Consider the following 57,502-nt stretch of genomic DNA (forward strand, 5'->3'; position numbering starts at 1 on the left):
GCGCCGCCGACACAACCCCATCCTGCGCCAAAGCCTCCAATGCTTCAGCCTCAACCGCGTCGTCACGGTACCGCCTCAGACGACCAACCAAACGACACGACGCACTCTCAAGCAAACGACGCTTGCGCATATAAGGACGTGTGCCGGAGATGCTGTCCGAGACGGCGACTGATGCGGCCGCATACAAATCATCGGATGCCATTTCGATTCCAGGATCGCGCTCGATCACGCCTGCGATACCAAGCAAGACATTCCGCAGCTCGCGAAGCTCGCCGTCTTCGGCATCTTCAGCGATCGCGGCAGCAATCTGCTCGATCTGCGTGATCTTCTCGTCGAGAACTTTTGAAAAAGGTGTATTCGCCATTGGCCGCCTCCTGGAGAAAACGGCGCGCGATTCCGTCTGCGCCTGTCTCTCTAAGATGCGCTTTCATGGTTAATGAAAGGTTAGAGAGGGATCCGAAATCACCCCTCCATAGGCTGAAGGCTGGCTATCCGCAGAGGGTTCCGGGTCGCTCGCTGGTGGTGATGTTCGGCGTGATGGCGAGACCTGATCGGCGGGGAAGGAATCGACTTCGATTGCTGCCGCGACAGCCTTCTCCATCTCTTCCATAAGGCGCATGTCAGCATCGGGAAGGGTCTCCTTCTTGAGAGCGGCGCGCCAGTCCGCGTCGCCTGCCTTCTTCAGGCGATTACGGATCGGCTGCGTACGTGCGACCAGTGCAAAGGCCCTCTCGAGACGCGCGAGACCGTCGTCGCTCTTTCCGTGATAAAGTCCGGGCGTCAGCCGGTCGCGCGCAGTCGAGGGCTCGAGCAGAATCTGAGCGCATTGCGCGATCAGCGCATCGGACGGTCCGAGTGCTTTTGCGCCCAGCGGCTGGATGAGAAGTTTCAGGAGCCAAGCGACGGGGCGATTGGGCAGGTTGGCCAAGATCTCTGCGAAGCGCGCCTCGATCGTCCGGAAACTGCGGAGCATGCAGTAGCGCAGAAGCGGCAGGTCATCGGGCTGTCGTCCTTCATCCTGCCAGCGCTTGAGCGCCGCAGACAGCAGATATAGCTCCGAGAGGATGTCGCCGAAGCGCGCCGAGATCAGTTCCCGTCGCTTGAGAGCACCGCCCATGGTCAGAAATGCGAAATCGGCTGCAAGGGCGAAGGCTGACGCATAGCGCCCCGCTTGCCGATAATATCGCGTCGCAGCGCCGGCATTCGGAGCAGGGGAGAGAAGGCCGCCACTCCAGCTCCGGCCCCAGGTGCGGAAAAAGGTCTTGGCTGTATGGCCGACATGCGCCCAGAAAATCTTGTCGAAGGCCGCCAGTCCGCGCTCCTCATCGGAATCGTTGAGAGCCAGAAGTTCCTTGAGGATATAGGGATGGCTGCGAATAGCACCCTGGCCGAAGATGATTAGGCAGCGGGTCAGGATATTGGCGCCTTCGACGGTGATACCGACGGGAATCGCGCGATAGAAGTTGCCGAGATAATTGAGGGGGCCGTCGATCACGGCCTTGCCGGCATGAATGTCCATGGCATCGTTGAGGGCCGTGCGCATGCGCTCGGTGGCCTGAAGCTTCATGATGCCGGAGATCACCGCCGGGTGATGTCCTTGATCGAGCGCCCCGCAAATGAGGCGCCGTGCTGCATCGAGCTGGTACGCTGTGCCGGCGATGGCTGCGAGTTTTTCCTGCACGCCCTCGAAGCGTCCGATCGGGACGTGGAACTGTTCGCGGATTCGCGCATAGGCGCCGCTGGTGTGTGCAGCGAAAGCCGCGCCGGCGGCCGACAGGGAGGGGAGGGAGATCCCGCGGCCTGCTGCAAGCGCGCTCATGAGCATGCGCCAGCCCTGACCCACATGCGCGCGGCCGCCGATCACGTCGTCCAAAGGAATGAACACGTCGTGACCGGCATTCGGTCCGTTCTGAAACATCTGGAAACACGGAATATGGCGGCGTCCGATCTCCACACCGGGAGAGTTCGTCCGGACCAGGGCTACCGTGATCCCGATCTCCTCCTCACTGCCTAGCAATCGCTCCGGATCGCGCAGCTTGAAGGCGAGGCCCAGCACCGTCGCAATGGGGCCGAGAGTGATGTAGCGCTTATGCCAGTTGAGGCGGATGCCGAGGACCTCCTGACCCTCATGCGTGCCGTGACAGATGATCCCCGTATCGGTCATCGATGCGGCATCGGAACCGGCCTCCGGACTAGTCAACCCAAAACACGGAATCTCGCGGCCGTCCGCCAACCGTGGCAACCAGTAATCCTGCTGCTCCTTGGTGCCGAACTGAAGGAGCAATTCGCCTGGTCCCAAAGAATTCGGCACCATGGTGGCAACGGCGGCCGCGACCGAGCGGGTGGAGATCTTCCGCACGACTTCCGAATGCGCATAGGCGGAGAAGCCGAGGCCTCCGTATGCCTTGGGAATGATCATGCCGAAGAATCTGTTCTGCTTCAGGAAGGTCCAGGCTTCTTCGGGAAGGTCGCGATCCGTCCAGGTGATGCGCCAATCGTCGAGCATGTCGCACAAAGTCTCGACCGGACCGGAAAGGAAAGCCTCCTCCTCGGGCGACAGGCGGGCCGGCGGAAAGGAGAGGAGCTTGTTCCAGTCGGGATTCCCGGTGAACAGGTCTCCATCCCACCAGACATCGCCTGCCTCGATGGCTTCGCTTTCCGTCGCGGACAAGCCGGGCATGGCTTTCCTGGCAAACCGGAAGGCAGGTCCTGACAGCCATTTCAGGCGAAAACTCTGGTCGGTCATGGCGTCTTGCTCGCTCCGCTCCATGCCACCCGGGCGCACAGCACCCAAATGCGGCTGGTCCGTTCCTGCCCTCTTTGTAGAGGGGAAATGGATTTCGCCCAGGGTTGCGAGGCCTTGGCAAGGTCAAAGGTTGCGCAACGGCATGTGTGACAGGAGACGGGATCGAAAGATCGCGACCATGTGTTATCTCAAAGGATCGGGCCGAGCAGCCAAGGCATGGCAACAAGGCATAGGAAATGGAGATCACATCCGCCTTCCGGGTCACTGCTTCAGACGGCAGTAAGCCTGGTGCCTTCGCAACCTTTCCATATGATCGCGAGCTGGTGCGGCGGTTCCGCGAGGCCTTTCCCCGCGCGCGCTGGCGCGCTGACGAAGAATGCTGGTTCGTGCCCGGGACGACAGCCGTCCGCCGACTGAATGCATGGATCTCGCAGGAACTCGAGACGCTCGATCGTCATGCGGACGACAAGGGACGCGATGCCTTTGCGTTCGAGCCTCTCGCAAGTCCCTATCTGATCGTCGGGGATGATCTGGCGGTGCGCACGCCCTATTCACGCACCGTCGTGGAGGCAATGCGCCGTATTCCCTGGGCCCGCTGGGATCCCGCGGCGAAGATTTGGCGCGTCCCATTCCGGTCCTATGACGCGCTCCTTTCTCTCTGGCCGGAGATCGAGGCGGCGGCCCGACGCAACGAGCCCGAGGCGCGTCGGAGACGACGACAGAAGATGAAGGATCAGGGGGCCAGCCCCGTGCGACAGACCGAGCGGCGACGGTTCCGCTATCCGGTGCCGGAGGATGAGCTTCCACCGCTCGGTGAACTTGTCGCCACGAGAACTTGGGGAATCGTGATTTTCGAAGCTGTCGATACGGAGCCTCTTAGAGAAGTTGTTGCGGAGGACCTCTATCCTCATGTGAAACCGAGCCTGAACCGATATGTCTGGGCGCATTGGCGTGTGCCGCTCCTATCGGAGATCTATCGAGCGAGGCCTGCCAAGGCTGCAGATGATCCGATGAACATAGCGCGCCGGGGGTGGTGGCTGCCTGATCGAGAAGAGTTGCGAGAGAAGGCCCGGGAGCTGCGCCGGATGGAGCGATCAGTACAGACTCGGAGGGCGGTATCCGATCACTGATGTCGTTACGACATAAAAAAATCCGGGCCGAATGGCCCGGACCTTGCTGTCGGATATCTTCCATCTAGAACGGGATATCGTCGTCGATATCGGAGAAGCGGGAGGGTGCGCCACCGGAGGCCTGAGCCGGCGCCGGCCGCCGCTCCATCGGCGAGGAACGCCCGAACTCGCCGCCGCGGCTGATCTGCCCCGCCTCCTCCTCATACTCGCCCGAACCGCCACCGCGGCTGTCGAGAATCGTCAATTCGCCGCGGAAGCGCTGCAGCACCACCTCGGTGGTGTACTTCTCCTGGCCCTGCTGATCCTGCCACTTGCGCGTCTGCAGCTGGCCTTCGATGTAGACCTTCGAGCCCTTCTTCAGATACTGCTCCGCCACCCGCGCCAAGTTCTCGTTGAAGATCACCACCGAGTGCCACTCGGTCTTCTCCTTGCGCTCGCCGGACGCCTTGTCCTTCCAGGTCTCAGAGGTCGCAATCCGCAGGTTCACCACCGGCTCGCCCGAGTTCAGACGCCGCACCTCAGGGTCACGCCCCAGGTTGCCGACCAATATCACCTTGTTCACACTGCCTGCCATGGCACTGTCTCCACTCATCTCTCCTGACGATTGTCAGGTCGGTTTCGCTCTCCTGCCCGGGATCGAGCATCTCTTTTGTTCTATCTTTGTTCCGGAAAAAGTACAAGAGGATAAGGAAACCGAATGGGAGACATGTGGGATGATGATGTTGCACTAGCGAAGATCGCGGAGAATTCCTGCGAGCTGCCGGTGCGCGGTTACTCGGCCGCCTGGAGGTATACGACTGACGACTGGGCGCCGCGAACCTCGCGAAGGGTCTTCGCCATGTAGGTCAGGCGCTCGATCAGCTTATCGAGATCCGCCGTAGCACCATCGCTCAGATCGTAGGTCTTGCGGCCTCGATAGAGTCGGTTGATCTGGCTTTCCATCTCGGCGGCGCTTTCACGGACCCGGTGGATGAGATTATCCGCGATGACGTCGGCATTGCTGTCGACGACGCAGAACCCCACATCGCTTGCACGTTCCTTGGACATCAGGGACACCTCTTTTTGTCGTTCTTCTTCGGTTCAAGCAATGGACCGCTGGTCGGCGAAAAGGCCGAGACGGCGGGCCAGAATTCTTTTCGTCACAGGCCCGATCCAGGGCAGATCAGCCAGACAGGCAATTTTGTCGTTGCTTTCCACATAACTGCGAAAGAATCGATCGCGCTCCTGCCAGACCCGATCGATGGCCTCGGCTTTGCCTGGATGCCGAAATCCCATGCGGACCGACGCGCCGATCTCGAGTATGCGCACGCACTGCTCATATGCCCTGCGTCCGACGGATGGCGTGACGCTGGATTGGCAGATCGCGAAGATCACATGCCGCGCGAAGTCCTCGGCTGTTGCCGGAGGCGTGTATGTATCGTCAGCGCACCGCGATCCCGATCTGTCACTACGCCGTGTAGAGGCGACGGAGCTTGGCAATAAGTTCACTGTATGTTCCATGCGTCTTGAATCATCCGAACGAGTTTCGTTCCTGTCTTGCGAATCCGTTGTCGAGCCCGCCACCGAAAGCCCGAAGGCTGCGCAAAATCGAAGCGGGAGGGGCCAAGTCGCGTATGGGCCGAGAAGGAGCGAATTCCTTCCAAGTCGCGCGAGCGCGGGCTTCTTGAAATCTCTCGAAAAGCGTCGCTGCCGCTGTGTTTTTCAGCATGGCTGCGTCGTCCGAAAATGGGATCCGCCGGCCGCTTTTGCAAGGTCGTCAGTGGTGATGGAACGGCCTGCGAAGAACGTTCCGGCCAGCTGGAAATCTCGCGGCGCGCAATGGTGAAGGTTCTGGCCAGATCGAGATCGGGCTCCAGGCGATGAACCGCCACGGCGCAGGAGAACGCCTCCGCGAACGGGGCCATGGCGCACCATGTCTTTTCCGCCATGTGCAGGGGCCAGGCCCACAGGCCGTCGCCCCGCCTCTCACCGAGGCTCTCACGCTCGATGAAGTAGCCCGTTCCCTTGTGTTCGAGGCCGCTCGCGGTCACCAGCCATTCTTCGTTCTCGAACAGGAATTGCTCTTCCGCTACGGCTGCCATTCCGACATCCTCCCAGCGATGGCAGCGGGTGCCATAATGGCGCCATCCCCGCAGCCCATCTGTTGCAATAGGAACAAAAAGAGAACATACCGCGAGGAGGTTCCATGTCAAGCAAATGCGCTCGCATGGACTGTAATCTCGGAGTAACGGACATTATGTGGTGGCCAGGGAAATAGGATTAAAGAGATTCCCGCAGGCTTCCGAAAAATGAGACGAAGCTCTCGCAAAGATTCACGGCTCAGCTTGATTGGACAGGGCCAAGCTGCGGCAAAGGGAGAGACCCGAAAATGACAAGTCTGAAACGCCCGGAGAACGACAGCTTGAGGCGTCTCGAAGAGTTAAGGACGATGTTTGAAAAGCTTCGGGCAGAGCGGATCAGGGCGGAGGGCGAGGTCGAACGGCTGACGGGAGAGCTCGAACAGGCCCGTGCACAGGCGAGAGAGGAGTTCGGGACCGACGACGAGGCGGAGCTGCAGCGACAGATTGAAGCGGCCCAGGAGGAGAACACGAGGCGCGTCGCAGATTTCGAAGCCGTTCTTCGCGATGTCGAGGATCGTCTCCGTCAGCTCGGGGGCGAGCCCTGATGCAGACAGAACTCGTCGACAGCGACATTGCCAGGACAGCTGCAGCGCTTGCACGCCTGGAAGGGCGCCGCGATGCGCTGAAGATTCGTTTGGACGAGCTGACGCGCGACATCGAATTGGCCAAGGGACGCCTTGCAGTCAAGGACGAGGTCGAAGCCTTCATCGACGCCGTTCACGGCAGCGCCAGCCGGCGCAATCTCGCGGCCTTCGAAACGCTCCTGACTGCACTCGTGCAAGAAGTCCTTCCCGGCGAAAAGCCGGTTGCCCTCGACCTGTCCACGGAGCGTGGCCTTGCGGCGCTCGATATTTGCGTGCGGCGTCCCGATGGGACCTTGGAAGACGTGCTGGAGGACAACGGCGGGGCGCTTACCAACGTGATCGGCATGGCCCTGCGGCTGATTGCCGTGGTGAAGGCGGACGTCGCCCGCTTCCTGGCTCTCGACGAGGCCGATTGCTGGATCGCCCCTGAGCGCGTTGCCTCCTTCTATCGCGTGCTCGAAGACGGTGCGGCGAGGCTCGGCGTGCAGTGCTTGGCGGTATCCCACCACGATTTGTCGCAATTCTCCGGTCAGTTCCATATCGCCCGCGTCGTCGGCGAGCCTCGTACCGGTGTGACGATCGAGTCCGTCGAGTGCAGCGCTGCATGGAATGATGCCGCGCCCGGCCTGCGCTTCATCCGGCTCGTCAACGTGCAGGCCTATGAAGATGCGACGTTGCCCTTGAGCCCCGGTGTCAATGCCCTGATCGGGCCGAATAATCGCGGCAAGTCCACGTTCATCCGGGCTCTCCGCGCCATGTTCTACGGCGAGGCGCGCGACAGCCTCGTGCGCGCCGGCGCGAAATCTGCGAAAATCGAGATTGGAGTGGCGGGCGGGCGTATCCTTCGCTTCATACGCCAGCCGCGCCGCACACCGGTCAATATCTGGTCGCTGCATGAGTCCGATGGGCGCGTGGTAGAGACGCCGTCCATGCGCTACGAGACCGGCGGTCGCACGGTTCCGGACTGGGTCGGCGAGCTGTTCCGCATCACCAAGGTCGAAGACCTCGACGTTCACATCGCGCATCAGAAATTCCCGGTTTTTCTTCTGGGTGAACCTGCATCTCGGCGTTCGGCCGTCCTGTCGATCGGACAGGAGGCAAGCTATATCCGCGACATGCTCATCATTCACCGCGAACGCTGCGCTCGCGACAATGCACTCGTGCGCAATGGTGAACGTGAACTCGCGAACCTCCGGACCGAGTTGGAAAGCTTTGAAGTGCTCGGCAGTTTGAGAGAGATTCTCGCGGATGCGCAGGATCGTGCATCCGCGATTAAGACGGCTGAGAAGCGCCTCCAATCGCAAAGCCAGACCATGGAACGGTTGCGGGCGATGACGCGTCAGGTGCGTCAGGCACGTGCACGTGCCGAGGCGACGGCGGCGCTGCCAGAGCCTCAGAGCTTTCTGAAACTCTCCACCGCCATGCAGCATATCCAGGAGCGCGAGCGCATTGGACGCGCCACTCTGGATGTTGCCGGACGCCTTCATCGCGCCAAATCGCGCTTGGCTTGCTTGCAGGTGTTGCCTGACGGGCCGCCAGCTCTTGAAAATCTGCAATCGGCGCAAGAGGTCCGGAAGCGCCTCACCCTCCTTCGGGGCGCGTCTGCGCAGGCACGGGAGAAGCTGGTGCGGATTGATGCTGAGGCCAGCGCACTTCGTGCTGCGATGGCCGACTTGGTCGAGGAAAGCGGCGGACTCTGTCCGACCTGCGGTTCGCCCGTCAGTATCGACACATTGCTCGACCATTCATCTCATTCCACCGTGGAGCCACTGAACGCATGATCCTTTTCGGTGATCGCCTCGATACGCAAACCTGCAGCGGGCTCCTCGTCATCGGAGATCCGCATGTGGGTTCACGCCGTCCGGGACGGCGCAAGGATGCGCTCTGGCCGCAACCGGTTCTCTCCAAGCTCGAGCATTGCGTTTCTCTTGCCAATGCTCGCGATCTCGCAGTCGTCATCCTCGGCGATCTGTTCGATCGTCCCGTGGAGCCCGATGAAGCGCTGAAGAACCAGCTGATCCGTGTCTTGAAGGGATTCAAACACCGTCCCGTCGTCAATGTCGGCAATCACGATATCCAGCATATGACCCTGACGGACAGCGATACGCTGGCGCTCCTCGGTTTGTGTGATGTCGTGGATGTCGTAGCGACATCGGTACCTGTCGCGTCGTATCGGATCGGGGACCGTAAGATTGGCGTCGGCATGACGCCGTTCGGTCAGGCGATTCCAACGGACATTCGCGGCTCCTTCACGGATGTGGACTGGCAGGCTTGGTTCACGCACCACGACATCGCCTTCGACGGCGGCTATCCAGGTGCGGTCCCACCTTTCGCCATTGAGGCCTGCGACCTTCTCGTCAATGGTCACATTCACAAGACCCAGAAGGGCGTGACGGCGGGGCGCACGCGCTGGCTTAATCCCGGCAACATCACACGTCAGTCGGTCGATCTTGTCGACCACGTTCCACGCGCCTGGATTCTGGACGCCAGCGGCGAACTTGTCCCCGAGGCGCTGCCGTTCGAAACGGATGTCTTCGATCTGACCGGACGCTTGGTCGATGCGGCCGAGGAGGCGGCCGTCGCGCAGGCCGTGGAGAGCGCCTTCGTCACACTCCTACAGGCGGAGTCGCCGACCGAATTGCGGCGCAGTGGCGACGGCTCGATTCTGCGCGACGAGATTGAGGCACACTTTCAATCGAACGAGACCTCGGATGTGGTGCGCGCCATCGTGCGTTCGCTTCTCGGCGAGGCCGTAGAGCGCCACGCCCGCTCCTGATCGTTTAGAACGCGAAAGGATCGGAATAGGGGAGGCGTCGTCGCCGTACAGGTGTCTCGGGAAGGATTGGGCGGCTGATATCGACGGCGACCAATCCCTCGCAGGCGAGGGCCAGGACGGCTGCGACGCCATCGGCGGCGTTCATCGCAGCGCTCGCGCAGTCTACGAGCCGCATCGTTCCGCATTCGTCGAGCTGATGCAGGATCCGCACGCGATCTCCCGCCGTCACGGGCGTGCGACGGCACGCCGTGATTAGGCGTACCGTCGCGAGGCGGGGCTCGGCGCGCAGGCTCGCTGCCGTCTCGAAGGTGAATGGCCGACCGTCATTAGCCACCGATCCGTGAATGGCGGCAGCGCGCAGAGGATGGCTCAGCAGATCCTCGTCGGTGACGATGTCCACGAGGAATGCCGTACCGTCGCGGACGATTTCAAAATCCGCCACGTGCTCAACAGTCATATCCCCCAGATCGAACACGGCGACCGAAGCTGGCGCCCGCAATGTCTCGATCTCCGCATCGAGTTCGCAGATGGCGAGAAAGTCCGCGATCAAGGAGGGCCGTGTCACAGGCACAGCCGAGCTCTTGCGCGCACGTCGGGGGCCTGAGCGAGGCGCGTGCCGCGAAGAGAGGTCGAGAAGGGCTTGTGCTGACATCGCTCCTCCGGAAAATCGGCCGCACAGGTTAAGAAATTGATCCTGCGCTCCATAGAAATGGTCGTAGAACAAATATAGAACGTAAGGTATGCCGTCAATTCTTAGCAGGCTCACCGATCGGTAGGGCTAAGCAGGCCGACTGCCGGATGTGAAACATAACTTGAGGCAAAACGACGCGATGGCTGAAGTTGCCGTAAAATAAGGGGTTTTAACCTTGGCAATACTGCTCCGAAACTGGACCTGAAAGACCTGATTTGCTATAGAACAAACATAGAACGAGCTGCTTCTCAATGGGGCGCTCACCGGCCCGCGAGTGCTTCGCGGCCTCCTCTTCAAGGATGAGGGTCGAGATGAATACCACTGATAAGAAGATCGCTGAGGTCCTGGCCAAGTTCGGCGAGCCGATGGCCGGCAACGTCTGGCGGGTCCAAGGCACGGCCGTGATCTATCACAAGGCGCTCGAGCGCATCGCGGCGCAGGCCAAGATCCAGTTCGAACCGCCGATGATCGTCCGCGCCGAGCGCGACGAGGCCGTTATTCTGGTGACCGGGCGCATGGGAGAACGGCTGGAATGGTCCATCGGCGAAGCGCTGGTCGGCACGAACTACCGTGTCTCGGGCAAGCAGGCGGCATACGTCTATGCGATGGCCGAGAAGCGTGCGAAGGACCGCGTGATCCTGAAGCTCATCGAGCTTCATGGGCTTGTCTATTCCGAGGAGGAAGCAGACGAGTTCCGCAATAGCCGTCCGGTCCATGCGGAGGCGCAGATCGAACCCGAGAAGACTGCCGTCGAGATCGTCGCCCCCGACGCCAATGTGGAGGCAGATCTGAAGCAGAAGATCAGCAAGGCGAAGACCATCAACGCCGTGACGGATCTCATGCTTCACGCGGAAACGCAGCGTGTCCTGAACGATCTGCCGGAAGGAATCCGCGACGAGATCCGGGATTTCGCGAAGGCTCGTCTCGTGGAACTCGGCTGGCCGTCCAAGAAGGCAGCGTGATCTGTTGTAATTCTCATCGAGAAGGGGGCGAGCGATCGTCCCCTTCTCGATGAGAGAATCCGCCTCTATCATAGGGATGACAGCATATGAGGATGGACGCGGTATGAGTCTCGGCTCCGAGATTTCCCAAACCGGCAGGCAGGATCGATGGGTCGGCCGTGGCCTTATCGTGGGAGCTACGCTGTGCCTGATCGGTGCCGGCGGTTTGCTGTGGTGGCGTCAAGGCGCCGCCGTGTTCAGCGACGTCGTGTCCGCAGCCCTCGCATGGTGTTTCTGAAGCAATCCGCTCCGTGAGGTTTTCGCCAGGCCGTGGCTGGTCTTGTTCCAGTGAAACGGCACATGCATCACCTCCCATATCGCTCGCCAGGCGGCCACGCTCACCAGCAGGTAATAGATGGGAAGGAGTGCCGTCCACGGCAGAAGCCGCCATAGACGCCGCCGCTTGAGGGCCATCAGGGCCGGAAGGAAGATCGCCGCAAGACCCATCGCGAACAGCGTCCCGCTCCAGGCCCGCAGGAGATTGGAGCCCGAAACGATCGTGGCCAGACCAGCCTCATCCCGCCATGTCAGCAGAAACAGTCCGGTGAAGATGGGAAAGACCAGTGCGCTCAGTACCGTGCCATAGGTGAGGATCGCTGCCCCAAGACACTGCCACGGTCCGAGTTCCGACAGGACCGCTCGCGGCGCACGGGAATGGCTGATGCAGGTTTGCATGAAGCCTTTCATCCAGCGGGTGCGCTGGTTCATCCAGGTTCGCAGCGTCGCGGGAGCCTCCTCGAGCGTCGAGGAGGGGAGGTCGTGGACGCGATATCCCCACCGCGCCAGGCGAATGCCGAGGTCCGCATCTTCCGTTACGTTCCATGCGTCCCAGCCATGGACGCGCCGCAAGATATCGATGCGGAAGTGGTTGGAGGTCCCGCCGAGCGCGATCGGGCTTCCAATCTCGGCGAGACCAGGATTGAACACGTCGAAGAGGATCGCATATTCGATGGTGAAGAGGCGCGTGAGCCAAGTATCGTCAGTATTGTCGATCGTCAGCCGCGCCTGGAGGCAGGCGACGTCCGGCGGGGCGGTGGCGAAGGCCCGGGCCGCCTGCCGCAACTGACCCGGTTCGGGCACGTCCTCCGCATCGTAGATCACGACGTAGCGACCGCGGGCCAGGGGCAGGGCGATGTTCAGCGCTCGCGGCTTGGTCCTGGGATTTCCGGCGGGAGCAACGATCACCTCGATGAATCCGGGCATGGCGATGGCCGCAAGAGCCGCTGGCGTTTCCTGGTCGTCGGCCTCCAGAACGAACTTGATGTCGAGCTTGGCCGATGGATAATCGAGCCGTGACAAGGCCGTGACGAGCCGCGTCGCAATCCGTCGCTCCCGATAGAGGGGCACGATGACCGTATAGATCGGCAGCGCGGCGTCGTCTTCGCGTCGGATCGACCGGCGCGGCTCCGGCGGGTGTCCCAGCAAAACGGTTGCCAATCGCAGGACGACGGCTGCGAAGAACAGCGGGCTCAACCCTGTGCCCAGCGCGGCGATTGTCATGGCGGGTGCCCTTACGGCACCGTAGGACAAGACGAGCGAAAGAAGCGCGAGGCCCACAATGTGGCCCGTTCCGAGACCGTCTCGGATCGACAATTCCGGACGTGCATTCGGCAGGGCGTTCGCCCCTAATTCGGCAACTCTGCGCTGCCAGATACGCATCACCGCGTGCCGCAGCCGGGTTGGAGCCGTGACGACGAGCCCTCGTGGCGCGATATGTCGGTGCCGGAGAAACTGGGACACAGCCGGGCCCGACGGAGCGACTACGAAGCCCTCAAAGCCTTCCAGAGGAGCAATACCGGCCAGGATGCTGTCCGGATAGCGGCTGAGACGCGACGGACGTGGCGCAGCCGTGAATGGGAGGCCGAGCTCCATTGCCAGCGCCCGGTAGAAGGTGACTTCGTCGACGATGCCGCTCTTCAGGAGATGGACGTCGACCGGAACGCCTATGGCCCGAGCGTTCGCCACCGCTTCGTGGAGAACCGTCGGCGCGATCCCGTAAGCCGCCAGGAAACCGATTTCCAGCGGCAAGACGAGGCCGTCGAGAGTTGACTGTGGGCTGGCCTCCGCTAGACCCTCGTTCGCGGGGGCGAGCGGTCTTCGCAGGTATGGCGGGACAGCTTGCAAAAGGTGACGATTGCCTCATCGATACAATGTGACTTTATTCGTCGCGCGCGTCGTCCGTAAGATCAAGACCCTGCCGATAGGGCAGGTTCTATTGTTCTTGATCCTCGGCTCTTCCGCCTTGACTCCGGCGTGGGCTCAGGGGGTCGCCATCCCGAATTTCTGGGATCCGCGGGTCCAGCTGGAGCGACCGGACCTCACCGGCCTTCGCCCGATCAGGTTTCTGATCGACGACGATTTCCCGCCTCTGGATTTCAGTGGCCTTGACGGCAACCCGACCGGATTCTCCGTCGAGCTGGCCCGCACCGCCTGCGAGCGCCTGGCCATCACCTGCACCATCCAAGTGCGCCGCTTCGACACGCTCCTCGATGCCTTGGCCGATCGTCAGGGAGACGTTGTTGCCGCAGCCATTCCGATCACGCCGTCCCTCCGGCAGCGCTTCGCCGTTACGGCGCCTTACTTCAAGATCCCGGCCCGTTTTGCAGTCAAGAAAGACCGCAACGAACCGCCACCAGAGGTGAAGTCCCTTGCCGGCAAGACAATCGGCGTCGTCACGGGCTCGGCACATGAGGCCTATGCCAAGGCTTTCATGCCGGGCGCCACCCTCAAAGGTTTCGGAGAAATGGCTGAGGCTCAGACAGCCCTGAAGGACGGGCAGATCGACTATCTGTTCGCCGATGGGTTGGGCCTTGCCCTATGGATCGGCGGCGAGGATTCCGCCGGATGTTGCGACTTCGCAGGCGGTCCTTATCTCGAGAGCCGGTTCTTCGGGGAAGGCATCGGCTTTGTCGTCCGACAGGACGAGGAGAACCTGCGCCGGGCCTTCGACTATGCTCTCCAGCAGCTCTGGAAGGAGGGAAAATATGCCGAGCTCTATCTGCGTTTCTTTCCCGTCAGTCCCTTCTAAGTCGCATTGACCCCGGGCGGCAGGCTCCCTAGAGCATAATTTGCGAGGCATAGCCTGCCTTTCGACGGGCGGCTACCTTCGTTCTCCGGCCCGGGTTTCGGTTCCTTCGAAACGGAAGTCGTTCCAGAGAGCTCGGACCCAGAGTGGCCTCCACGTTTGGGATCCATTCGATGTTCACTCTTTCAAGCCGCGCATCGGGGCGCGGAAAACCGGGTCCACTTTTCCGCATGATGCGTTAGTGTGCCGCCTTTCATCAGCTTCAGGTCACATGTCCCAACCTCTATCTCTCGATCCCGCTCTCATCGACGCCGCTCAAACCGCGACGGCCTGGCCCTTCGAGGAGGCCCGCAAGCTCGTGGAGCGGCTCAAACGGACGGGCAAGAAGGAGGTTCTGTTCGAGACCGGTTATGGCCCCTCGGGCCTGCCGCATATCGGGACGTTCGGGGAGGTCGCCCGCACCAGCATGGTTCGCTATGCCTTCCGGCTGCTGACGGGCGATACGATCCCGACGCATCTCTATGCGTTCTCTGACGATATGGACGGCCTGCGCAAGGTTCCCGACAACATCCCGAACAAGGAGTTGGTGGCGGCATCCCTCGGCAAGCCTCTGACGCAGGTGCCCGACCCGTTCGGAACCCACGAGAGCTTCGCCCATCACAACAATGCCCGCCTGCGCGAATTTCTCGACGCTTTCGGGTTCGATTACGAGTTCCTGTCGGCGACCGAGTGCTACAGGGCGGGCCGGTTCGACAAGACGCTGCTCACGGTGCTTGAGCGTTACGATGCGGTCATGGCGATCATGCTGCCCTCGCTGCGCGAAGAGCGGCAGCAATCCTATTCGCCGTTCCTGCCGATCCATCCCAAGACGGGCATCGTGATGCAGGTGCCCATCGATGAGCGCAAGCTCGATGCCGGCACGATCGTCTGGCGGGATCCGGAAACGGGCGAGCGTTTCGAGACGCCGGTGACGGGAGGGCACGCGAAACTTCAATGGAAGCCGGACTGGGCCATGCGTTGGGTTGCGCTCGGCGTCGACTACGAAATGGCCGGCAAGGACCTGATCGACAGCGTGAAGCTGTCGGGCGAAATCGCGAAGGCGCTCGGCGGCCTGCCGCCGGAGGGCTTCAATTACGAGCTCTTCCTGGACGAGAAGGGACAGAAGATCTCCAAGTCCAAGGGCAACGGCCTCACCATCGACGAGTGGCTCACCTATGGTACGCCAGACAGCCTGGGGCTGTTCATGTTCAGCAAGCCGCGTGAGGCGAAGAAGCTCTATTTCGACGTGATCCCACGTCAGGTAGACGATTATCTCACGTTCCTCGAGAAGTATCCGTCGCAGGACGCGAAGGCACGCCTGATGAACCCCGTCTGGCATCTCCACGCCGGCCACCCACCGGCGCCGGAGCTGGTCTCGTCGGGCGGCGGCAACCAGCCGGGAACGACGATCTCCTTCTCGATGCTGCTCAATCTCGTGGCGGTTGCAAACTCCGAGGATCCGGGCGTGATCTGGGGCTTCATTCGTCGCTACGCGCCCAACGTGTCCCCGGAGACCCATCCGCGTCTCGACAGTCTCGTGAAGCGGGCTGCACGCTACTTCGAAGACTTCGTGAAGCCGCAGAAGACTTATCGTCTGGCGGACGATGTGGAAGCCGCATCTTTGCACAAGCTCTGGGAGATTCTCGGTTCCTTCGAGAACGGCGGGCGGCCTGTGACGGCGGAAGCCATTCAGGAAGAGATCTACAATGTCGGCCGTGCCGAACCGCGCTACCAGGATCTCAAGGCCAAGGGCGCCACGCCGGAGCGTCCGGGTGTCTCGATCGAGTGGTTCAACACGATCTATCAGGTGCTTTTGGGCGAGCCTCGCGGTCCGCGATTTGGCTCGTTCGTCGCGCTGTTCGGTGTCAAGGAAACGCGAGCGCTGATCCAAAAAGCTCTGGAAGGGAAGCTCGTGAGCGAGCACGAGGCTTTCCTGAAAACGAAGAGTGCCGAGCGCGCGGCTTAGATGCATTTTTCGACGAACCGGATCCGCTTCGTCGTCAAAAAATGCGGTACGCCAACGAAAAGAGCTGATTCCGCGTCAGTGGAAACAGCTCTAACGCGCTCCTATTGCCGCGCCCACATGATCCGTGCAACCCAGACGATCTCTTCGGCTGGGATCATCCGGTCTTCCTGACCCGGCTCCAACGCGGCGAGTTCCAGCGTTTTTGCCGAGCGGCGGCGGAGTTCCTTCGCGAGAAGTTCGCCGTTCGTCAGGCGGACCACGACGCGATCGCCCTTGCGCATGCCGGCGGTCGGCGACACGATCAGGATGTCGCCGTCGCGATAAAGCGGCACCATGGAATCGCCGGTCACCTCGAGGGCGAAGACCTTCTCCTGACCAAAGTCGGGAAAGTCGATCTCGTCCCAGCCGGGGCCACCGACCGGCAGACCCTCTTCGGTGAAGAGCTTGTTGCCCGATGCGGCCTGCGTCACGCTGATCAGGGGAATTGTCGATCGGCGTAAGGAACCGGATGGTTCAACGAGACGCAGGAAATCTTCCAGCGTCGCGCCAGTCGCGCGAAGGATCTTCGCGATCGACTCGGTCGAAGGCCAGCGATCCCGGCCTTCGGGACTCGTACGCTTCGATTTGTTGAAGCTTGTGGCATCGAGCCCGGCCTTGCGGGCGAGGCCTGATGCGGTCATGCCGTGGCGGGAAGCCAGGGCATCGATAGCGGCCCAAACGCGATCATGGGACAACATATGATGAACCTTCGAGAGGTGCCAAAAACGCTACTGGAAACGCGACCTATGATTAGGAATTAAGGTTGTTCTATGGCTCGAACAATGGAGAACAAGGTTTAGCGACAACGCGCTCATGTTCCGGTTGCCCTATCGAGAGACGGGCGCTACTCAAAAGCGCTATGGCGACTATCTATAAAATCTGTTCGCGACCGCTCTGGGAGGCCGCCGAGGCGGCAAAAGCCTTCGATGGCGCTCCGATCGATGCTCGGGATGGGTACATCCACTTTTCCACCACATCGCAAGTCCGGGAAACGGCAGACCGGCATTTTGCTGGCCAGGATGACTTGCTTCTGATCGCTGTGGACGATGAGCGTCTTGGCGACGCGTTGAGATACGAACCGTCCCGCGGCGGCGACCTGTTCCCGCATCTCTACGCCCCTTTGTCCCTCTCCGCAGTTCTCTGGGTGAAGCCTCTTCCGTTAGGGAAGGAAGGTCGACATCTGTTTCCGGACCTTGCCGAATGATCTCCTCTCTCTTTCCTCTCGCGAAGAAGTTCCTGCACGCGCTCGACGCGGAGACGGCGCACCAGCTGACGATCCGGAGTCTCGCTCTGATGCCGCCAGGACGGCCCGGGGCGGATGATGCCCGACTGGCGGTCGAGGTGTTCGGACGCCGTTTTCCCAATCCGGTCGGACTTGCCGCGGGTTTCGACAAGCAGTGCGAGGTGCCGGATCAGCTCCTGGCACAGGGCTTCGGATTCGTTGAGTTGGGCGGCGTCGTGCCGAAGCCGCAGGAAGGCAATCCACGGCCACGTGTCTTCCGTCTCGCGCAGGATGAGGCCGTCATCAATCGGTTCGGTCTGAACAGCGAAGGGCTTGCGGCTGCCCGCCGGCGCTTGATCGCCCGCCGCGGCCGTCCGGGAATCGTCGGCGTCAACATTGGCGCCAACAAGGACTCGAACGACCGCATCGCCGATTACGTTCTCTGCGTTCGCGAGTTGTCGGGGCTCGTCGATTTTCTCACTATCAACGTATCGTCTCCGAACACGCCCGGCCTGCGCGATCTGCAGGGTGAAGCGTTTCTCGACGATCTTCTGGCCCGTTGCATCGAGGCGCGGAACAAGGCGGATGAAGGGCGGACCCAAACCACCATCCTCTTGAAGATTGCCCCCGACATCTCGCTGGAGACACTGGACGCCGTCGTGGCGACCGCGCAGCGACGCGGCGTGGATGGGCTGACGGTGTCGAACACCACGATTGCCCGACCGGCCAGCTTGAAGGAGAAGGCGCTCTCGACCGAAACAGGCGGCCTTTCCGGAAAGCCGCTGTTCGAGCCTTCGACGAGACTCCTGGCGCAAACATATCTCCGCGTCGGACGCACTATGCCGCTTGTTGGTGTCGGTGGTGTCGGCTCTCCTGAAGCCGCATGGGCCAAGATCCGCGCCGGCGCGAGCCTGATCCAGCTCTACTCCGCTCTGGTGTACAAGGGACCCGCGCTGATCGGCGAGATCAAGCAGGGGCTTCTGAGCGCACTTCAGGAGGAAGGCACGTCCCTCGATCAGGCCGTGGGACGCGATGCGGCCGCAATAGCGGAAGGCCGGTTCTGACTAAGGGCGCGATGGCCCGACTCCCGCGACGTTCGTTCAGGCCGTCAGGGCCGTAAAGGTCTTACGGGCCAGCCGAGGGTAGAGCAGAGCCTGTCCCATTCCTCTGACTCCGAGAAAGATCAGAAGCGCGATCCAGAGACCCGTATTACCGAGTGATCCTGCGGCGATGAGTACAGCGCCGTAGATTGCGAGAGCGACGAGCATGAGATCGCGCATCGCCTTCGTCCATGTGGCGCCCGTATAGATGCCGTCGAAGGCAAAGGCGGCAGCGCCCACCAATGGCGTCAATGCAGCATAGACGAGATAATCGCGGGCATAGAGGCGCACGTCCGGACTGGTCGAGACGAAGTCGATGAACAGCCCGCCGCCGGCGAGAAAGATCGCGGAAACCGTCAGGCCGAAGCCGAGACTCCATCCGAGGCTTAAGGCAATGGCGCGACGGAAGCTGCGGGCATCGCGTGCGCCGATGCATTGGCCGCACAGCGTTTCCGCAGCGGTGGCGAAGCCGTCGAGGAAATACCCGCCGATCAGGAACATGTTGTAGAGCACTGCATTGGCTGCGAGTGTCACGTCGCCGGAACGCGCGCCGAAGGCGCTGAAGATGCCGAAGGCCATCATCAGCGCCATGTTGCGGATCATGATGTCCCGATTCATGCTCAGGGTCTGCAGCATGGCCGCGCGGTTGAGAATCTCATGCCGGGCGACTGCAAAGGGATTAGAACCCAACCGTCGCAGCACGAGAATGCCCAGCCCCACACCGAAGATCTCCGCAATCGCCGTGCCGATGGCTGCACCCGCGACGCCCCATTCGAAGACAAGCACCAGCGCCGAGGTCAGGAGAATGTTGGCGATGTTGATGGCAACCTGCAGGAGCAGGCCGAGATCGGTGCGGGCGCGTCCGAGCGTCGAGCCGAGGATGACGTAATTCGCCAGCGTGAAGGGCGCCGCCCAGATACGGATGTAGAAGTAGGTCGCAAGCGCACCTTTCACCGCGTCGCTCGCTCCGGTCAGAGGGAAGGCGATCAACGCGATGGGCCACTGCAGCAAAATGAGCAGAATGCCGATGACGGCGGCGACCAGAAGTGCACGGGCCAGAGTCCGATCCACTTCATGCCGGTCCCCGGCGCCCGTGGCCTGCGCGGTCATGCCCGCCGTTGCCATGCGTAAGGATCCGAAGCTCCAGAAGACGAAATCGAACACGACCGCGCCGAGCGCCACCGCCCCGAGGAGATAGGCCTCGCCGAGCCGTCCGATCACCGCGGCGTCGACAAGACCGAGCAGTGGTGTCGTCACGTGGGACAGGGTCATCGGCAGCGCCAGCGCCAGCATGCGCTTGTGCGTGACGACGATCTGCCGTGAGGAGATGGAGCCTTCCATGGAAAATTCTCAGTTCCGGCCGAACAGGCGCGCGATGAACCACAGGGGGACGACGATGATGGCGCCATAGAGGACCCAGCGCCCAACCTCGACCACCGTATCCATGCTGAGTCCGAGGAGCGAGCGCAGCCAATTGTAGACGCCTTCGATCAGGCCAAAGGGCGTGATGTTGAGGAAGGCCATGAAGGCTCCGACCAGCAGCGACAAGAAAATCAGCTTGATCAGCACCGAGCCCGGCGAGCCACCGAGAAACCTGTTCACGTTGGACATTGTCTTAAATCCTTATCCCTTCGCCGTGCTGGACCTCGGCCATCGCGTGTGCTTCATCGCAAGGGACGGCGACGAACGCAACCTCACCCGAGCCCGGCATGATCGACCCAACCGTTTTCGACCCGGCGAGCATCAGCGACGAAATCAAGGCGCAGAATGCTGAAATCCTGGCCCGCCTAACCGAGTTGCCCGACCCCTGGTCATTCCCGCCCGCTCTGGTCCGCGAGCGCCGTCGCCAGGGCCTGGGGCCTTTCCCGCCCATGCCCAAGAGCAGGGGCGCGCAGGTCATCACCATCGATGGGCCCGCAGGCCCGCTTCCGCTGCGCATCATTGCGCCGGACAATCCCCGTGGCATCTATTTCCACATCCATGGAGGAGGCTGGACCTGGGGCACCGCCGACGAGCAGGATCCCTATCTGGACCGGATGGCGGATCATTGTGGCCTCGCCGTGGTCTCGGTCGAGTATCGTCTGGCCCCCGAGGATCCGTATCCGGCCGCGCATGACGATTGCGAGGCTGCTGCGCTCTGGGTGCTCCGCGAGGCGAAGGCGCGCTTCGGAACGGATCGGCTCTTTATCGGCGGCGAGTCGGCTGGCGCGCATTTGTCGGCCGCAACGCTGCTGCGGCTGCGCGACCGGCACGGGGTGACACCCTTCCGGGGTGCCAATCTCTTTGCCGGCTGCTACGATCTGGGCCTGACGCCGAGCGTCGTGAATTGGGGCACCGACAAGCTCGTCCTCAATACGCGGGATGTCGAGATCTTCGCCGACAACCTCTGCGGTCCCAAGGTGGATCGACGCGATCCCGATATCTCGCCGCTCTATGCCGACCTGAAAGGAATGCCGCCGGCCCTGTTCTCGGTGGGCACGCGGGACCTTCTGCTCGACGATACCCTGTTCATGGCGGCCCGTTGGACCTCCTTCGGCAACCGGACGGATCTCGCGATCTGGCCCGGCGGCTGCCATGTCTTCATCCGCTACGAGAGCGCGATGGGAGAGAAGGCCCTATCCAGGATCGACGCCTTCGTGAACAGCCTCTGATCAGCGAAGGGAAAGCTCCGCCGCGGCCCGTTCGGCGATAGCGAGATCGAGCGTCGGTTCGTCGCCGTCGTCCAGGATCCAGGCGGCCGAGAGGCCCGCGAAGGCCAGGGTCCATTGGAGGAGGCGCGTGCGCTCGACGCCTGCCGCCTGCGCCAGCATATGGGACCGCCTGCCGAAATTCTCCACGACGAAGGCCGTCTGGTCCTCCGGGTCGCGCAGGATGTTCGCGAAGTCGAAGGTCCGTTCGCCGACAAGCCCCTTCGGATCGATCGCGAGCCAGCCCCGGGGGCCGAAATCGAGGACGTTGTCGTGATGGATATCCCCGTGGAGCGGGACGATGTCCTGCTGCGAGGAGAGCAGGTGCTGCGCGACCGCATTGGCCTTGACCAGGATCCCGCCGTAACGGACCGCGGCCGGCGCGAGCTGCCGGAACCAGTGGTCGAGGGGCGCAAGATCGGGTCGGGGATGCGGGCGCGGGGCGTGGAGCTTGGCCGCTACCGCGCAGAGGGTCTGACTCGCCTCGTCGTCGCGGCCCTCCCGGACCATGGCCGATAGGGAGCGCTGTCCGGTCGCCCGTTCCAGGAGAAGCGCGTCGACGTCATGGGCGAGGACGCGGGCCGCGCCGTCGCCCTGCCACCATGTCATCAGGAGGCTGCCGCGGCGTTCCTCGGCCTCGCGCGGGATCTTGAGCATAGCCAGGGCCCCGTCGGCCCGGCAGACCGGCAGGAGATCGCTGCTGTGCGTCACGACCGGCGGGCCGTCCGGAACAAGCCTCCAGAGGGTCAGGTAGGGGCCGAAGACCGGGGGCACGGCGCCCGGATGGACCGCCATCTAGTCGGCGCTGGCAGGGGAAGGGCGCTGGGTGACGCCGATCTTCGAAGCGGCGATCACCGCCTGGGTGCGGCTGTCGACGCCGAGCTTGTCGAGGATGGCCGAGACATGGGCCTTCACGGTCGCCTCGGAGACGGAGAGCTCGTAGGCGATCTGCTTGTTGAGGAGGCCCTCGGAGAGCATGGTCAGTACCCGGACCTGCTGCGGCGTGAGGGTCGCGAGACGACGGACGAGATCGGCGGTCTCCTTGTCCTCGGCGGCCGAGAGATCCACGTCCGGAGGTGTCCAGACATCGCCCGCCAGGACCGCCTCGATGGCGCCGCCGATGCTGTCGATGTCGATGGATTTCGGAATGAAGCCGGACGCCCCGAATTCCATGGCTCGGCGGATGACGGTCGCCTCCTCGGTGGCGGACACGATCACCACGGGCAGTTCCGGATGCTGGGCGCGGAGAGACAGCAGGCCCGAAAAGCCCTGGACGCCCGGCATGGTGAGATCGAGGAGGATCAGATCGATGTCCCGCTCCTGGCCGAGGGCGGTATTCAGGTCGTCCATTCCATTGGCTTCGACGACTCGTGCTTTCGGCATCACCGAGCCGATAGCCTGACGCAGCGCTCCCCGGAACAGCGGGTGGTCGTCAGCGATGATGATCGTGGTATTTTGACCCTGCACTACGTCGTCTCCCACGCAACTCCTTGAGCCTTATCCGCATCTCCCCTGATATGGCAAGGCGGGACGGAAGCGCACGAAGCCCATTCTACCTGAAACTCAGCCGAATGGGGCTGGAAAACAAAGCTTAGCCAGTTCGGCGTCCGGCTCATGCACCAAGGAGGTGGAGCAGGATGTCCCGCTGATGTGGAATGTCCCGATGCTCCACCAGAAAGAGCCCTTGCCAGGTCCCGAGGACCATCTGCCCTTCCGTCACAGGAATCGTGAGGGAGATCCCGCTGAGCACGGTGCGGATATGGGCCGGCATATCGTCCGGGCCTTCGGTGGAATGCACATAGCCAGCATTCCGCGGGGCAAGCCGTTCGAAGGCGGTGAGGAGATCCCGGCGGACGTCTGGATCGGCATTTTCCTGGATCAGCAGCGATGCCGAGGTATGGCGACAGAAGACGGTGAGGACGCCGTGCGTGATACCGGTTCCCAGCACCCAGCGGGCGACCGGTTCCGTCAATTCGGTGAAGCCTTGGCCCTGCGTCTGAACCATCAGGCGCCCCATGGCTTGTTGCGTGACGCTGCCCTCGGTCAAGGTTTCGACTGACAGCATGGTCATGATGTCTCGCCCTCCGTTTCCCGATCGGTCACGATGCGCCCGTCGAGGGGATGAATTTCTTTCTCACCCCGTTCGAGGATCTTTTCCAGGGTCTCGATCCGGTCGGCCTCGGCGGCGGGCTTGTCCCAGCGGATACGGTTGATCCGCGGGAACCGCATGGCGACGCCGGACTTGTGCCGGCTCGATCGCTGCAACCCTTCGAAGGCCACTTCGAGCACGAGGCCTCGGTCCTTGCCGTACTCCACCTCGCGGACGGGTCCGAAACGGTTGACGGTATGGTTGCGGACATAGCGATCGAGCTGGAGCAGCTCCTCGTCCGTGAAGCCGTGATAGGCCTTTCCGACCGGGACCAGTTCCTCGCCGTCTGACCCGTCGCGCCAGACCCCGAAGGTATAGTCCGAGTAATAGGACGAGCGCTTCCCGTGGCCGCGCTGGCCGTACATCATCACGGCGTCGACGAGATAGGGATCACGCTTCCACTTGTACCAATAGCCCTTCGGACGCCCAGGCAGATAGGGGCTGTCCGCCCGCTTGATCATGCAGCCCTCGATGGCATCCGCATCCGGCCCCGCTCCGATGGCGGCCGGGTCGGAGCGAGCGGAGGCAAGCACATCCCAGGACGAGAATTCCACGAGCGGCGAGAGATCGATGCGCGGATCGTCGAGCCGTTCGACCAGGGCTTCGAGCCGTTGTCGTCGCTCGGAGAAAGGCAGGTGGCGCAAGTCCTCGTAGCCCTCGACGAGGATATCATAGACCCGCAGGTGGGCCGGAAATTCCGTCATGAGCTTGGCTGTGACGGCCTTCCGGTTGAGGCGCTGCTGGAGCACGTTGAAACTCTGGACGCGGCCGTCCCTGACGATGAGCAGCTCTCCATCGATGGCACCTTCGAAGTCGAGCGCTTCCACGAGGTCCGGGAAGGCTCCCGACACGTCTTCCCCCGTGCGCGAATAGATGCGCCGGACGAGCCTCCCGTCGGAGCCTTTGCCGGCGGCTGCCTGCAGGCGGATGCCGTCCCATTTCCATTCGCCCCAGAAATCGGAAGGGTCGAGCTTCTCGAAATCCTCCTCCTCGAGCGGATGCGACAGCATCGGCGGCCGGAACGGTGCGGGATTGTTGGTCTCGGGCTTGGGTGCGCGTCCTTCCACCCAAGCGAAGAGCGGCTCATAGGGCGGTTCGAGCCCATGCCAGATCAATTCCACCTCGTCCGCCTCGACACCGCCGAGTTGAGCGACGGCAGTCTTCGCAAGACGCGCGGAGACCCCCACCCGAAGCTCGCGCGTGATGAGCTTGAGGAGGGCCCACCGACCGATTTCGTCCAGGGCGTCGAGCCAGCCGGCGACGCGTGCGGGCAGCTCGCTCTTCCCCGTGGTCGCGAGAGCCTCGACGACTTCGGAGATGGTCGGGACATGGAGCGGCGGATTGTTGTGACCGGGGCCGGGTGCCGCGCCCTCTTCGGAAGCCGATGGATGGGGCCATATCAGGGCGGTCGTTTCCGCAAGATCGCCGACGTAGTGATAGGACATTCGGAACAGTACCGGGTCCGTACGCTCCTCTACCAACCCGCGGATCAGTCCAGGCTTGGCTTCTTTGAACATGAGCGAATTGGTAAGCGCGGCGAGGGCGTAACCCCTGTCCGGATCGGGCGTGTGGCTGAAGTAATCCACCAGCAACCGCAGCTTGGCGTTGCGCCGTGGCTCGTAGGCGAGGCGGTCGAGAAGGGCGGCGAAGCGATTCACGCATGGCCTCCTTCTGGTGCAGTGTCCGACGTCTCCTCGGCATCGCCTTCGTCGCCATATCCCAGCATGTGCAACGGGCGGGCCTTGATCCCCTGCGTGGCGCACCAGTGGACGAGCGCATCTTCCTGCCCATGCGTCACCCACACCTCGCCGGCGCCGGTCTCCACGATCGTGCGGCACAGATCATCCCAGTCGGAATGATCGGAAATCACGAGGGGAAGCTCGACGCCTTTCTGCCGAGCGCGTGCCCGCACCCGCATCCAGCCGGATGCGAAGCAGGTGACGGGATCGGGAAATCGACGCGACCAGAGATCCTGGATGGAGGAGGGTGGGCAGATCACGATGGCGCCAGCGAGCTTGGACCGCTCCGATGCAGCGACCTTGGGGGTCTCGCCGAGCGGAATGCCTTCGCTTTTATAGAGTTCCGTCAGGCGCTCCATCGCACCATGCAGATAGATCGGCTTATCGTAGCCTTCCTCCCGCAGGAGAGCCATGACACGCTGGGCTTTTCCGAGGGCATAGGCGCCGACGATGTGGGTCCGCTCTGGGAAGAGATGGACGGAATCGAGGAGCTTGCGCACCTCGTCGCGGGTATCGGGATGGCGAAAGACCGGCAGGCCGAAGGTCGCCTCGGTGATGAAGACATCGCAGGGAACGAGCTCGTAGGGAAGGCAGGTCGGATCCGCCGCCCGCTTGTAGTCGCCTGACACCACGACCCGTGTACCGCCGGCCTCGATGGAGATCTGAGCCGAGCCGAGGACGTGGCCGGCAGGCGTGAAACGCACCGTGACGTCCTTGATGCGGATGCTCTCGCCCAGCGGAGCCTCCTGGGCGGCACCCGCAAAGCCCTCGCTGTAGCGCACGGCCATGATGCGCAGCGTCTCCCGCGTCGCCAGGACGGAGCGATGTCCGGACCGCGCGTGGTCGGAATGCCCGTGCGTAATCAGCGCCCGTTTTACGGGCCTGACGGGGTCGATGTGGAAATCGCCGAGGGGGCAGTAGAGTCCCTGCGGGGTCTGGGTGAGGATGTCGGTGGAACGCAGCGCCATGGTGCTTCGAATATAGGAAGCCGGCCGTCATTTTCAGGCGGACGCGATCCGGCCTAAGTCGGCATTGACAGCAGCCGCGCGCTCGATCATGGCAAAATCTCATGTCTCCTGCATCGACCTCCCGCTCCTCCGGCGATCTTCTCGCGGACCGACGCTACGAATACGCCCGCGGCGCCTTCGATGAGAAGGATTTCGAAGCTGCGGCCGATCTGGCGCGTCAGGTGCTCGACCTCGTCCCCGATTTCGCTGCGGCCCATGCGCTTCTTGGCCGCTCAGTGGCGGAATTGGGCCAGGCTGATGCAGCCGTGGCGGCGCTCCGAAAAGCTTTGATCCTCGAACCCGAGGATGCGCTCGGCGTGAAGCTCGATCTCGCACGGCTCGGCGCAGTGGCGCCGGAAGAGGCGATGTCCGACGGTTATGTCCGGGCGCTCTTCGACGATTACGCCCCGCGTTTCGAACGACACCTGACCCAAAGCCTCTCCTATCGCGGGCCGGACCTTCTCATCGATGCCCTCCGGCGGGCCTGCTCGAAGCGCATGAGGCTCGACCGGTTCGGCCCGACGCTCGACCTCGGCTGCGGTACCGGTCTGATGGCGAAGGCTCTGGCGGGGCGGTGCGCTCGGATTGAAGGCGTCGACCTCTCGCCGCGGATGCTCGAGAAAGCCGCCAAGGAAAAACTCTACGACGCCCTGCATGAGAGCGACCTCGTAGGTTTCCTGACCGGACGTGCGGACGAGGAGGCGGATCTCGTGATCGCTGCAGATGTCTTCGTCTATATGGCGGATCTCGAAACCGCCTTCCGCGAGGTTCATCGCGTGCTGAGGCGCGGTAGCCTTTTCGCCTTCACGGCTCAGGCCCATGACGGTGCAGGTTTTGTGCTGGGCGAAGATGCGCGATATGCGCATAGCGAGCCCTATCTGTCGCAGCTCGCCGTTCAGGTCGGCTTCACGCCCGTTCTGTTCGAGCGCGTCTCGACCCGGATGGACCGGGGACAGCCGGTCCCCGGTTTTCTCGTCGCGCTGGAGCGTTAGGCCGTCTCAGGCTGCTGCCGGGGTCGACGGGTGCGGCGCGGATTCGTAGCAGCCGATCACCGACTGATCGAAATCGATGATCGAGCCGGTCATCATTCCGGATTCCTTGCTCGCCAGGAATGCGACGCTGCGGGCCACCTCGAACGGATCGAGAAGACGGCCGAAAGGCTGGCCCTGCGCGGCCTTTTCCAGCCAACCGTCCTCGGCACCGTGGTAGGTGCGCATGATCCGGTCTTCGCCAGGCGTGTTCATCCAGCCGATGTTCAGACCGTTCACGCGGATGCGCCAGGGCATCAGGCTGAACGCGGCATTCTTGGTGAGCGTCGCCAGGGCACCCTTCGAGCCGCAATAGGCGGAAATGAAGGGCTGGCCGCCATGGGCCGACATGGACAGGATGTTGACCATCGTCCCTTCGATCTTCTCGCGTCGCATGATCTTGGCGGCTTCCTGCATCAGGAAGAACGGTGCGCGGACATTCACCGCGAACATGCGGTCGAAAAGCTCCGGGCTGGTGTCGAAGATCGTGCCGCGATCAGTGATGCCGGCGGCGTTCACCAGCACATCGACGCGCCCGAAAGTCTTGTCGGCCTGGACCGCGACGGCTCGGGCCTGCTCCACATCGGCCAGTTCCGCCTGCACGAACACGGTGCGGCATCCCTTTGCGGTGATGTCCTTGGCAACCGCCTCGCCGCGCTCGGCATTGCGGCCGCAGATCACGAGGCCCGCAGCTCCGCGCTCCGCCAGGGTCCTGGCGATGGCCTCTCCGACACCCTGAGTGCCTCCGGTGACGATGGCGACGGCTTTCGTGAATTGGGATGACTGGGGCATGGCGTCGATTGTTATGGTGTTATGGGAATCGGACGAACAAAGTGAACCGGCTAAGCTTTTAGAGCAAGCGATCCCGACTGGGATTCACATGCTGTGTAAAGGCGTCGCCATAGCGAAATCCACAGTTCGGCCTATCTTGAGGAGAGATGCCGAAATCTTCCGTGCCGATTCTCCCTAAAGTCTTTCGTGACTGGTTCAAATCCCGTGGCTGGGAGCCGCGCGCCCATCAGCTCGAGCTCGCGACCAAGGCGCGGGAGGGCCGCTCCGTCCTGCTCGTCGCTCCGACGGGAGCCGGCAAGACGCTGGCTGGCTTTTTGCCGAGCCTGATAGACTTGGCGGAAGAACGGCAGGCATCCCCCAAGAAGACAAGATCCTCCCTTCACACCCTCTACATCTCCCCCCTCAAGGCCCTGGCCACTGACGTCGCCCGTAATCTCGAAGCGCCGGTTCAAGAGATGGGGCTGCCGATCCGCATCGAGACGCGGACGGGAGATACGCCTGCGCACAAGCGCGCGCGGCAGATCGAGCGGCCGCCGGACATCCTGCTGACCACGCCGGAACAGCTCGCGCTTCTCCTCGCCCACCGGGAGGCCGGAGAGCTGTTCAAGGGATTGCGCCGAGTGGTCCTGGATGAGCTGCATTCCCTCGTCACCTCGAAGCGGGGGGATCTGCTCGCTCTCGGTCTCGCGCGGCTCTTCAGTATTGCGCCCGACCTGACTGCTGTCGGACTGTCCGCAACCGTTCGCGAGCCGGATGAATTGCGGAAGTTCCTGGTGCCGCAACGTTCTTTGCCCTCCCCTAGAGGGGGAGGGTCGGAGCGCGTCAGCGCTTCGGGGTGGGGTGACAGCGCCACACTCGGAGAGGTAGCGCTTCCCACCCCCTCCCGCGCTTCCAGCGCGACCTCCCCTCTCAAGGGGGAGGTGGAACTGCCCCTCGCGGATCTCGTCGTGGTCGAGGGGGGAGCAAAGCCGGATATCCGCATGCTCGACCTCAAGGAGGCCCTGCCGCTTGCCGGTCACACGGCCGCCCTGTCGATGCCGGCGGTCTACGACCTGATCCGGAAGCACAAGACCACTCTGGTCTTCGTCAACACGCGCATGCAGGCGGAATACACGTTCCAGGAGCTCTGGAACCTCAACGACGATAGTTTGGCCATTGCCCTGCATCACGGATCTCTCGACGTGTCGCAGCGCCGTCGCGTCGAGGAGGCGATGACAGCCGGAAAGCTTCGCGCCGTGGTCTGCACCGCGACGCTCGATCTCGGCATCGATTGGGGCGATGTGGACCTGGTGGTGAATGTCGGCGCGCCGAAGGGAGCCTCGCGCATCATGCAGCGCATCGGGCGCTCGAACCATCGCATGGATGAGCCGTCGAAGGCCTATCTGGTGCCGGCCAACCGCTTCGAGATTCTCGAATGCCGGGCGGCTCTCGACGCCGTGCACGAGGCGGCCCAGGACACACCCGATGCACGCATCGGCGGTCTCGATGTGCTCTGCCAGCACATTCTCGGCATGGCCTGCGCGGATCCTTTCCGGCCGGAAGACCTCTATGAGGAGATCCGTTCGGCCGCGCCCTATGCGGGCTTGTCCTGGGAAGACTTCGAAGCGTGCGTGGCCTTCGTCGCCACCGGCGGCTATGCCCTTCGCGCTTATGAGCGCTTCGCCAAGATCGTGAAGGGAAAGGATGGATTCTGGCGCGTGCGCGATGCCCGCGTGGCACAGCAATACCGGATGAATGTCGGGACCATCGTGGAGGCGACCATGATCAAGGTGCGGTTAGGCAGGACCAGCCGCTCCCGGCCGGGCACCGTCGTGCCGCGAGGCAAGATCCTGGGCGAGATTGAGGAGTATTTTGCCGAGACCCTGACGCCCGGCGACACGTTCCTCTTCGCCGGCGAGGTTCTCAAGTTCGAAGGTCTTGCGGAAGACGCGGTTCTGGTCACCCGCGCGAATCCGGGCACGGATCCGAAGATCCCATCTTACGAGGGGGGCAAGTTCCCGCTTTCCACGTTCCTGGCCGCGCGGGTCCGCGAAATCCTCGCCGACCCGTTCGAATGGGACCGCCTGCCGCGGCAGCTGACCGAATATCTCCTTCAGCAGCGCCGCCGCTCCATCGTGCCGGGTCCCCGCGACCTTCTGGTCGAAACTTTCCCGCGCGGCGGGCGCTTCTACATGACCTGCTTTCCCTTCGAGGGCCGCTTGGCGCACCAGACGCTCGGCATGCTGCTGACGCGGCGGCTGGAGCGCGCTCGCCTCAAGCCCCTCGGATTCGTCGCCAACGACTACGGGCTCGCCGTATGGGGCAACGGCGACATCGCCGCCCGGGTTGGCCGCGAGCCCGGCTTTCTCGACGAGCTATTTTCCGAGGACATGCTGGGCGACGACCTGGAGGACTGGCTCGCCGAGGCTGCCCTGATGAAGCGCACCTTCCGCCATTGCGCGGTCATTGCGGGTCTGATCGAGCGCCGCTTCCCGGGGCAGGAGAAGACCCAGCGTCAGGTGACGATCTCGACCGATCTTGTCTATGACGTGCTGCGCAAGCACGAGCCGGACCACGTCCTCCTGCGCGCTGCCCGTGCCGATGCGGCAACGGGACTCCTCGACGTGAAGCGCCTCGGCATGCTGCTACAGCGCATCCGGGGGCGAATCATCCACAAGCCGCTCGACCGGGTTTCTCCCTTAGGCGTGTCCGTCATGCTGGAGATCGGCCGCGAGCGCGTCTATAGCGACGATGCGGACGAGATTCTGGCCGAGGCGGAAGCAGCGCTTCTCGACGAGGCTTTGGCGTGACGGCTTTGCTCAAGAACAAACAGACAACAACTGAAATCGGCCTGAGCGGACAAGCTGCCGTCCTGGACCTGACCGGCGGTCTCTACCTCCCCGACGAGGACGCGCTTCTCGTGGCCGATCTCCATTTCGAGAAGGGCTCATCCTTTGCCCGGCGCGGCATGATGCTGCCGCCCTACGATACCCGCGAGACCCTGAAGGCCCTGCGTGAGGCGGTCTATCGTTTCGATCCCCGGGTCGTGGTGGCTCTGGGCGACAGTTTTCATGATGTCGGCGGTCCCGAGCGGCTGGGGGACGAAGAGCGGGCCACCCTGTCGGAGGTCCAGAAGGGCCGGGACTGGATCTGGATTCCGGGAAATCACGATCACAGCCTGCCGGAGAGCATTGGCGGCCGCGTCCTGTCCGAGATGACCATGGGCGCACTCGTCCTCCGTCATGAACCTCTGGAAGGAGCAGGTGCAGAGGTTGCCGGACACCTGCATCCGGTCGGCAAGGTCGTGATGCGGGGCCGCGCCACGCGTCGACGTTGCTTTCTGACGGACGGACAGCGCTGCATCATGCCGGCGCTCGGGGCCTATGCCGGTGGGTTGAATGCCTGCGATGCAGCCTTCAAACCGCTCTTCCCGAAGGGCTTTACGGCATACCTGATCGGTACGGAGCGCATCTTCGCCATTGCCAGATCGATGCTCTGCCGGGACTAGCGTCGAACACGAAGGTGGGAATCGGTTCTACGTTCGATGCTTGGAATCAAAAGTTTCAAGCATTTGACCCTAAGGGCCACCGTTCCGCCTGATGCTTGGACGCCTCAGTCCCGCCGGAAGACCGCGTTGGCCGTCCAGCCGAAGAACAGAGCGAGCAAAGCCGTCGAGAGGCCGTACAGCAGACTCCAGTCCCTGGCGATCTCGCCGACCTGCTGCTCGAACCCAGTCTTCACAAGTTCGAAATGCGTCACCGTCCTGGCGAGCACGACCGTGTCGGCGAGGAGCGCCACCTCCACGTCGTAATTGCCCGTGGGTGCGGTCGCCGGCAGGGGAATGCTGGCATTGAAGATGTTCGGTGTCAGGAAGGTGACGCCTTTTTCGTTCTCGCGATAGAGCCCTTCGCGGCTTTTGAGGCGATAAAGGGCCTCGCGGAAAGGCTCGTCGAGGCCACCGCGATCATTGGTGAAATCGGGAGCGTGGACGATCGCCTGGATGCCGATCTTCTGACGACGGCGCAGCTGTTCGCTCGTGATCTCGGCGATGGGCCGCGAAGTCAGGACTGCCAAGTATGCCGGAGCGGTCGGAAACTTCTGCTGATCCTGATTAAGCCAGAAGGGTCCGAGTCGCTCCTTTTCACGCACCACGAGGAATTGCTGCGGGCCGCGGATCGTCACGACCGCGTCGTAGCCCGATGCTCGCGAAATGGTCTGCGCGTCGCGTTCGATGGCGCCGAAGACAGCAATCGAAGTGCCTGTGTAGTTGGAGTTGATCAGGACCCGGTGATTAGACAAGGACGTGACGAGATTCTCCGCGAGGGCAGACACAGTCCCGGCTACAAGGATCAGCAGGGCGACGGCGATCCTCATGGACGCGCCTCCTGCCGGGTTTCCTGCACTGTGATCGAGAATGGTTCCTGCGGCTTCACGACGAGTTCGAGCGCGAAGCGCAGGCCCACTGCCAGGAGGAGGATGGCCAGGAGGAAACGGAACAGCTCGGCGCGGAGGTTACGTCCGGCCCTTGCCCCGAACTGGGCACCGAAGACGCCGCCGAGGATCAGCAAGATCGCCAGCACGATATCGACCGCCTGGTTCGCCACCGCATGGAGGACGAGGGCGACCAGTGTCGTGCACACGATCTGGAATTGCGACGTGCCAACCACCACTCCGGTCGGCACGCGGAAAATGTAGAGGAGGGCAGGAACCACGATGAAGCCGCCGCCGATGCCGAGCAGCGCGCCGGCAAATCCGACAAACAGCGAAAGTCCGATGATCGGAATAACACTTGCGTAGAGCTTCGACCGGTAGAAGCGCATGCGCACCGGCCACCCGAGAAACGGTGCGTGATTTCCGCCGTTGCGCCTTGGCCGTACCGGACCGTGCTTTCGCCGCAGGAAGAACTCCCGAATGCTCTCCTTCATCATCAGGCTGCCGACCACCGTGAACAGCGTCACGTAGGACACGACGATCACGAGATCGAGCAGACCCGCCCGGCGAGCCGCAGCGAAGAACCAGACGCCCAGGGCCGAGCCGACGAAACCGCCTGCGACGAGAATGCCGCCAAGCCTGAAGTCGATCGCGCCGCGCCGGATGGCGCTGAGCACGCTCGTGGTGGAGGAGGCGACGATCTGGGCCGATTGCGTGGCGACGGCCACCGCCGGTGGAATGCCGAGGAAGATGAGAAGCGGCGTCATCAGGAAGCCGCCGCCGATGCCGAAGAGCCCGGAAATGAAGCCGACTGCGGCGCCCAATCCCAAGATTAGGAGAACGCTCACGGGCATTTCGGCAATCGGCAAATAGATTTGCACCCCGGTCCCCCTATGGCCGGTGCAGCCATATCCTGGTCGTCACATTGTTTATTTTACTCTAGATGCTGACGTGTGAATGGAAACTGACAGGATCAAACTTTTGTCAGCTTTTGTTCGCAAGATCGGCTCCGCTATCCGCCGTGCGGTCGCCGCCTCGCGACGGAACCTCGTTGGCGAGCGGGTCGGTTGAGCGCGGTCGCCATTTCTCGACCATTGTCTTTGCCGTAGCGAGATCCGCGGGCGAGAGGCGGGACGCCATTTCGTCGCGCTTCTTGGCAGCCTCCGCGTCTCCCTGGGCTGCCGCCAGAGCGAACCACTGGAACGCCTTGGCGGGGTCCTTCCGGGCTCCCACGCCGCGAGCATAGAGAACGCCTATGTTGAACTGGCTGTCCCGAACGCCGGCCTGCGCGGCTTCCGTGTACCATTGCAGCGCCGTGGCATAGTCGGGCTTGCCACTGATTCCGGCTGCCAGGAGAGTCGCGAGATTGTGCATGGCGCGGACATTGCCGCCCTGAGCAGCCCGCTCGTACCAGGCGGAGGCGAGCTTCACGTCTCGAGGGGTGCCGATCGCCTTGTCGTACATGATAGCGAGACGTTCCTGAGCCGGAACGAGGCCCGCCTGCGCCGCTCGTTCGAAGAGGCGGAGAGCGAGTGTCGGATCGCGCGGGAGACCACGCCCTTCCAGGGCTCTGAGCGCGATCTCGTAGACAGCCGTCCCATCGCCGGCCAGGGCTGCCTGCCGCAGCGCATCCGGAATCTCCGCGGGCATCGTGCCGAGCGTTCCCGGGTCGACCGTGAATTTGCTTGTGACGAAGCTCTCCGCGGTGACCGGCGTGCCCGAAAGATGCGTCGGCTCGAAGAGGCCCGTCTGATCTGCTGCGACAGCTGTCGGGACGATGCTTCCTGTTCCTTCGTCGGCCTGGGCCATGGACGGTGCTGCGTCGACGACAGGTTCAGTCGCCCCGGAGGCGGAGGCGTGAGGAGCGTTCGAGAGGATCTGAGCCGTGCCTGTGCCGAGGACGAGCAGAGCGAGGCCCAAAAGCAGCGAACGGCGATGAGCGTCGAGGGTCCTGCGAAGCCGCTCGAAAAGTGACGGTGTGCCTCGCGGAGCCTCGCTGCTCGGGGCCGCCAAGAGCTCTGGAGTCGAGGAAACTTGATCGCTTTCGATCTCAAGGAGCCTCTCGTTCTCCGAGACCGAAAGATCGGCGGGTGCGGAGGCCAGGGTTCGCGAGGCTCGGCGGGCCGCCGCAATGAAGCTTGCTCTCACATCTGCAAGCGCCTCGTCCTCGGATTCGGCAGGCGTGACCCGCGGCGTACCGGCTTCATTCGGCTGATGGTCTGGAGCTACGGGCTTCGGTATCGTGGCGGCGATGTCTTCGATCTGAGACAGGGCCGACGCATGGAGCCTGCGGACGGCGGCTTCGAGGCGGTCCGGCGGGGGCAGATCAGATGCCGCTTTGGTGCTGCTGTTCGCGGCCGCAGTCGGGGGGACAGCAACGCGCGTGACGAGGGTTTCCAGCGCATCATGGACTGCGATGAGCGCCTGCTGGGTTTTGCGATCTGCCCGTAGCTGGAGCGCCTTGATCTCTGCGAATCCCGCCTTCAGGGCTTCGAGTTCGCTGGCGGTGTTCGGGCCGACACTGGCATCTCTGACAGCGGCGGCAACCGCCTGCTCGGCAATCCGCGCGGTGTCGTTCTGCAGCGTCGCCACGTGCCCGATCGCTTCCTCGAAGGCCTGCCGATAGATCTCCGGTGTCCGTGAAAGCTGTTCGGAGACACTGGCGATGCGCTCGTCCAGGGCCGTCAGGGATGGGGCCGGTTGGTCTAGCTTTGCCTGCAGTGATCGGAGCATCTGGGCGAGCGCAGAGGGATCGGCCCGCCGCAGCTCCTCCTCGAGGCGCTCGAACCGTTCGAGAAGGGGCTGTCGCAGCGACGAGGTCGCTTCCGCCGCCGCGCTGATCTGCGTCGATAGCCGGTTGAAAAGGCCGTTGATCGTTTCGGTCTGTTCCAAGCGCCCGTCGACCATGTGGGCCATGTGCTCAGTGAGGGTCGCAAGCTGTTCGGCGATAGGGTCGAGGTTGGCCGGCTCCGGGACGGGCCTGCTCACCAGCTGGTCGAGGCGGAGGCTTATATCCTGGAGCTGCTGCGGCACGTCGCTCTGTTCCTGGGCAAGCACCGAACGGTTCAGGGCCGCGCAGACATCTTCCAGGGAACTCCGGAGCGTAGCGAGATCTCGGCCCGATACCTGTGACGCCTGCATGTCCGCCAGTCGGCGATCGAGATCCGCCAGGGATTGCGCGAGGGCGTCGATCTGCTGCGGTTCGGCCCGCTGGGCAAGATCCTGGCGCAGATCGACGATCTGGCTGCTGAGGAAATCGATGACGGAGCGGTCGACACTCGTCTCGCTCAGCCGCTCGATCTTGCCCCTGATGAAATCGATTTCAGCCCCGATGTGCCGATGCGTATTGTCCGTAACGGCATTGGACAGGTTTTCGATTCGGCGGTTCATCCCGGCGACCGAACCGGCAAGGGTGAGCAAATCCTTGCTCGATGGACCTCGCTCCAGATCCCGTGCGAGCAGGCGGAACGTCTCATTGAGCGTGCTCACCTCGCTCCGCGAGGCGAGCTTCTCCAGACCGGCGCGCAGTCGATCGATGTCCTGCCGGATCTCTCCGAAGGCCGCCGGGGAAGGCTGATCGAGATGCTTCGTCAGCCGTGACACATCCGTGCGTAGACTCGTGAGGGCGTCCGTCACTGGGGCGAGGGTTTTCATCGCATCTTCCGGCGAGCCTGTGGCCCGCGCCGGATCGGATACCGCGGCAACCTGGCGCTCGACGGCATCAAGGCGGTTCCGTTGATGGGTAGAAAGGCGGGTCGCCTCGCTGAGGCGCTCCTCGGCCTGCTCGATCCATAGAGCCATGGATTCCAGCACGACGGTGTCGCGGGACGCCTGGTCGGGACGCCGCTCCGCCTCGGCTGCCCTGGCTGTGGCCATGATCGTTTCGAACTCACGTCCCGGAGGATCGGCGCATGGTCGTGAGGAAACGACGGAAGAAAGTTCGGATTCGGAGAAGCCCTCGGATCGCGCCAGCGATGGTTCTTCCCCTGATCGAGACACCACGCGTGCAACCCAGTCTTCCAGGCTCAGGCCAGCCCGCAGCGCGGCCTTCTCGGCGGCCGCCCGAGTCTCGGGGTCCAGAGCATCGAGATGGGCGGGGTCGGGTCGTCTCATGGCCATGCTCGTGGGGACTCGTACATATCCCGGGCGGCTCATGACCCCACGTCATGCCCGTGCCGGCGACCGCCGGGTGTGGGGCGGGGCCGAATCGCCCATGCCTGCCGTGCCCTCCAGCCGATGGCTCAGTTTTTCGCCATCGTGGTAAAAAAGCCGTTAAGCTGAGGCATTTAAGCGTGTCTCGATGCTTAGCCGGATTGCGGCCCGCTGCCTTCGTCGCGGTTTTCCCTTGCGCCAAATGACCGTCTTGTGGCCCTGCACTTGCGGAAACCATGGTTAATGTTCTATCATTGCATTATTATTGCGCCAGGAAGGTCGATTCCAGACACCTTCTTGCTGCAAAGATTGAAGAATACGGGGCAAACAATGAGCAACGGCGTCGCTGTGAACTTCGCTGTCCTCTCCGAAACGAGGGCAGAGGCGGACGATTCCAGGTTTTATACGATTGGTGATTTGGCGCGGGAATTCAGCGTCACACTCAGGACATTGCGTTTTTATGAGGATCGCGGCCTCCTGGCACCGCGCCGGGAAGGAACCGCACGCATCTACGATGCACGGGACCGCGACCGGCTGTCGGTGATCCTGAAAGGGAAACAGCTTGGATTCACGCTGACCGAGATCCGGGCCATGCTGGCGGAGGAGCGGGGGAACAACGGCATCGCCGCCAATCTCAACCTCTCGCTGAGCCAGATCGAGGACCAGATCACCCATCTTGAGCAGCAGCGGATCGAGGTCGAAGAGGCTTTGGTCGAGCTCCGCGCCTGCCGGGCTCGTTTGATCAACGTTGCCTGAGATCGGGTCGCTTCGCTTCCGACGAGCTCGTGACAGACAGGCTGTCATGGCTTGATGCGGGGCATGGGGCGTATGCCCGCCGCAGCCGGTCATGACATGGATCAAATAAAGTGGTCGGGTCGATCATGGCCCGACTGCTGCCTTTGCCGTACCATGGCGTCGTTTCTGGGCCTGAGACGTGGGGCTCTTGGACTCTGTTGCCGGTTTGCATCCAAGCCAGCTCACGGTGCCTGCCGACCTTCCAACGCTGTGGCCTTTCAGCAATGTGGGCGCTGTCGCTGCTTTACGCTCTCCCGCACCCGCACCAGTCCAAATTCTCCAGGGCCGTCGGCCTGCCGGAGATGTCTCTCCATTCCTTCAAGCAATCGGTGCTCTACCTCTTCCCCAGTGCGTTTTGATAGTTTATATGTGAACTATCTTATTCACTCGCGCACCCGATCGAATTGCTCTCGGTCGTCGGCGTCCGATCTGGGAGGAGTTCCATGCCGGTCTACAAGGCCCCCGTCGAAGACGTGATGTTTCTGCTCAACGATGTCTTCCCCATCGAGCGCTACAACAATCTTCCCGGCTTCGCCGATGCCACTCCCGACACGGTGGAGGCCATCCTGGGGGAGGGGGCCAAGCTCTGTGAGGAAGCGTTCGCTCCGCTCAACCGGGTCGGCGACGAGGAGGGCTGCACCCGCCATCCGGACGGTTCGGTCACGACTCCCAAGGGTTTCAAAGACGCCTACGAGGCTTTCACGGCGGGCGGCTGGATGGGGCTCTCGGCTCCTGAGGAATATGGCGGGCAGGGTCTGCCGACGACACTGAATTCGGTGATGCAGGAGTTCATGTCCGCAGCCAATCTGGCGCTCGGCATGTATCCGGGCCTGACTCAAGGAGCGATCGCCGCTCTGCTGGTTCACGGCTCCGATACGATCAAGAAGACCTATCTTCCGAAGATGATTGAAGGTGCTTGGACAGGCACCATGAACCTCACGGAGCCCCATTGCGGCACCGATCTCGGTCTCCTCAAGACCAAGGCCGTGCCGAACGGCGACGGTTCCTATGCAATTACGGGGACCAAGATCTTTATCTCGGCCGGCGAGCACGACATGGCGGACAATATCGTCCATCTGGTGCTGGCCCGCATCGAGGGGGCGCCGGCAGGCACGAAGGGCATCTCGCTTTTCGTCGTGCCGAAGATCCTGGTGAAGGAGGACGGTTCGTTAGCCGAGCGCAATGGCGTCTCCTGCGGCTCCCTCGAGCACAAGATGGGCATTCACGGCAATGCCACCTGCGTGATGAACTATGATGGTGCCAAGGGCTGGCTGATCGGGCAGGAGAACCGCGGCCTCAATGCCATGTTCGTGATGATGAACGAGGCCCGCCTTGCCGTCGGCGTGCAGGGTCTGGCGCAATCCGAGGTCGCTTACCAAAACGCCGTCGCCTACGCGAAGGACCGCCTGCAGGGACGTTCGTTGACGGGGCCGAAATTCCCGGACAAGCCCGCCGATCCGATCATCGTCCATCCGGATGTGCGCCGCACGCTTCTGTCCATCAAGGCCTTCAACGAAGCTGCTCGGGCGCTCGTGCTCTGGACGGCGCTCAAGAGCGACGTCGCGCATCGCTCCTCCGACGAGGCGGAGCGTCAGTCGGCGGACGACCACATGGGGCTTCTGACTCCGGTGGTGAAGGGTGTGCTGACCGATGTCGGTTTCGACAACGCGGTCAAGGCGCAGCAGATGTTCGGCGGCCATGGCTATATCGAGGAATGGGGCATGTCGCAGTTCGTGCGCGATGCCCGCATCACCATGATCTACGAGGGCGCGAACGGCATTCAGGCCATGGACCTCGTCGGTCGCAAACTCGGCAAGGACGGCGGTCGCGCCGTCATGGCCTTCTTCAACGAGGTCGGTGCCTTCTGCCAGGAGAATGCCGGCGACGAGAACCTGAAGGCGTTCATCGCCCCGCTGCAGCAGGGCCTCGGACATCTCCAGCAGGCAACCATGTGGTTCATGCAGAACGCTGTGGCGAAGCCGGATAACGCGGGCGCCGGCGCCACCGACTACATGCACCTCTTTGGCATCGTGGCGCTTGGCTACATGTGGGCCAAGATGGCGAAGGCGGCGAACGCCAAGAAGGCGCAAGGCAACGGTGTCGCTGCGAGAATGGATGCGAAGCTGCTGACCGGCCGCTTTTTCATGGAACGCATGATGCCGGAAACCGCATCACGTCTTGCGGCCATTTCCAGCGGTGCCGATATCACCATGGCAATGCCAGTCGAGATGTTCTGATAGTGGAGTGGTCTGTGCCGCGTCACGAAGAAAGGCGCATGGAGAAAACGGCTCCTTCCGGAGCCGGACACTCTCTTGCGCTTTCTAAAGGTGGTCTTGGAACAGGTATCGCTTGGATCGCCGGCAAGGCGTGGTCCTATGGTCTCAAAACCCTCAAGGTTCTTGGCGAGATGCTCGCAGAGCTCTTCTCAGAACTCTTCTTTACATGGTTGATGCGCGCTCTGATCTCGGTCGCCGTGCGCTCTTTTGCATTCTTTGCAAGGATCCTTACAAATTAATCGGAACCAGGAGGCCTCCATGGCTGAAGCCTATATCTATGACGCCGTCCGCACGCCGCGCGGACGTGGCAAGCCGGACGGTTCGCTGCATGAGGTCCCGACGGTCGATCTGGCGGTGACGACCCTGAACGCCTTGCGCAAGCGCAACGATCTCGACCCTATGTTGGTGGAAGACGTGGTGCTCGGCTGCGTCGACCCGGTCGGTGAAGCCGGGGGCGATATCGCCCGGGCCTCGGTGCTGAAGGCCGGCTTCGGCAAGGAAGTTTCGGGCATCCAGATCAACCGCTTCTGCGCATCGGGGCTCGACGCGGTGAATCTCGCGGCCGCCCAGGTGATCACCGGGATGAAGGATCTCGCCATCGGCGGCGGCGTCGAATCCATGAGCCGGGTCGGCATGGGCGCCTCGGGCGGTGCCTGGCCCGTCGATCCGGGCATCGCTGTGCCCGGTTACTTCCTGCCTCAGGGCATCTCGGCGGATCTGATCGCGACGAAGTATGGCTTCTCGCGTGACGACGTGGACGCCTATGCGGTCGAATCGCAGAAGCGCGCCGCTCGCGCCTGGGACGAGGGCCGGTTCAAGAAATCGATCGTGCCGGTCAAGGACATCAACGGCCTGACCATTCTGGCCAAGGACGAACACATGCGGCCGCAGACCGACATGCAGTCGCTCGGCCAGCTCAAGGCCTCCTTCGTGCAGATGGGTGAGATGGGCGGTTTCGATGCGGTCGCCATTGCGGCGCATCCTGAGGTGGAGTTCATCAACCACGTCCATCACGCGGGCAATTCCTCGGGCATCGTGGACGGCGCTTCCGCGGTTCTCGTCGGTTCGGAAGAAGGCGGGCGCAAGGCCGGCCTGAAGCCACGGGCCCGGATCAAGTCATTCGCCTCCATCGGCTCGGATCTCGCCCTCATGCTCACAGGGCCGATCGAAGTGTCGGAACTGGCGCTGAAGAAGGCCGGGATGACGAAGGACGACATCGATCTCTTCGAGATCAACGAGGCCTTCTCCGCAGTCGTGCTCCGCTACATGCAGGCCATGAAGCTCGACCCGGCCAAGGTCAACGTGAACGGCGGTGCCATCGCCATGGGCCATCCGCTGGGCGCGACCGGCGGCATGATCCTCGGCACGGTGCTCGACGAGTTGGAACGGACGGGCAAGCAGACCGCCCTCGTGACGCTCTGCGTCGCCGCCGGCATGGGCACCGCGACGGTCATTGAGCGCGTTTGAGGCTGGGAGGACGATATGACGAACTTCAACAATTTCCGCTTCGAGGTCGATGGCGACGGGATCGCGCTTGCAACCTGGGACATGCCCGGCCGTTCGATGAACGTCATTACCAATGAGGTGATGGGCGAGCTGACGCAGATCGTGGAGAAGGTCGCGAGCGACGAAGCGATCAAGGGATGCGTCATCACATCGGGCAAAGAGAGCTTCTCCGGCGGCGCCGACCTTTCGATGCTGCAGGAAGCGAAGACGCAGTTCGAAAAGCTCGCAAAGGAGAAAGGTCTCGAAGAGGCCATGGCCACCTTCTTCGAGGAGTCACGCCGCCTCTCGCTGCTCTATCGGCGCTTGGAAACGAGCGGTAAGCCTTTCGTGGCGGCCATCCATGGCGTGTGCCTCGGCGGAGCCTTCGAGCTGGCGCTGGCCTGCCATCATCGGGTCCTCTCCGATGTCGATGCGACACGCGTCGGCTTGCCCGAGATCAAGGTCGGTCTCTTCCCCGGTGCGGGCGGCACGCAGCGCGTGTCCCGCCTGATGCAGACCGGCGATGCTCTCCAGATGCTCTTGAAGGGCGACCAGATCCGTCCGCTCATGGCCCGCAATATGGGCCTCGTGCACCAGGTCGTGCCGCGAGACCAGCTTGTTCAGACTGCCAAGGACTGGATCAAGAATGGCGGCTCCGCCGAAGCGTTGTGGGATCAGAAGGGCTATAAGCTTCCGTCCAACAAGGTCTATTCCGCAGCCGGAATGCAGATCTGGCCGCCGGCCAATGCCATCTATCGCCGCGAGACGCAGGACAACTATCCGGCCGCCCGCGCGATCCTGGAGGCGGTCTACCAGGGTCTTCAACTTCCGATGGATCAGGCCCTGAAAGTGGAGTCCCGCTATCTCGCCAAGATCCTGCGTTCGAAGGAGGCGGCGGCGATGATCCGCACCCTCTTCCTGTCCATGCAGGAGTTGAACAAGGGCGCGCGCCGGCCGAAGAACGTGCCGCCGACGAGCCTGAAGAAAATCGGCGTCGTGGGTGCCGGCTTCATGGGAGCGAGCATCGCTTATGTGACGGCCAATGCCGGCATGGAGGTCGTGCTCGTCGACCGCGATACGGAAACGGCGGAGAAGGGCAAAGCCCATTCACACAAGCTGATGACCGACCAGATCATGAAGGGGCGCGCCAAGACCGCGGATCGCGATGCGCTTCTGGCACGCATCACGCCGTCGGCGGACTACAGCGACCTCAAGGATTGCGATCTCGTCATCGAGGCCGTGTTCGAGGATCCCAAGATCAAGGCTGAGGTGATTCAGAAGGTCGAAGCGGTCATTCCGGCCGAGTGCATCTTCGCATCGAACACCTCGACATTGCCGATCAGCGGGCTCGCCAAGGCTTCGAAGCGCCCCGACGAGTTCATCGGCATCCACTTCTTCTCGCCTGTCGAAAAGATGATGCTGGTGGAAGTCATTGTCGGAAAGCAGACGGGGGACAAGGCGCTTGCCACGGCGCTCGATTTCGTTCGTGCGATCAAGAAGACTCCGATCGTCGTCAATGATTCCCGTGGCTTCTTCGCCAATCGCTGCGTGCTCGGCTATATCCTCGAAGGCCATCTGATGTTCCTGGAGGGCGTGCCGCCGGCGATGATCGAGAATGCCGGCAAGCAGGCAGGCATGCCGGTCGGTCCTCTCTCCCTCAACGACGAGGTCGGCGTCGATCTTGGCCTCAAGATCCTTCGAGCGACCAAGGAACAGCTCGGAGAGGCCGCCGTCGTTCCCGCGCAGGAGCAGCTCCTGACGCAGCTCGTGGAGAAGGACGGCCGCCTTGGGCGCAAGAACCGCAAGGGCTTCTACGATTATCCCGAGAACGGTTCGAAGCGCCTCTGGCCTGGCTTGAACGCGCTGCAGCCGGAACATCTCGACGCCGAGACCCTCGACATGCAGGAGCTGAAGCAGCGCCTGCTCGTGACCCAGGCTCTCGAGGCGGCACGCACGGTGGAGGAGGGGGTGATCACCGATCCTCGTGAGGCGGATGTCGGCTCGATCCTCGGGTTCGGCTTCGCACCTTACACGGGCGGTGTCCTCTCCTATATCGACTTCATGGGAGCGAAGGCTTTCGTCGACCTGTGCCGGACCCTCCAGGCGAAGCACGGCGACCGCTTCGCGCCGCCGAAGATCCTGCTCGACATGGCAGCGTCGGGCGAGACCTTCTATGGACGGGCTGAGGCTAAAAAGGCCGCCTGATGATCCTCTCCATTGAGAGAGGCTCGCGAAAGGATGGGCATGATAGTTTTCTCGCTATTCTACCCATCCGAGACCGCCCTGCCATCCACCGGAGAGACGCCGCGATGAGAACGCATTTCGCCATGCTGGCGGCCTACAATGCCTGGTGCAACCAGCGCCTCTATGATGCCGTGGCGGAGCTTACCGATTCCGAGTATCGGGCTGACCGGGGCGCCTTCTTCAAGTCCATCCATGGCACCCTCAATCACCTTCTCACGACTGATCGGATCTGGATGCGGCGCATCACCGGACAGGGCGATGCCCCATCGCGTCTGGATGCCATTCTCTTCGAGGAGTTCGGCTCACTGAGGGATGCCCGCTGGAAGGAGGACGAACGGATCATGAGCTATGTGGATGGCCTGAGCGAAGAAGGCTTTCGGGCACGCATCCAGTATCGACCCATTACCGATCCGACACCCGTCGAGCAGCCTCTGACATCCATCCTGTCGCATATCTTCAATCACCAGACCCATCATCGGGGTCAGGTTCACGCACTCCTGACCGGCCTGGGCCATACAGCGCCGGCTCTCGACCTCACGTTGTTCCAGCGCGTCAGCGGCGTGGGAATGTAATGAACCTGTGGCTGCGCGTCCTGCACCTGATCATCGCTTCGTTCTTTCGTCCGAAGCTCGATCCGGCGCACGACGTGTCGCGCCTGACCTTCCGCGTCTGGCCTCATGACCTCGACACGTCACTCCATATGAACAACGGGCGTTACTGGACCCTGATGGATCTGGGACGCACCGATATCATGATCCGTTCAGGCCTCTGGCGCAGTGTGATCAGTCAGGGCTGGGTGCCCGTGGTCAGTGCCGGAAAGATCAGATTCCGCAGAGAGCTGCGCCTGTTCCAGCCCTTCGTCCTCGAAACGCGCATTCTCACGTGGGGCGATACCTGGGTGGTGATGGAGCACCGGCTCGTCTCCCGGTCGCGGAACGGCAGCCCGATCCTGAATGCCATCGCCCTGGTACGCGCCGGCCTCTATGACCGCAAGGCCAAGGGCTTCGTCGCGATCAGCCGACTCTTCGAGGCGATTGGGCTCGAAGCTGTGCCCCCGGAGCCATCGCCCGAGGTCGCGGCCTTCCTGGCCGCGGAGGATGCTCTGAAGAACGCGCCTTGATCCTGCCAGTCGACGCGGTAGCTTCGATGTCCTTGTTGCAACCGTGAAGACGATTCCATGCCGCGCACCATCGACTACTATTTCTCGCTGATGAGTCCCTGGGCCTATATCGGCCATACGCCGTTCATGGAGATTGCCCGGCGCCATAGGATCGAGGTCAACTACAAGCCTGTCTTCCTCGGGCGTGTATTCTCGGAGACGGGCGGCCTTCCCCTGGCGCAGCGCCACCCGGCCCGGCAGCGCTATCGGCTCGTGGAACTCCAGCGCTGGCGCGAGAAGCGGGGACTGAACTTCAACATCAAGCCGAAATACTGGCCGTTCGAAGTCAATCTCGCCGACCGGTTCGTGATCGCGGTGGCAGTCTCCGGCAAGGACGCCGATCCGTTCCTGCGCCGGGCTTTCGCGGCCTTGTGGGAGGAAGAGCAGGACTTAGGGAATCCTGTCGTGCTGGCCGAACTCGCCGAGGCTGCCGGGCTCGATTCCTCCTCCCTCATGGACATCGCCACGGGAAGCACGACGGAAGCGATCTACGCCCTCAACCTTGAGAACGCCGTATCGGGGGATGTGTTCGGATCTCCTGCCTATGTTCTCGACGGCGAGGTGTTCTGGGGGCAGGACCGGCTGGAGCTGCTCGACGATGCCCTGAAGAGCGGCCGCGAGCCCTATTCGCCGGACGTATGACGGGCTGACGCTGAATCCGGTGCGGCCGTAGTCCCGCCATTCATCGCGTGCTAGTTCGGTCCTGCGAACTGAAAAGAGGTGGTTGTGCAACAGACGGCGACGGTCGGCCTTATTGGTGGCATGAGCTGGGAGAGCTCGGCGGAGTATTATCGCATCATCAACAGAGAGATGCAGAGGCGGCTTGGGGGCGTCCACTCCGCACGCAGTCTGATGTGGTCTGTCGATTTCGGCGAGATCGAGCGGCTCCAGCACAGCGGCGATTGGGACAGCCTCGCCGAAGCCATGCAGGACGCAGCTATCCGGCTCGAGCGTGGGGGAGCCGACTTCATCGTCCTGTGTACCAACACGATGCACCGCCTCGCCGAGGCGATCACCACATCCGTAAGCATTCCCTTGCTTCATATAGCAGACCCGACCGCTCGGCAGATCAAGAGCACCGGCTTCGAGCGTGTCGGTCTTCTCGGTACCGCTTTCACGATGGAGCAGGATTTCTACAAAGGGCGCCTGCAGAAGCAGCACGGCCTGACGGTCATCGTGCCCGAGGACAAGGATCGCCGTGTCGTCCACGATATCATCTACAAGGAGCTGGTGGTCGGGCAGATCCGCCCTGAATCCAGAAACGCATACCGGCAGATCATGAGGCGTCTGGTCGAAAGGGGAGCGCAGGCGATCATCCTCGGCTGTACCGAAATCATGCTGCTGGTCTCTGATGAGGACAGCGAGGTACCGCTCTTCGACACGACGACGATCCATGCGCATGCCGCCGTCGATTATGCTCTTGGCCAGACCGTGCCGTAGGATCCGGGGTTCGCAGATCACTCCGCCGCCGCGCGGGTGGCGCGCCATTGGGTCAGGAGGGCCCGCAGGGCAGCCGGTTTCACAGGCTTGTTGAGCACGTGCACATGCATGGCGGCCGCTGCATCGCGAACGGCCGGGGTGCGGTCCGCGGTCACGAGAACGGCAGGTGTGTCGACCTGCGTCTTCCAGCGCAAGGTCTTGATCAGGTCGAGGCCATCGCCTTCATCCAGATGATAGTCCGCGATGATGACGTCCGGATTCGCGCGATGCGCTTTGATGACATTCTGGGCCCCGTCGAGATCCGATGCGGTCCGGACGTCGCAACCCCAGTTCGTCAGCAGGAGGCGCATGCCCTCGAGAATGGCCGGCTCGTTGTCGATTACGAGAACGCACAGGCCCGAGAGGGCCGTCACGGCCGCCGGAGGCACTTCCGGAGCGGTGCGTGATGCCGGCAGTGCGGCAACTACGGGAACCTCCACCCGGAAGACCGAACCGCGTCCGGCCTCGGATTTCAAGGTGATGGGATGGGAGAGCACGCGCGCGATGCGCTCGACGATGGAAAGCCCGAGCCCTAAGCCCCTTGCAACCTTGGCGCCCTGATCGAGTCGCTGGAATTCGCGGAACACGATGCGCTGCTTCGAAGGCGGAATGCCAAGGCCGGTGTCCAGGACTTCCAGGATCAGATGCGTGCCGCGTCGACGCGCGCCCACCAAGACGCGGCCGCCGGGCGTATATTTGATCGCGTTCGAAATGAGGTTCTGCAGCAATCGACGCAGAAGACGCCGATCGGAGCGCACGGTGAGGGTCGATTGGACAAAGGTGAGCGTAAGGCCCTTCTCCCGGGCGATGGGATCGAACTCGCGCTGGAGCTGTCGGATCAGCTCGTCGATCCGGAAGCTTGACCATTGCGGTTTCATCGCGCCGGTATCGAGGCGTGAAATGTCGAGGAGGGCGGTCAGGATCTCTTCGACGGCATCGAGAGATGCGTCGATGTTTTCGGCCAGCGTCACATCGCCGGCTTCCCGATCGCGCTCGACGAGAGAGGTCGCATAGAGGCGTGCCGCGTTGAGGGGCTGAAGGATGTCGTGAGAGGCCGCGGCGAGGAAGCGGGTCTTCGAGATATTCGCCTCGTCGGCCTCTGCCTTGGCTTGGGTCAAGGCTTCGTTGAGACGCGTCAGCTCTTCTGTGCGTTCCTGGACGCGCTGCTCCAATGTCTCGTTGGCGCGGCGGCTTTCCTCTTCCGACGCCACCGTCTCGGTGACATCCGTATAGGTCGTCACGAGACCGCCATCCGGCAGGGGGTTCGAGCGGATCTCGATCACTTTGCCGGAAGGATACAGCTTGAGGCGGACAGGCTCCAGATCGTGCAGGAAGGAGTGGATTCGGGACTCGACGAGGTCGTCGAACGTACCGGGGCCATACGATCCGCGTTCGGCATTGAACCGGATGATGCTGTCCATACCGACGCCGATACGCACCAGATTGGGCGGAAGGTCGTAGAGATCGACGAAAGCCTGGTTCCATGCAAGGAGCCTCAGGTCCCGGTCGAGAACCGTGATGCCCTGCCTTGCGTAGTTGATGGCATGCTGAAGCAGGTCGCGGCTGTGCTGGATCGCCGCTGAGGCATCGTCGAGAAGTTTGAGGGCCGCCTTGGTCGACACGGTCCGCCGGCGCAGGACGAGGGAGAGCGCAAGACGTGACGAGGCGGTTCCGATGGCGGATGCCAGAAGATGCTCGGCATAGCGCAGAAGATGGATATCCGCCTCGGCCCGCAGGTCTAGGACCTGACCGCGGCTATGGGCGAAACCTTCGAAGGAGCGGCTCGTGCGCTCGTCGCCGAGGTAGCGGGCGACCGTCGCGCGCAATTCCTCGATAGTCACGCTCGGCCGGAACAGACGGAAGCTCGGGGTTGCGGACGTATCGGACTCGCCGACGAAGACGTGGGCCTGGATGCGCTCCAGCGCCGTCACGGGCCGCCACAGGGAGAACCCGATATAGGTGATGATGTTGAGGGTCAGGCTCCAGACGACCCCATGAGTCAGTTGCGGCAGATCCACTCCGAACAGGGCCGTCGGCTTGAGAGCCAGGATGCCGAAGGGACCCGTCACCACGACGTCCGACCAGAAGACGCCGTCCCAGACGAGGCTCGGGAGTAGCAGCGTGTAAGCCCAGGTGATGAAGCCCACGGTGAGGCCCACGCTCGCGCCTAGCGCCGTCCCCCGCGACCAGATCAGGCCGCCGAGGAACGCTGGTGCGATCTGCGCGATGGCTGCGAAGGACAAAAGGCCGATTGCCGCAAGAGCGGCCTCGCCGGACGCGCGGTAATAGAAATAGGCGAGAAGAATGACGACGACGATCGAGATGCGCCGCATCCCGAGCACGAACCCGCCGAGATCGACGCCCGCAAAAGCGCGTCGGCGCAGCACGATGGGCATGATGAGATGGTTCGAGATCATCACGGCGACCGCTACGGAATCCACGATGACCATGGCGGTCGCGGCCGAGAAGCCGCCGAGGAACGCGACGATCGCCGTCTTTCCCGCACCGTCGAAGAGCGGCAGCGCCAGAACGGTCATGTCCCGGTCGACCGTCCCCTCGGGAAACAGCGCGAGGCCGGCGAGCGCGATGGGAATGACGAAGATGTTGATGGCGATCAGATAGACGGGAAAGAGCCACGCGGCCCGCTTCACGTCCTCGATGGCGCGGTTCTCCACGACCGTCATATGAAACTGGCGCGGCAGGAGGAGAGCGGCACAGCTCGAGAGCAGGATCAGGGTAATGTAGCTGCCGAAGCCGGACGTGCGTTCGAGCAGGCTCGCGCTGATGCCTTGGGCATGCAGCTTGTCGATGATGGCATCGTAACCGCCGAACAGGAAGAAGGTGACATAGGTGCCGACCACGAGGAAGGCGGCGAGCTTCACCACGGATTCCAGGGAAATCGCCATCATGAGCCCGTCCTGGTGCTCGGTGGCGTCGGTGTGGCGGGTTCCAAAGGCGACGGCAAACCCGGCAAGCACGAGGGCAACCGCCAGGGCGAGGTCGCCGAAGATGGGCACGCTCTGGGGCGTAAAACCGGTTGCTGCTTTGAGTAATACGTCGAGCGACGAGGAGACGGCCTTCAATTGCAGCGCGATGTAGGGAATCGAACCGACGAGGGCGATCAGGCTGACGAGCGCGGCCACTCGCTCGCTTTTGCCGTAACGGGCGGCGACGAAATCGGCGATCGAGGAGATGTTCTGCGTCTTCGCGATACGCACGACCCGCGACACGAGAAGATGACCGATGCCGATGACGAGGATCGGGCCGATATAGATCGTCAGAAAGTCAAGACCCGAATGGCTCGCAAGCCCCACCGAGCCGAAGAACGTCCATGATGTGCAATAGACGCCCAATGACAAGGCAGCGATGGTCGATCGCGCGCGCCCCTGAATGATGCGTCTGCCGCCGTTGTCGCCCCAATAGGCGACAGCAAAGAGAAGGCAGAGATAGACCAGGGCCGATAGAATTACCGCCCAGCTGGCGATCATGGCAGGGATCCTCGCGAGAGCCGGAACGAGATTTACCCTGTCGGCTCAAGGATTGCCACCGCCGGTATGGTCGCGAGAAATGGCCTTAAAGGTCGCGATCCCAATGCGGCTCCGGTGCAAAACGGTCGGCGAGGAACTCGACGATGGCACGGACCTTGGCAGGCGCCTGCCGTCCGGACGGCATGACCGCATGAACCGCCAACTCGTAGGTCGGCGTCTCTTCGAGAATGGGGACGAGCGCACCGCTGCGAAGGCTGTCGCCCACGAGGAAGGTCGGCTGGTAGATGATGCCCTGGCCGGCGATCGCGGCCGCGAGCAGGGCGTCGCCGTTGTTGGCACGCAGGTTGCCTTTAACCGGGACAACCATATCCGCATCGCGACCGAACACCCATCGATCCGGGCTGACGGTCGTCGAGAGAGTGTAGCCGAGGCAATTGTGCCGTGAGAGATCCGCCAACGTCTGCGGGGTGCCGTGCTCCGCAAGATATGAGGGCGCGGCGCAGACGACGATCCTGCAGGGAGCCAATCTCCGGGCGACGAGGCGCGAGTCCTTCAATCGTCCGATCCGGATGGCCAGGTCCCATCCTTCCTCGATCAGCTCCACATAACGGTCGGCAAGACCTAGATCGACATGGACCGAGGGGTAGAGGCGGCTGAACTCCGCAAGGGCGGGGGCGATCTCGCGAAAGCCGAAGGTCACCGGCACATTGAGGCGCAAAATGCCCCTCGGCTCGATCCGGTCGAGACCGGCTGACGCCTCGGCCTCTTCGATTTCACTTAAAATGCGCTCGACCGATGCGAGATAGTTGCGCCCCCCTTCGGTCAGGACGAGCTTTCGAGTGGAGCGGTGCAGCAACTTGATCCCAAGCCGGGCCTCAAGCGCTGCCACATGCTTCGTCACCATGGTTTGCGAAAGATCCAGGGCCCGCGCCGCAGCGGAAAAGCTGCCGAGCATCGCGACGCGCTGAAAAACCTGCATGCTGGTAACGCGGTCAAGCACGACCTCACTCCCCTGGTGTGAGCTGATATTCCATGCCGAATATTATCGTATTCTTGGTTTGAGGCCATATGGGAAGCAGTTCAATTCTGGAGATCGTGATGATCGATACCCGCACTGCTCCCTACGCCGCTCTGGTTCTGCGCGTTGCGCTGGGAATTCTGTTTCTAGCCCATGCCGGCCTGAAGATCTTCGTCTTCACCCCGGCCGGCACCGCGCAATTCTTCGGCAGCCTCGGTCTGCCACCAGCTCTCGCCTATCTGACGATCCTGATCGAAGTGGCCGGTGGCGTGGCGCTGATCCTCGGATTTTACGCACGCATCGCCGCGATCGTCTTGATCCCGATCCTGCTCGGCGCGATCTTCACGGTGCATGGGCCAGCCGGTTTCTTCTTCACCAATCCGAAGGGTGGATGGGAATTCCTGGCGCTCTGGATCGTCGGTCTTCTGGCGCAAGCCCTCGTGGGCGACGGGGCTCTGGCGCTCAAGTCCACGCCGGCGAGCACGTCCGGTAGGCTCGCCGCCCGTTCGGCATGAGGCACGAACCATGACTTCACCTGTTAAACCTCTTCCTCCGGCCGAATCTTCGGCCACGCAGCCGGTGCATCCGGGTACGCGGATCGGACATGTCCACCTGAAAGTGGCCGATCTCGATCGCGCCCTCGGATTCTACCGGGATGTTCTCGGCTTCGAGCTGACGCAGCGCTACGGCAGCCAGGCCGCATTCCTCTCGGCCGGGGGCTATCACCACCATATCGGCCTTAATACCTGGGAAAGTGCCGGCGGTTCTCCGCCGCCTCCCGGCACCACGGGCCTTTATCACGTGGCGATCCTCTACCCGACCCGTGAGGCGCTGGCGGATGCGCTCCGCCGGCTCGTCGAGGCCGGCATCATGCTTGACGGCGCGAGCGATCACGGGGTCAGCGAGGCGCTCTACCTGCGCGATCCCGACGGCAACGGCGTCGAACTCTACTGGGATCGTCCGGAAGAGCAGTGGCCGAGAGCGCCGGATGGAACACTCCAGATGGTGACACGGCGCCTGGACCTTCAGGGCCTGCTTGCCCTTGCCAAGCCTTGATAGATATTCCCAGGCCTCCAGCTTCAGCTTATCCTCGGTGTCGTTGGAGGTCTGGGATCATGTGGCAGGAATTCAAACAGTTTGCGTTACGCGGCAACGTGGTCGATCTGGCCATCGGCGTCATCATCGGTGCTGCCTTCGGACGGATCGTGGAATCCCTCGTCGGGGATATTTTCATGCCGATCATCGGAGCGATCTCCGGCGGCCTCGACTTCTCGAACTACTTCGTTCCGCTGTCCAAGAACGTCACGGCGACCTCGCTGGCGCAGGCGAAGGCCCAGGGAGCCGTTCTGGCCTGGGGCAATTTCATCACCGTCGCGATCAATTTCGCGATCATCGCCTTCATCCTGTTCCTCGTCGTGAAGGGCATCAATCAAATGCGGCGCAAGGCCGATGCCAAGGCCGAGGAAGCCAAGAAGGCCCCGGAAATTCCCGCCGACGTGAAGCTTCTGGGCGAGATCCGCGATCTCCTCCGGGATCGACGGTCGGTCTGATTCATCAAGCCTTTCGATCGCATCCGTGGCTTCTTGTGATGGAACGGCATTGACGCTTGCCATCACGGGGCGGACAAGCCATGCCTGTCCGCCTGCCAGGGAGCCCACCATGAATGCGTCCGCCGCCATGCCGCCGTTCTTCGCCCTTCGCCCGGAGGCCGAGCAGGCACCGACGAGCGGCATCGTCGACGTGTTCAACTACGGTCGTAACCGGGAGGGCCTGATCCCCCTCTGGGTCGGGGAGGGGGATTTGCCGACCCCCCCCTTCATCTGCGATGCCGCGACCCGATCCCTCGCAGCAGGTGAAACCTTCTATACCTACCAACGCGGGATTCCCGAGTTGCGGCAGACTCTGTCGCGCTATCACGAGCGGATCTATGGGCAGCCGGTCGATCCGGAGCGCTTTTTCGTGACGTCCGGCGGTATGCCAGCCATGCAGGTCGCCATGCGGATGGTCTCAGGCCCGGGTGACGAGGTACTCATCTCCACGCCTGCCTGGCCGAACTTCGCGGGCGCGATCACCGTGGCCGGTGCCCAGCCGGTCGCAGTGCCGATGGTGTTCGGGCAGAACGGCTGGAACCTGGATTTCGATCGTCTCGAGAAGGCGGTGACGCCCCGCACCCGCGCGCTCCTCATCAACTCCCCCGCCAACCCGACGGGGTGGACCGCCACATTCTCCGACCTGAGGGCATTGCTGGATCTCGCACGCCGCCATGGCCTCTGGATCATCGCGGACGAGATCTATGGCCGTTTCGTCTACGATCCGGCCCTGCAGGTAGAGGGAAGAGCGCCTTCGTTCCGGGATGTCATGGCATCGGAGGACCGCATCCTCTTCGTTCAGACCTTCTCCAAGAACTGGGCAATGACCGGATGGCGGCTCGGCTGGCTCGAAGCGCCGCCTGCGCTCGGCCAAGTCATTGAGAACCTCGTTCAGTACCAGAGTTCCGGCACGCCGGTTTTCATCCAGCGCGGTGGCGTCGCGGCGTTGGAACAGGGCGAGGAGTTCGTCGCCCATCAGATCGACCGGGCTCGAACGGGTCGCGAGATCGTCGGACGCCTGTCGCAGACAGATTTCGTTGAATTGCCACCCCCCAGCGGCGCCTTCTATGCCTTCCTCAAGATCAAGAGCCAGAAGACCTCCAAGGAGATCGCCATGGGATTGATCGAGGAGGCGAATGTGGGCCTTGCTCCCGGTTCGGCCTTCGGCGAGGCGGGGGAGGGATATCTGCGCCTTTGCTATGCGCGCAAGGCCTCCGATCTCGAAGAGGCGGTGCGCCGCATCGGCGAAGCTCTCCCACGGGTTGTCGGCTGAACCGGCGCGTGCATGCCAAGCTTGCGCGTTCGGTATTTGACGTGGGCGTCATCTACATTCATTGAGCCGGGACGGCCGTTCCGGCCCGATCCTCTCTCATGCGCATCGTCCTTGCCCATCTCGTTCAGATCCTGATTGCCGGCCTCGGTGGATTGATCCTCGACGTGCTCGGGGTTCCAGCCGCATGGCTGTCCGGATCGGCGCTGGCGATCGTCTTGTGGGGATGGGCCGGACGTGCGCTGCCGATGCCGCGCCATCTGGTGGATGCGGCGATGCTGATTTCCGGCGCCTCCATGGGAGCCGCGGTCACGCCTGAAGCGATCGCCGCCATGGGCCGGTATCCGTCGAGCCTGATCCTTCTCGTCATTGCCGTCATGGCCATTTCGGGTACGTCGGCGCTCTGGCTCACCCGCATCTCGGGCTGGCGTCGGGACGATGCGGTGCTGGCATCCGTGCCTGGAGCTCTCTCGACGGTTCTGGCGATCGCCATCGATCGAAACGCCTCGGTTGCCCCCATCGCGATCGTTCAGAACCTGCGGCTCTTCGTGCTGATCGCTCTCCTCCCCAGCGCCGTGGTGTTCAGTGGCGGCGGCGCGTCGGCTGCACTGATCGGACAGGGGATGCCGATTCAAAGCCCGGCCGGGATGGCTTTCATCCTGATTGGTGGCCTTGTGTTCGGCACGATCCTCAAGCAGCTGAAAGTTGCCGCGCCCATTCTGCTCGGCGCGATGCTCGTGAGTACCATCAGCCATGGTTCGGAGCGGGTGACAGGTGTCATTCCGCCGGTGATCACCACAGGGGGGCTGGTGTTGATCGGCATGTTCATTGCCGAGCGCTTTCGCGATATCCGCCGCTCCACGATCCGCACGACACTCATTGCCGCCATCGGCTCTTTTGCCATCGGCATGATGGTCGCGACCGCCTTCGCTGGTCTTGCGGCGTGGCTCGCCGGCGTGAGCTTCGCCAACGGGCTTGTCGCCTTTGCACCGGGCGGGCTGGAGGCGATGACCGTGCTGGCTCTCGTGCTCGGGCTCGACCCGATCTATGTCGGGATTCACCATCTGGTCCGGTTCATCGGCATCGGGCTTGTGGTGCCCTTCGTCGTCACCTGGTTGCAGAAAAGCGATCCGCCGAAGGTTGGCTGAAAGAGAGCTTCTAAGCGTCTTTACGCAGCTTCTCGACCGCTTCCATCCGTAGTCTGGCCGTGTCCCACAATCGCCGCGTGACTGCCCCGACGAGCGCTTCCGCGATCAACATGAGGCCAATGGAAGAATCCCAGTTGGAGGGTGCGGATATATGGGCCGGCAGCACATGGCGGGCGACGCGGGCGATCGGGGACAGCCATGGATCGGTCAGCAGGACGACGGTCGCGCCTTGCTTCGCCGCCGTCTCGCTCAAGGCGATGACATCCTCCTGATAGCGCCGGATATCGAAGACGACGAGCACGTCCTTGCGCCCGATCTCGATCATCCGGTCGCGCCACAGGGCGGGCTGCCCGTCGATGTAATCCACCTGGCTGCGCACGATCCGGAAATGACTTTCCGCATAACGGGCTAGCGCCCCGGTGAACCGGCCGCCCGTGAAATGGATATGCCGGCGCGGGTCGCTCAAGAGCGCGACCACCGCTTCGAATTCCGCAGGCGCGATGTTCTCAAGTGTCGCGTTCAGGTTGCCGATCACCGCATCCGTGAAGGAAGCGAGGGCAGGGGCCGCTTGACCCGCTCCAATGGGGCTCGCCTTGGCGAGCGGCGACAGAAGGCGGGCCTCTAGCTCTTCCCGCAGGTGCTTCTGGAACTCCGGGAAGCCACTAAAGCCCAGGCGCGTGACGAAGCGCAGGACCGAGGGCGCCGAGATGCCGGCCCGCGCCGCGAATTCCGCAACCGTCTCGAGCCCGGCGAAGGGGTAGTGGCTTAGGAGCACATGCGCCGCACGCTTCTCACTCGTCGTGAAAGTCTCCATCTCGTGACGGATGCGATCCGCCAGCGTAGATGACGTTTGGGAATGTATTGTACTTTCGTTGCGCATGTGCGGAGTGTCCACAGCTCCGTTCTTGACGGCTTCCGAAAGCTGTACCAAAAATTTCAAAACGACAACAACAAGTGGGAACGTATCGCACGTTCAAACAGGATTTCCTCTTCCGAACGGATAAGCGGAGGGTTGCATGGTGCATGCGAGGCGGACGGCGACCGAGGGAGAGCGCGGAGGATCCGCGGCCGAGCCGGTTGCCTGCCTGGAGAATCGCCAGGGGCGGTCTCCGATTCTTTTGATCTGCGAGCATGCATCCAATCATTTGCCGGAGCGGTATGGAACGCTGGATCTCGGCCAGGCGGAGCGGGAGAGCCACATCGCCTGGGACCCTGGGGCCTTGGGCGTGGCACGGCTCCTGTCACGCGATCTCGATGCGCCGCTGATCCACGCGACCGTGTCCCGACTGGTTCTCGACCTTAACCGCGACCCATCGGCGCCGGATTCCATCACGGCGTTGAGCGAGGCTACAACCATCCCAGGAAATGCAGATCTCTCGCCGGATGAGCGCGCCCGGCGCGTCGCGGAGGTCTACGACGCCTTTCATCGCGCGGTCGACGACTATGTGGAGGCGCGCAAGGCCGCCGGGCACGTGACGACGGTCGTTTCCGTCCATTCCTTTACGCCAATCTACCGCGGCGTGCCGCGTCCCTGGCAGATCGGTCTCATCTTCGACAAGGACGAGCGTCTGGCGCGCAGGGTAGCGTCGGGCCTCCGGCGGGATGCCGCGCTCAATGTCGGCATGAACGAGCCATACAGCCCTGCCGATCGCGTGTTCCATACGCTCGAGCGCCATGCCGAGAGACGGGGACTAGCGTCTCTCATGATCGAAATCCGCAACGACCTGATCCGCACACAAGACGGACAGGCGTCGTGGGCAAGCCGTCTTGCACCTTTGATGAGGGAGGGCGTGCAGCGGCTCTGACGACGGCCATGGCGCGAGGTGTGCCGTGGCTCAGAGGGCAGACTTATTCTTGGAGGAAGAGTCTATGTCAGTCGGACAAGGGAGTACGGGGGCCCAGGCTCCAGCCGGAACGCAAGCGTCAGCCGGCATTACCTATACAACAGTAGACGAGAGTTATTTCGAGGCCCGTCGCCTCAAGCGTTATGCACGCGTCTGGTCGCTTTGGGCGCTCGGCGTCGGGGCGGTGATTTCCGGCCATTACTCGGGCTGGAATCTCGGCTTGGGACAGGGCTTCGGCTCGATGTTCTTCGCCACCATCATCATCGCCATCATGTATCTCGGCCTGACCTTCTCCCTGGCTGAGATGTCTCCGGCCCTGCCGCACACGGGTGGTGCCTATTCGTTCGCCCGAACCTCCATGGGGCCTTGGGCGGGCTATATCACAGGCATTGCCGAGAACATCGAGTTCGTTCTGACGCCGGCCGTGATCGTGTTCTTCATCGGCTCGTATCTGTCTGCGATCTTTGGAACGTCGCCGGAATTCCAGCCGATCTACTGGATGCTCTCCTATGCCCTCTTCGTCGGGCTCAACATCGTCGGTGTCGAGCTGTCGTTCAAGGTGACGGTTACGGTGACATTGCTCGCACTTGCGGTGCTGGTCGCCTTCTATCTGTCCGTTCTGTTCTCCGGTCAGCTCGACTTCTCGCGCTGGGCGCTGAACCTCGGCGCGGACGGCGCGGAGCTGCCGAACGGCAACGGACCCTTCCTGCCGAACGGTATCGGCGGCATCTTTGCTGCGCTTCCCTTCGCGGTCTGGCTCTTCCTCGCCATCGAGCAATTGCCATTGGCGGCGGAAGAGTCGCATGATCCGCAGCGAGACATGCCGAAGGGCATTATCGCGGGCATCCTGACACTCATCGTCTCCGCATTTCTCGTGACCTTCCTGAACACGAGCATCGCGCCCGGTGCCGCCGGACTTGCGAAGTCCGGGGAGCCTTTGCTCGACGGGTTCCGCACGCTCTTCGGAACCGACATTGCGAAGATCCTGGCGACACTCGCGGTGATCGGCCTGATCGCTTCGTTCCATACGATCATCTTCGCCTTTGGGCGGCAGATCTATTCCCTGTCGCGCGCGGGCTACTTCCCGAGCTTCCTGTCGGTGACGCATGGAAGCCGCAAGACCCCGCATGTGGCTCTGATCGCGGGCGCTCTTATAGGTCTCCTGGTGATGCTGATCATCTGGTTTTCCGTGGGAGCGGAGGCCGGAGCCAATGTCATCGGTGGAACGCTGCTCAACATGGCGGTGGCTGGTGCGATGCTCGCCTACTTCATGCAGGGCATGTCGTACATCACGCTCAAGAGGA

At 62.7% G+C, this 57,502-nt stretch carries 52 protein-coding genes (1 of these 52 cut by a window edge); 29 read left to right on the forward strand and 23 right to left on the reverse strand.

The features are described from left to right. Both K9B37_RS20155 and K9B37_RS20160 read right to left on the reverse strand, forming a co-directional pair. Window positions 1–364: hypothetical protein (locus tag K9B37_RS20155; RefSeq protein ID WP_224315332.1), on the reverse strand; the 364-nt coding region annotated here is incomplete at its 3' end. Between the two features lie 69 nt (window positions 365–433). Continuing rightward, a complete protein-coding gene (locus K9B37_RS20160) occupies window positions 434–2,746 on the reverse strand; it encodes an acyl-CoA dehydrogenase (RefSeq protein WP_224315333.1) in 2,313 nt (770 codons plus the stop codon). A gap of 236 nt (window positions 2,747–2,982) precedes the next feature. Between K9B37_RS20160 and K9B37_RS20165 the strand changes: the two genes are divergently transcribed. After that, complete coding sequence (locus K9B37_RS20165) at window positions 2,983–3,876, forward strand: hypothetical protein (protein ID WP_224315334.1); 894 nt, start codon at window positions 2,983–2,985, stop codon at window positions 3,874–3,876. Window positions 3,877–3,940: 64 nt separating this feature from the next. On the opposite strand, the gene K9B37_RS20170 is transcribed toward K9B37_RS20165, so the two are convergent. The 4 genes from K9B37_RS20170 to K9B37_RS20185 all read right to left on the reverse strand — a co-directional run bounded on the left by K9B37_RS20170 (window position 3,941) and on the right by K9B37_RS20185 (window position 5,957). Then, on the reverse strand, window positions 3,941–4,450 hold the full coding sequence (locus K9B37_RS20170; protein ID WP_224315335.1) for a single-stranded DNA-binding protein: 510 nt from the start codon (window positions 4,448–4,450) through the stop codon (window positions 3,941–3,943). A 197-nt stretch (window positions 4,451–4,647) separates the two neighbouring features. After that, window positions 4,648–4,923: a hypothetical protein gene (locus tag K9B37_RS20175; RefSeq protein WP_224315336.1), complete on the reverse strand. Its 276-nt coding sequence runs from the start codon at window positions 4,921–4,923 to the stop codon at window positions 4,648–4,650. Window positions 4,924–4,956: 33 nt separating this feature from the next. Beyond that, window positions 4,957–5,184 carry a hypothetical protein gene (locus K9B37_RS20180; RefSeq protein WP_224315337.1) on the reverse strand — a complete coding sequence of 76 codons (228 nt, stop codon included), beginning with the start codon at window positions 5,182–5,184 and terminating at the stop codon, window positions 4,957–4,959. A gap of 176 nt (window positions 5,185–5,360) precedes the next feature. After that, window positions 5,361–5,957 carry a hypothetical protein gene (locus K9B37_RS20185; RefSeq protein WP_224315338.1) on the reverse strand — a complete coding sequence of 199 codons (597 nt, stop codon included), beginning with the start codon at window positions 5,955–5,957 and terminating at the stop codon, window positions 5,361–5,363. A 287-nt stretch (window positions 5,958–6,244) separates the two neighbouring features. Here K9B37_RS20185 and K9B37_RS20190 point away from each other — a divergent pair, with 287 nt between their 5' ends. From K9B37_RS20190 to K9B37_RS20200, 3 genes are read left to right on the forward strand one after another with little or no spacing between them, the layout of a single operon-like run. Then, the gene (locus tag K9B37_RS20190; protein WP_224315339.1) at window positions 6,245–6,541 is read left to right on the forward strand and encodes a hypothetical protein; all 297 of its coding nucleotides are present in this window, start codon (window positions 6,245–6,247) and stop codon (window positions 6,539–6,541) included. Next, entirely contained in the window at window positions 6,541–8,361 is a 1,821-nt protein-coding gene (locus tag K9B37_RS20195; RefSeq protein WP_224315340.1) for an AAA family ATPase, read from the forward strand. Before K9B37_RS20190 ends, K9B37_RS20195 begins: the two co-directional genes overlap by 1 nt. Further along, window positions 8,358–9,356 carry a metallophosphoesterase gene (locus K9B37_RS20200; protein ID WP_224315341.1) on the forward strand — a complete coding sequence of 333 codons (999 nt, stop codon included), beginning with the start codon at window positions 8,358–8,360 and terminating at the stop codon, window positions 9,354–9,356. Before K9B37_RS20195 ends, K9B37_RS20200 begins: the two co-directional genes overlap by 4 nt. Before the next feature lie 4 nt (window positions 9,357–9,360). Here K9B37_RS20200 and K9B37_RS20205 read toward each other — a convergent pair whose 3' ends face one another. Continuing rightward, window positions 9,361–9,927, reverse strand: coding sequence for a hypothetical protein (locus K9B37_RS20205; protein WP_224315342.1), 567 nt, complete (start codon window positions 9,925–9,927; stop codon window positions 9,361–9,363). A gap of 431 nt (window positions 9,928–10,358) precedes the next feature. On the opposite strand from K9B37_RS20205, the gene K9B37_RS20210 reads away from it, so the two are divergent. Next, window positions 10,359–11,009, forward strand: a complete 651-nt coding sequence (locus K9B37_RS20210; RefSeq protein ID WP_224315343.1) for a trna delta -isopentenylpyrophosphate transferase — start codon at window positions 10,359–10,361, stop codon at window positions 11,007–11,009. A 219-nt stretch (window positions 11,010–11,228) separates the two neighbouring features. On the opposite strand, the gene K9B37_RS20215 is transcribed toward K9B37_RS20210, so the two are convergent. Next, on the reverse strand, window positions 11,229–13,076 hold the full coding sequence (locus K9B37_RS20215; RefSeq protein ID WP_224315344.1) for a glycosyltransferase family 2 protein: 1,848 nt from the start codon (window positions 13,074–13,076) through the stop codon (window positions 11,229–11,231). A gap of 124 nt (window positions 13,077–13,200) precedes the next feature. Here K9B37_RS20215 and K9B37_RS20220 point away from each other — a divergent pair, with 124 nt between their 5' ends. Then, the gene (locus K9B37_RS20220; protein WP_439651769.1) at window positions 13,201–14,076 is read left to right on the forward strand and encodes a transporter substrate-binding domain-containing protein; all 876 of its coding nucleotides are present in this window, start codon (window positions 13,201–13,203) and stop codon (window positions 14,074–14,076) included. A gap of 268 nt (window positions 14,077–14,344) precedes the next feature. After that, a complete protein-coding gene (locus K9B37_RS20225) occupies window positions 14,345–16,078 on the forward strand; it encodes a lysine--tRNA ligase (protein ID WP_224315345.1) in 1,734 nt (577 codons plus the stop codon). A gap of 101 nt (window positions 16,079–16,179) precedes the next feature. On the opposite strand, the gene K9B37_RS20230 is transcribed toward K9B37_RS20225, so the two are convergent. Continuing rightward, entirely contained in the window at window positions 16,180–16,815 is a 636-nt protein-coding gene (locus tag K9B37_RS20230) for a S24 family peptidase (RefSeq protein WP_224315346.1), read from the reverse strand. A gap of 161 nt (window positions 16,816–16,976) precedes the next feature. Here K9B37_RS20230 and K9B37_RS20235 point away from each other — a divergent pair, with 161 nt between their 5' ends. Together K9B37_RS20235 and K9B37_RS20240 are read left to right on the forward strand one after the other, a co-directional pair. Further along, window positions 16,977–17,321, forward strand: coding sequence for a DUF952 domain-containing protein (locus K9B37_RS20235; protein ID WP_224315347.1), 345 nt, complete (start codon window positions 16,977–16,979; stop codon window positions 17,319–17,321). Beyond that, complete coding sequence (locus K9B37_RS20240; protein WP_224315348.1) at window positions 17,318–18,403, forward strand: quinone-dependent dihydroorotate dehydrogenase; 1,086 nt, start codon at window positions 17,318–17,320, stop codon at window positions 18,401–18,403. The genes K9B37_RS20235 and K9B37_RS20240 overlap by 4 nt, the downstream gene beginning before the upstream one ends. A 36-nt stretch (window positions 18,404–18,439) precedes the next feature. Here the strand turns inward: K9B37_RS20240 and K9B37_RS20245 are convergent, their stop codons facing one another. Next, a complete protein-coding gene (locus tag K9B37_RS20245; protein ID WP_224315349.1) occupies window positions 18,440–19,780 on the reverse strand; it encodes an MATE family efflux transporter in 1,341 nt (446 codons plus the stop codon). Between the two features lie 9 nt (window positions 19,781–19,789). Next, window positions 19,790–20,050, reverse strand: a complete 261-nt coding sequence (locus K9B37_RS20250) for a DUF6460 domain-containing protein (protein ID WP_224315350.1) — start codon at window positions 20,048–20,050, stop codon at window positions 19,790–19,792. A 98-nt stretch (window positions 20,051–20,148) separates the two neighbouring features. Between K9B37_RS20250 and K9B37_RS20255 the strand changes: the two genes are divergently transcribed. After that, window positions 20,149–21,090: an alpha/beta hydrolase gene (locus K9B37_RS20255; RefSeq protein WP_224315351.1), complete on the forward strand. Its 942-nt coding sequence runs from the start codon at window positions 20,149–20,151 to the stop codon at window positions 21,088–21,090. On the opposite strand, the gene K9B37_RS20260 is transcribed toward K9B37_RS20255, so the two are convergent. The 5 genes from K9B37_RS20260 to K9B37_RS20280 all read right to left on the reverse strand — a co-directional run bounded on the left by K9B37_RS20260 (window position 21,091) and on the right by K9B37_RS20280 (window position 25,982). Next, a complete protein-coding gene (locus K9B37_RS20260) occupies window positions 21,091–21,921 on the reverse strand; it encodes an aminoglycoside phosphotransferase family protein (protein ID WP_224315352.1) in 831 nt (276 codons plus the stop codon). Beyond that, window positions 21,922–22,608 carry a response regulator gene (locus K9B37_RS20265; RefSeq protein ID WP_224315353.1) on the reverse strand — a complete coding sequence of 229 codons (687 nt, stop codon included), beginning with the start codon at window positions 22,606–22,608 and terminating at the stop codon, window positions 21,922–21,924. Between the two features lie 130 nt (window positions 22,609–22,738). Then, window positions 22,739–23,191 (reverse strand): secondary thiamine-phosphate synthase enzyme YjbQ, encoded by a 453-nt coding sequence (locus tag K9B37_RS20270; protein ID WP_224315409.1) that lies wholly within the window; start codon window positions 23,189–23,191, stop codon window positions 22,739–22,741. 2 nt (window positions 23,192–23,193) lie between these two features. After that, window positions 23,194–24,933 carry a cisplatin damage response ATP-dependent DNA ligase gene (locus tag K9B37_RS20275; protein WP_224315354.1) on the reverse strand — a complete coding sequence of 580 codons (1,740 nt, stop codon included), beginning with the start codon at window positions 24,931–24,933 and terminating at the stop codon, window positions 23,194–23,196. After that, window positions 24,930–25,982, reverse strand: a complete 1,053-nt coding sequence (locus K9B37_RS20280; RefSeq protein ID WP_224315355.1) for a ligase-associated DNA damage response exonuclease — start codon at window positions 25,980–25,982, stop codon at window positions 24,930–24,932. Before K9B37_RS20280 ends, K9B37_RS20275 begins: the two co-directional genes overlap by 4 nt. A gap of 101 nt (window positions 25,983–26,083) precedes the next feature. Between K9B37_RS20280 and K9B37_RS20285 the strand changes: the two genes are divergently transcribed. Next, window positions 26,084–27,013 (forward strand): class I SAM-dependent DNA methyltransferase, encoded by a 930-nt coding sequence (locus tag K9B37_RS20285; protein ID WP_224315356.1) that lies wholly within the window; start codon window positions 26,084–26,086, stop codon window positions 27,011–27,013. Between the two features lie 6 nt (window positions 27,014–27,019). Here K9B37_RS20285 and K9B37_RS20290 read toward each other — a convergent pair whose 3' ends face one another. Beyond that, complete coding sequence (locus tag K9B37_RS20290) at window positions 27,020–27,841, reverse strand: SDR family oxidoreductase (RefSeq protein WP_224315357.1); 822 nt, start codon at window positions 27,839–27,841, stop codon at window positions 27,020–27,022. 146 nt (window positions 27,842–27,987) lie between these two features. On the opposite strand from K9B37_RS20290, the gene K9B37_RS20295 reads away from it, so the two are divergent. Both K9B37_RS20295 and pdeM read left to right on the forward strand, forming a co-directional pair. Then, complete coding sequence (locus tag K9B37_RS20295) at window positions 27,988–30,630, forward strand: ligase-associated DNA damage response DEXH box helicase (protein ID WP_224315358.1); 2,643 nt, start codon at window positions 27,988–27,990, stop codon at window positions 30,628–30,630. Beyond that, window positions 30,627–31,328, forward strand: coding sequence for a ligase-associated DNA damage response endonuclease PdeM (gene pdeM / locus K9B37_RS20300; protein ID WP_224315359.1), 702 nt, complete (start codon window positions 30,627–30,629; stop codon window positions 31,326–31,328). The genes K9B37_RS20295 and pdeM overlap by 4 nt, the downstream gene beginning before the upstream one ends. Before the next feature lie 104 nt (window positions 31,329–31,432). Here pdeM and K9B37_RS20305 read toward each other — a convergent pair whose 3' ends face one another. From K9B37_RS20305 to K9B37_RS20315, 3 genes are all read right to left on the reverse strand, one after another. Then, on the reverse strand, window positions 31,433–32,194 hold the full coding sequence (locus tag K9B37_RS20305) for a TIGR02186 family protein (protein WP_224315360.1): 762 nt from the start codon (window positions 32,192–32,194) through the stop codon (window positions 31,433–31,435). Then, a complete protein-coding gene (locus tag K9B37_RS20310) occupies window positions 32,191–33,132 on the reverse strand; it encodes a sulfite exporter TauE/SafE family protein (RefSeq protein WP_224315361.1) in 942 nt (313 codons plus the stop codon). The genes K9B37_RS20305 and K9B37_RS20310 overlap by 4 nt, the downstream gene beginning before the upstream one ends. Window positions 33,133–33,235: 103 nt before the next feature. Continuing rightward, complete coding sequence (locus K9B37_RS20315; RefSeq protein ID WP_224315362.1) at window positions 33,236–36,364, reverse strand: SEL1-like repeat protein; 3,129 nt, start codon at window positions 36,362–36,364, stop codon at window positions 33,236–33,238. A 369-nt stretch (window positions 36,365–36,733) separates the two neighbouring features. On the opposite strand from K9B37_RS20315, the gene K9B37_RS20320 reads away from it, so the two are divergent. The 9 genes from K9B37_RS20320 (at window position 36,734) to K9B37_RS20360 (ending at window position 45,802) form a co-directional block, all read left to right on the forward strand. Next, complete coding sequence (locus K9B37_RS20320; protein ID WP_224315363.1) at window positions 36,734–37,159, forward strand: MerR family transcriptional regulator; 426 nt, start codon at window positions 36,734–36,736, stop codon at window positions 37,157–37,159. Between the two features lie 482 nt (window positions 37,160–37,641). Further along, window positions 37,642–39,435, forward strand: a complete 1,794-nt coding sequence (locus K9B37_RS20325) for an acyl-CoA dehydrogenase C-terminal domain-containing protein (protein ID WP_224315364.1) — start codon at window positions 37,642–37,644, stop codon at window positions 39,433–39,435. A 38-nt stretch (window positions 39,436–39,473) separates the two neighbouring features. Then, entirely contained in the window at window positions 39,474–39,713 is a 240-nt protein-coding gene (locus K9B37_RS20330; protein ID WP_224315365.1) for a hypothetical protein, read from the forward strand. A 19-nt stretch (window positions 39,714–39,732) separates the two neighbouring features. Next, on the forward strand, window positions 39,733–40,941 hold the full coding sequence (locus K9B37_RS20335) for an acetyl-CoA C-acetyltransferase (RefSeq protein ID WP_224315366.1): 1,209 nt from the start codon (window positions 39,733–39,735) through the stop codon (window positions 40,939–40,941). Window positions 40,942–40,956: 15 nt separating this feature from the next. Beyond that, complete coding sequence (locus tag K9B37_RS20340; RefSeq protein ID WP_224315367.1) at window positions 40,957–43,164, forward strand: FAD-dependent oxidoreductase; 2,208 nt, start codon at window positions 40,957–40,959, stop codon at window positions 43,162–43,164. Window positions 43,165–43,268: 104 nt separating this feature from the next. Beyond that, window positions 43,269–43,775: a DinB family protein gene (locus tag K9B37_RS20345; protein WP_224315368.1), complete on the forward strand. Its 507-nt coding sequence runs from the start codon at window positions 43,269–43,271 to the stop codon at window positions 43,773–43,775. After that, on the forward strand, window positions 43,775–44,323 hold the full coding sequence (locus K9B37_RS20350) for an acyl-CoA thioesterase (RefSeq protein ID WP_224315369.1): 549 nt from the start codon (window positions 43,775–43,777) through the stop codon (window positions 44,321–44,323). The genes K9B37_RS20345 and K9B37_RS20350 overlap by 1 nt, the downstream gene beginning before the upstream one ends. A 57-nt stretch (window positions 44,324–44,380) precedes the next feature. Further along, window positions 44,381–45,004, forward strand: a complete 624-nt coding sequence (locus K9B37_RS20355; RefSeq protein WP_224315370.1) for a 2-hydroxychromene-2-carboxylate isomerase — start codon at window positions 44,381–44,383, stop codon at window positions 45,002–45,004. An 84-nt stretch (window positions 45,005–45,088) separates the two neighbouring features. Then, window positions 45,089–45,802, forward strand: coding sequence for an aspartate/glutamate racemase family protein (locus K9B37_RS20360; protein WP_224315371.1), 714 nt, complete (start codon window positions 45,089–45,091; stop codon window positions 45,800–45,802). 17 nt (window positions 45,803–45,819) lie between these two features. On the opposite strand, the gene K9B37_RS20365 is transcribed toward K9B37_RS20360, so the two are convergent. Both K9B37_RS20365 and K9B37_RS20370 read right to left on the reverse strand, forming a co-directional pair. Next, entirely contained in the window at window positions 45,820–49,329 is a 3,510-nt protein-coding gene (locus K9B37_RS20365) for a PAS domain-containing hybrid sensor histidine kinase/response regulator (protein WP_224315372.1), read from the reverse strand. 85 nt (window positions 49,330–49,414) lie between these two features. Next, entirely contained in the window at window positions 49,415–50,329 is a 915-nt protein-coding gene (locus K9B37_RS20370; RefSeq protein WP_224315373.1) for a LysR family transcriptional regulator, read from the reverse strand. Window positions 50,330–50,427: 98 nt separating this feature from the next. On the opposite strand from K9B37_RS20370, the gene K9B37_RS20375 reads away from it, so the two are divergent. The 5 genes from K9B37_RS20375 (at window position 50,428) to K9B37_RS20395 (ending at window position 54,354) form a co-directional block, all read left to right on the forward strand. Further along, window positions 50,428–50,862 carry a DoxX family protein gene (locus K9B37_RS20375; protein ID WP_224315374.1) on the forward strand — a complete coding sequence of 145 codons (435 nt, stop codon included), beginning with the start codon at window positions 50,428–50,430 and terminating at the stop codon, window positions 50,860–50,862. A 10-nt stretch (window positions 50,863–50,872) separates the two neighbouring features. Further along, the gene (locus tag K9B37_RS20380) at window positions 50,873–51,403 is read left to right on the forward strand and encodes a VOC family protein (protein ID WP_224315375.1); all 531 of its coding nucleotides are present in this window, start codon (window positions 50,873–50,875) and stop codon (window positions 51,401–51,403) included. Between the two features lie 59 nt (window positions 51,404–51,462). Beyond that, a complete protein-coding gene (mscL, locus tag K9B37_RS20385) occupies window positions 51,463–51,897 on the forward strand; it encodes a large conductance mechanosensitive channel protein MscL (protein WP_224315376.1) in 435 nt (144 codons plus the stop codon). Window positions 51,898–52,006: 109 nt separating this feature from the next. After that, window positions 52,007–53,209 carry a pyridoxal phosphate-dependent aminotransferase gene (locus K9B37_RS20390; RefSeq protein WP_224315377.1) on the forward strand — a complete coding sequence of 401 codons (1,203 nt, stop codon included), beginning with the start codon at window positions 52,007–52,009 and terminating at the stop codon, window positions 53,207–53,209. A 98-nt stretch (window positions 53,210–53,307) separates the two neighbouring features. Next, window positions 53,308–54,354, forward strand: coding sequence for an AbrB family transcriptional regulator (locus K9B37_RS20395; RefSeq protein ID WP_224315378.1), 1,047 nt, complete (start codon window positions 53,308–53,310; stop codon window positions 54,352–54,354). A gap of 10 nt (window positions 54,355–54,364) precedes the next feature. Here K9B37_RS20395 and K9B37_RS20400 read toward each other — a convergent pair whose 3' ends face one another. Next, window positions 54,365–55,234 carry a MurR/RpiR family transcriptional regulator gene (locus K9B37_RS20400; RefSeq protein WP_224315379.1) on the reverse strand — a complete coding sequence of 290 codons (870 nt, stop codon included), beginning with the start codon at window positions 55,232–55,234 and terminating at the stop codon, window positions 54,365–54,367. Between the two features lie 136 nt (window positions 55,235–55,370). Between K9B37_RS20400 and K9B37_RS20405 the strand changes: the two genes are divergently transcribed. Next, entirely contained in the window at window positions 55,371–56,159 is a 789-nt protein-coding gene (locus K9B37_RS20405) for an N-formylglutamate amidohydrolase (RefSeq protein WP_224315380.1), read from the forward strand. Window positions 56,160–56,223: 64 nt separating this feature from the next. Continuing rightward, window positions 56,224–57,502, forward strand: partial view of an amino acid permease gene (locus K9B37_RS20410; RefSeq protein WP_224315381.1) — the 5' portion only. 254 nt of this gene lie beyond the right edge of the window; the window shows 1,279 of its 1,533 coding nt (coding positions 1–1,279); it begins with the start codon at window positions 56,224–56,226; its stop codon lies beyond the right edge, outside the window.

It is taken from the genome of Microvirga puerhi (genome assembly GCF_020089865.1).
In the GTDB taxonomy this organism is placed as follows: Bacteria; Pseudomonadota; Alphaproteobacteria; order Rhizobiales; family Beijerinckiaceae; genus Microvirga; species Microvirga puerhi.

Coding starts and splice junctions, on each gene's coding strand:
- K9B37_RS20160 (WP_224315333.1), bottom strand. CDS start 2,746: ATGACCGACCAGAGTTTTCGCCTGAAATGGCTGTCAGGACCTGCCTTC.
- K9B37_RS20165 (WP_224315334.1), top strand. CDS start 2,983: ATGGAGATCACATCCGCCTTCCGGGTCACTGCTTCAGACGGCAGTAAG.
- K9B37_RS20170 (WP_224315335.1), bottom strand. CDS start 4,450: ATGGCAGGCAGTGTGAACAAGGTGATATTGGTCGGCAACCTGGGGCGT.
- K9B37_RS20175 (WP_224315336.1), bottom strand. CDS start 4,923: ATGTCCAAGGAACGTGCAAGCGATGTGGGGTTCTGCGTCGTCGACAGC.
- K9B37_RS20185 (WP_224315338.1), bottom strand. CDS start 5,957: ATGGCAGCCGTAGCGGAAGAGCAATTCCTGTTCGAGAACGAAGAATGG.
- K9B37_RS20190 (WP_224315339.1), top strand. CDS start 6,245: ATGACAAGTCTGAAACGCCCGGAGAACGACAGCTTGAGGCGTCTCGAA.
- K9B37_RS20195 (WP_224315340.1), top strand. CDS start 6,541: ATGCAGACAGAACTCGTCGACAGCGACATTGCCAGGACAGCTGCAGCG.
- K9B37_RS20200 (WP_224315341.1), top strand. CDS start 8,358: ATGATCCTTTTCGGTGATCGCCTCGATACGCAAACCTGCAGCGGGCTC.
- K9B37_RS20210 (WP_224315343.1), top strand. CDS start 10,359: ATGAATACCACTGATAAGAAGATCGCTGAGGTCCTGGCCAAGTTCGGC.
- K9B37_RS20225 (WP_224315345.1), top strand. CDS start 14,345: ATGTCCCAACCTCTATCTCTCGATCCCGCTCTCATCGACGCCGCTCAA.
- K9B37_RS20230 (WP_224315346.1), bottom strand. CDS start 16,815: ATGTTGTCCCATGATCGCGTTTGGGCCGCTATCGATGCCCTGGCTTCC.
- K9B37_RS20235 (WP_224315347.1), top strand. CDS start 16,977: ATGGCGACTATCTATAAAATCTGTTCGCGACCGCTCTGGGAGGCCGCC.
- K9B37_RS20240 (WP_224315348.1), top strand. CDS start 17,318: ATGATCTCCTCTCTCTTTCCTCTCGCGAAGAAGTTCCTGCACGCGCTC.
- K9B37_RS20245 (WP_224315349.1), bottom strand. CDS start 19,780: ATGGAAGGCTCCATCTCCTCACGGCAGATCGTCGTCACGCACAAGCGC.
- K9B37_RS20250 (WP_224315350.1), bottom strand. CDS start 20,050: ATGTCCAACGTGAACAGGTTTCTCGGTGGCTCGCCGGGCTCGGTGCTG.
- K9B37_RS20255 (WP_224315351.1), top strand. CDS start 20,149: ATGATCGACCCAACCGTTTTCGACCCGGCGAGCATCAGCGACGAAATC.
- K9B37_RS20260 (WP_224315352.1), bottom strand. CDS start 21,921: ATGGCGGTCCATCCGGGCGCCGTGCCCCCGGTCTTCGGCCCCTACCTG.
- K9B37_RS20270 (WP_224315409.1), bottom strand. CDS start 23,191: ATGCTGTCAGTCGAAACCTTGACCGAGGGCAGCGTCACGCAACAAGCC.
- K9B37_RS20280 (WP_224315355.1), bottom strand. CDS start 25,982: ATGGCGCTGCGTTCCACCGACATCCTCACCCAGACCCCGCAGGGACTC.
- K9B37_RS20285 (WP_224315356.1), top strand. CDS start 26,084: ATGTCTCCTGCATCGACCTCCCGCTCCTCCGGCGATCTTCTCGCGGAC.
- K9B37_RS20290 (WP_224315357.1), bottom strand. CDS start 27,841: ATGCCCCAGTCATCCCAATTCACGAAAGCCGTCGCCATCGTCACCGGA.
- K9B37_RS20295 (WP_224315358.1), top strand. CDS start 27,988: ATGCCGAAATCTTCCGTGCCGATTCTCCCTAAAGTCTTTCGTGACTGG.
- K9B37_RS20305 (WP_224315360.1), bottom strand. CDS start 32,194: ATGAGGATCGCCGTCGCCCTGCTGATCCTTGTAGCCGGGACTGTGTCT.
- K9B37_RS20315 (WP_224315362.1), bottom strand. CDS start 36,364: ATGAGACGACCCGACCCCGCCCATCTCGATGCTCTGGACCCCGAGACT.
- K9B37_RS20320 (WP_224315363.1), top strand. CDS start 36,734: ATGAGCAACGGCGTCGCTGTGAACTTCGCTGTCCTCTCCGAAACGAGG.
- K9B37_RS20325 (WP_224315364.1), top strand. CDS start 37,642: ATGCCGGTCTACAAGGCCCCCGTCGAAGACGTGATGTTTCTGCTCAAC.
- K9B37_RS20330 (WP_224315365.1), top strand. CDS start 39,474: ATGGAGAAAACGGCTCCTTCCGGAGCCGGACACTCTCTTGCGCTTTCT.
- K9B37_RS20335 (WP_224315366.1), top strand. CDS start 39,733: ATGGCTGAAGCCTATATCTATGACGCCGTCCGCACGCCGCGCGGACGT.
- K9B37_RS20340 (WP_224315367.1), top strand. CDS start 40,957: ATGACGAACTTCAACAATTTCCGCTTCGAGGTCGATGGCGACGGGATC.
- K9B37_RS20345 (WP_224315368.1), top strand. CDS start 43,269: ATGAGAACGCATTTCGCCATGCTGGCGGCCTACAATGCCTGGTGCAAC.
- K9B37_RS20350 (WP_224315369.1), top strand. CDS start 43,775: ATGAACCTGTGGCTGCGCGTCCTGCACCTGATCATCGCTTCGTTCTTT.
- K9B37_RS20355 (WP_224315370.1), top strand. CDS start 44,381: ATGCCGCGCACCATCGACTACTATTTCTCGCTGATGAGTCCCTGGGCC.
- K9B37_RS20365 (WP_224315372.1), bottom strand. CDS start 49,329: ATGATCGCCAGCTGGGCGGTAATTCTATCGGCCCTGGTCTATCTCTGC.
- K9B37_RS20375 (WP_224315374.1), top strand. CDS start 50,428: ATGATCGATACCCGCACTGCTCCCTACGCCGCTCTGGTTCTGCGCGTT.
- K9B37_RS20380 (WP_224315375.1), top strand. CDS start 50,873: ATGACTTCACCTGTTAAACCTCTTCCTCCGGCCGAATCTTCGGCCACG.
- mscL (WP_224315376.1), top strand. CDS start 51,463: ATGTGGCAGGAATTCAAACAGTTTGCGTTACGCGGCAACGTGGTCGAT.
- K9B37_RS20390 (WP_224315377.1), top strand. CDS start 52,007: ATGAATGCGTCCGCCGCCATGCCGCCGTTCTTCGCCCTTCGCCCGGAG.
- K9B37_RS20395 (WP_224315378.1), top strand. CDS start 53,308: ATGCGCATCGTCCTTGCCCATCTCGTTCAGATCCTGATTGCCGGCCTC.
- K9B37_RS20400 (WP_224315379.1), bottom strand. CDS start 55,234: ATGCGCAACGAAAGTACAATACATTCCCAAACGTCATCTACGCTGGCG.
- K9B37_RS20405 (WP_224315380.1), top strand. CDS start 55,371: ATGGTGCATGCGAGGCGGACGGCGACCGAGGGAGAGCGCGGAGGATCC.